Below are 57,671 nucleotides of genomic sequence, written 5' to 3' on the forward strand. Positions count from 1 at the left end.
AGTTAGCTGGTCATACAGCCAATATCATCGTCGATTTGTTGCAACAGGGTGAATTAGTAAAACAAATAGAAGATGAACAGCAAAAATGCAAACTGAAAGCCGGAGAATGTTGTGTTCTGGTGAAAGATCGAAATGAAGCCAATCTAGTTAAACAGGCATTGGCGATGCGGGGAGTCGATAGCGTATTTTTGGTTCGCCACAGCGTTTATGCTACTGAAATTGCCATGGATTTATACCGACTTCTAGATGCCTTAGTAAACCCGTCTGATGAGCGACGAATTAAAGCCGCGTTGACCAGTGAACTCATGTGTTTTAACAGTGATGAACTAGATCAGTTATTTACCGATGAATCAGCATGGCAGCAGATTGTGGAATCATTTGTTCATTGGCAACATAACTGGCAGCGTTTTGGCATTATGATGGCGCTAAACCAAGTTATGCAGCATTTCAATGTGTATACCCGCTTGATGACACATTGCAATGATGGCATGCGCCGTTTAACGGATCTCAGGCATTTAGTGGAAATGTTGCAGCAGCAAAGTGCTGTCACCCCAGGTGATAATCAACTGTTGTATTGGCTAGGGCAACAGATACAGCAGCCGGACCATAACAATGAATCCCATCAATTACGTTTGGAAACCGATGGTAATTTGGTACAGATCATTACTATTCATGCTTCCAAAGGGCTAGAATTTCCTTATGTCTTTGTACCTTTCGGGTGCTCTTTTAAGCTTGCAACTGAGGCACTATTCCATGATCAAAATTTAGATTTGACCATGGATTTTGAAAATACCCCTGAAAATCTGGAGAAAGCAGATTTTGAACGTTTGGCCGAAGATACTCGGCTGTTATATGTTGCGCTCACCCGTGCGGTTTATAATTGTTTTGTAGGCGTGTGGAATCCATCTATGGGGAAAAGTCAGTCTCGTTCTGGTTTATTTCATTCTGCACTAGGTAAATTACTGTGCTCGGCAAGCAGTGAGCCAAGCAACACTTATATCGGGCAACAAATTCGCAGTTTGCAGACTATTGGGGACATCGGTTACCAAGAAGTATCTGTTGGCGCGGAAGTATTGCAATATCGGGGAGAAAAGTCCCAAGATGAAGCCCACTTGGCAGTTAATCAACTAGACACTCCCATTGATGGCAATTGGCGAATTACCAGTTATTCGGCCATCGCGCGCAACCAATTTCACGTTGAACATGAGCAGCCTGGAACCGATGAAAGTGAAGGGGAGGATACTATTGATCCTAATCACGTTGCAGAACTTGGCAACAATCCTTTAACCGCTGAACAACCATGTCTAAATCGATTTGAGTTTACCCGCGGCGCACAAGCAGGTTCGTTTTTGCATGGTGTATTAGAAAATATTGATTTTCAGCAACCCAGTCAACTTTCGCAGATGATAGAGCAACAGGGGAGTTGGTTCGGTATTGATCCTCAGTGGAACGCTACTGTAGAAAGCTGGCTGACAGAGGTGTTAAACACCCGAATAGCCCTTCCTACTACACAAAATGCGAATCTTGAGTTTAGCCTGGCATCTTTGAGCAAAGCTCAGGTTTGTCCAGAAATGGAGTTTCATTTACCGCTTAAATCAGTTCAAGCAGAGCCTTTCAATCAATTGATCAACAAAGTATTTAAGACCAGCAAGCGGCAATATCAATTTTCTCAATTACATGGGATGTTAAAAGGTTTTATCGATTTAACCTTTTGTATTGATGGGTGTTTTTACGTTGCAGACTATAAATCTAATTATCTAGGGTCAGATTATGCTGACTACAGCGAAGAGAAAATGCAAAGAGCCATGGTCGAGCATGATTATCACTTGCAGTCTTTACTCTATGTTTTAGCTCTGCACCGTTTTCTGAAAAGTAAGTTAATCGATTACGATTACGACCGGCACGTTGGTGGAGCCTATTATTGGTTCTTGCGTGGAATGTCTGAGTATCATAAGGGCAGTGGAATTTATTTCTACAAACCAGAAAAAAGTATTATTGAATCCTTAGATAGGCTTTTCCAAGGAAATCCCGAAACGTCCATAACGTCCAAGCAAAGCAGTACTCAGGAGCAGATGGATTTATGGTAAATAGTCTATTGAATACGCATTTTTTTGATCGCTGTAAAGGTGAGATTAGCGCTCTTGGCCTGTCAGATTTAGACAGTGCGTTTGCACATTTTATCTATCAGCATGAAAAGCACTTAAATGACAAAATCGCGCTGTTGGCAGGTTTGGTGAGTCAACGTTTGAGTCAACAGCATAGCTGTTTAAACTTAAATGAACTCTCCTATAAGCAGCTTAAAGTGCTGGGTTTTTCGAATATTAACGAGCTAATTGATGCACTTAATGAGAGCTATTGCGTTTCGGCTTCTAGTAATGAAAATCCTCAAAAACCACTCATATTTGAGCAAAATGCGGTGTATTTACAGCGTTATCATCAATACGAACTAGGCTTAACCCATATTATTCAACAAAAATTAAGGGTAGAAACTAACGTATCTGTTGAAATTGTGAAACCGATTATTCATGAATTGTTTGCACAGCCTAATCAGAAAACATCCACAGAGCAGGTTGAGCATTCACTATCACAAGTACAAACAGAAATAGATTGGCAAAAAGTGGCCGTTGGCATAGCGGCAACACGCAATTTTAGCCTGATAACCGGCGGACCTGGTACCGGTAAAACCACCACAGTGGCAAAACTATTGGCTTTGTTATTTGCCTTACAAAGGTCTGATGGGAAAGAGCTAAAAGTACAATTAGTTGCGCCAACGGGGAAAGCGGCGGCCCGTTTAACCGAATCCATAGTCTCTGTTGGACAAAAACTACCGAAAGCCTACCAAGCAGGGCTAGATCTGCAAACAAGTACCATTCATCGGCTGTTAGGGACACAAACGGGCAAAATTGAGTTCAAACATAATGCCGAAAATTTATTGCATATGGATGCATTGATTGTGGATGAAGCTTCAATGGTCGATTTACCCTTAATGTACAAATTACTTAGTGCCGTTCCCAAGCAAACAAAAGTAATATTACTAGGTGATCATAACCAGCTTTCCTCCGTTGAGACTGGCAGTGTGTTGTCTGATATTTGTTATGCGGCCTTGCTAGGTAAAACAAACCCCGAATATTCAGTTCACACCGGACAACAAATTACGCAGATGTGCGAGCAACATATTCCTCAACCAACAGACGATAAGGTGAACAGCCCTATTGCCGATTGCTTAGTTAAGCTACAAAAAAGTCATCGATTTCCATCAGATAGTGGCATTGGTTTGTTGGCTGAGAAAACCATTGAGGGTGACGTAGATGGCGTGTTATCAGTGCTGTCGGATAGTAATCAGGAAACCTTAAGTTGGTATCAAGAGGGCAATATAAATATATTTGCCCGTCAGTATGCTAGTCAATTAAATGCTTATTTTTCGTCTGTGAAAAAAGCGGATTTAAAGCAAGGCTTTGTGCACCTATTAAATCAGCAAATCCTGTGTGCCCATAAATCCGGTGAGTGGGGAGTGGACAATATTAATTATCAGGTCACTTTGGAGTTAGACCGCCAAGGCTTTATTTCAAAGGATGAAAAAGATTATGTAGGCAGACCTATTATGCTAACACGCAACGACCATAACTTAGGGTTGTTTAATGGTGACGTCGGTATTGTGATGCCGGATCCTGAAAACCCAAAATTAATAAAAGCTTGGTTTAAAACCGCAGAAAGTGGTTTCAAGGGGGTGCTGCTGAGTCGATTACCGGAACATCAACCAGTTTATGCAATGACTATTCACAAAAGCCAGGGGTCAGAATTTAATCACGTGTACCTGTGTTTGCCTGATGTCAGATTAAACCCTGGGGCTAAAGGCTTAAGTCGTGAATTATTTTATACCGGACTCACGCGGGCCAGGGAAACCTTTGTCTTATATAGCCATCCACAAAGCCTGCAAACGTGTATCAATAATGTCTGTCTGCGTAGCAGCGGCTTAGCACAAAGGCTATCTGATTAGATGTCTTCGCCCATTGACGTCAAGGAAAGCGAGTTGTTAGGGTCTTGAATTTTGCCAGTAGGCACTATCCAAACAGGATTAGGGGATGCTAATTGGGCTTTAATTCGGCCTTGATATGTATCCCTCAAGGCTCCCATGGCATTTTGGGTGTCTTGGAATTCGGGATCACTTCTTACCTCATCAAAAATAGGATCAATAAAGGTCATAACATAGCCCAAAGATATCATTCGCTGAATCCATCTATAACTTTGTTGCTTGTTGCCGGTGAGCATTGCCAATAAGGTACGTTGTTTAATCTCATTGACGCTATCAACTTGCTCAGTGGGTTTATCCTGCAGGTAATCAGATAGCATGCTTAACAGCTGTTCGTTGTTTTCTCCTAACACTTTTCGGGTTTGTGCCAAAGCAATCATAAAGTCCGCGCTGGCTGCGCTTTCAATCGGTCTGTCGAGTAATTGGTAAGCTTCAATATACCCGTTGACAATTTGATTGGTCTTTTCATAGTCTCGCAAATAATATAAAAACCAGGCAATATCTGTCATGTCTTTCACCTTGCTTAGCTGCTTACTTGCTAAGCCTAGGTCGTCTGTGTAAATGCCATACCAAACCTGGCTTGTCGCGCTGTCGTTATACCAGAGGGCATGCTGATATAGCCCCACTAAATTGTACAATCTTGCTAAGTTTCTGTTGATGCTGGTACTTTGTTGATTCAAGGCATAAGCGCTTTGTAGCATGTTATGTGAGTTGGAATAGTCTCCATTTTTAAACGCCAGATCGGCTAAAACACTATAACCAAAGGGCTGATTAGGGTGCAGTCTAACTAAGTCGTCACCAATGATTTTGGCGTTAATTTTATCGTCAATGAATAAATAAATACGGCCCAGATTACTTAAAATATTACTCGACAACGGATCCAGCAATCTTGCTTTCTTGTACTGTTTTATTGCTGCCTGTAACTTACCTTGCTCCCACAAAATGCCGCCTAAAAGAAAATAAGCATTGGCATAATTATGATTGGCTTCAATGGCTAAGGTGGCATAGTGTTGCGCTTGTTTGATGGAAGCGGCTGTATTTTTATCTTTAGCTAAGTATGCTGCTCCAGAGAGTACCTCTGCAGAGTTAGGCGCTAACTCAAGTGCCCGGGTCACTAGCGGTGTCGCCTTTTGTTGGGATGCTTGTTTATCCATACCGGCGTAAGCTTCCATCAACAAATAGGTTTCAGATAAACCGGAGTAGGCTGGGGCGAAATTGGGATCTAAATCAATGACCTTGGTAAATTTCTGAGCGGCTAGGGCTAAACTTTCCGGTGAGCGTAACTTTTGACTTTCACGGGCTTGCAAATAAAGTTCATAGGCTTCTAAAGATAGAGTTTTATCGGAGTCTTTTAACGGCACTACCGTCAATTTACCTTTCAGTTGTTGAATTATTTTACTGGCTATTTCGTCTTGTACGGCAAATAAATTTTCTGCTGATAGGGGACGATCATATGTTTGTGACCAGATATGCTCATCAGTTTGCCCATTAATCAGTTGAGCCGTAATGCGGATAGTATTACCCGACTTTCGTATGCTTCCTTCTAAGATGTGTGCCACGTTAAGGGCTTTGGAGATTTCACTTACGGTTGAATCTTTGTCAATAAATGCAAAAGAAGAAGTGCGGGAAACAACTCTTAGTCCTTTGATGCGGCTTAATAAATTAAGCAACTCTTCAGAAATACCATGACCAAAATAGCGTTGGTCATTACTTGCAGAAAAATCGTCAAAGGGTAAAACGGCTATTGATTGGGTGGCAGAGCTGGAAACCGCATTGATTGGTGGCTTTGGACTAGGCTGCTGATTTTCTGTATTGGCATCGACCAAGGAGGTCTTTCCCAAATGCAGCCACATAAAGGTGATCAGCCCTGCGCTAATTATTCCCGTAAGCGTAAAAACAGTAATGGTATTTTTGGAATTGACCCCTTTACTTAATGCGGGGTTTTTGGGAGTGCGAACCAGTCCTTTGGCGGTAAACTGAAAAATCCAAGCGAGCAATACTGCAATAGGAAAGCCAAAAATAACTAAAATGGTCGCCACTGTGTCAAACCATACAGGTAAGTGCAATGCGCTTTCCAGTACAACGGCTAATTGCATAATTAACCATCCAACCACCGCATAACCTGCGATAACATTGAATACATTGCGTCTTCTCAACTCTGCAATAAAGACACTCATTAGGTTTCCTTTTGATGACAATGTCTTGTGGATGACGAAAAACTTTTGTTAAAAGTATAAACCAAGGTGGTTAAAAAATATGCAACTATTGAGTTTAAGTGTAAAGTAATGATGTTTATAGTGATTTTTTAAAGTAGTGCATAAAAATTTAACGCAATATTTGCGTTTTTTTAAAAGCAGGAACATAAGGAAAATAATCATGACACTCAATACGCTTCTTAACAATTTACACCCTATCATGCGTGAAAAAGTACAAGGATTGATTACCCATCTTGAACAAAAAAATAATCCTATACAGTTAATTGAAGGCTACCGTACGCCGGTGCAACAACAAGAACTTCACACCCAAGGAGCCGCTGAAAAACCTTGGTTGTCTGTATTTCAATATGGTCTGGCGTGTAAATTTGGGGTAGTGCTCCCACAGCAAGGAACACCATTAGAGAGTTCTGAATTAGATAATTATTGGGCACAATTTCACAAATTCGCCAAAGCTGCTGGTCTGGAAATTATGGATTCTGAACCTTCTCAATTGCAGTTTCCTGGAGTGAGTGCTGAGGCATTAATCAAAGGTCAGTATCCTGCTGGTGGGGATGAAAGTTGGCAAAGTAACTTAGAGTTGCATATTACCTATTGGAATGAATACCCTAAACCTCCCGTGCCAATGTTAGGTAATACGCCTATTTCTCATTTAAATGAGCGAGATGAAAAATCCACTCAATAAGCTGTTGCCCTCATTATCCCTAGTACCCTTATAGCCGTGCTTGGTTACCTTGTAGTGTGGTAACCATGGCGGTTAGCCCGGTAACTAGTGCTGTCACTTTTAAATTATTAGGGGGCAGTTCCACTTATGACGACCTCGGTGTTGAAACGTCATTCTCGCATTTGCCCGCGCAATAGGTTGGCACTGTTGGTGACACTGGCAATCGTGCCCAATACACCGGCCATTGACGCTGCAATGATATAGATTGACTCCCCAGAGGTTAGGGCAATACCGCCAATAATTAATATGATGATAACGCCGAGGGGAAGTCGATAATTTTTCCACAAACCTTCTTCGCCTTGTTTCACCAATTGGTTCAATGTTGCTTTTGTCTCTGCATGTAAAATGAAATGGGTAAAACTACGGTTTATGACTTCAATATTGCCTTTACGGACGGTAATTAACCCATTTAATGCTAAGTGTTCAATCATTTGGGTGTTGGCCGGATTGAGTTTCTGACGTTTAGCTAAATTCAGCAACGCCAGTTTCTCTGCACTTGAACATGATTCCCACTTAAATCGATAAAGGGCTTCTGCATTAAGCAAAATATAGTTGATAGTACTCCAGCGGCTTTCAATGTTTAGTTGTTCATCTCGCCTCCAAACATGGTTCCAGGAGTCTTGTTGTTCCCCTTGTTCAAATTCCTCTTGCAGGAATTGCAACTCTGGAAATCCATTGACTTCTTCTCTGACCATTTGCCAGTCAATACCTTGCTTAAAGCTATCGGGGATCACAACGATAAAGTCCATCAAACATTCTGCCCAGGATAGATATTCGGCGTGATCCAGCACGCTGCTCTGATCTAACATTAGTGGATCTTTCATTTTCACTCGTTGTAGACTGTGGAATCCCGTAAAAATGGTAAAACTATCCAGTTGTCCTGATAGGGTTAGGGATTTTATCTCCATGATTAATTCGAGTAATAATTGTCTAAATTTACTTTTTTCCAGACAGGTCTCTATATCCCAAATTTCAACGGCAATTTTGCCATTCTCTTTTTGCACAATATTCAGTTTTAAATTAGGCAAAAAGCTATTTTCCACACTGAAGTTTTGTAAACAGGGGCTCATTGAAAACAAGGTCTCAAACCCAGCTAGGAGATGGGTTACTGGGCGATCCTTATCAGTATTCGCTTCTTGTAAAGCAATACTTCGTAGTAGTAGAGATAATCCAATGCCATTTAATTTAATGGTGTCACATTCAATTTTTAAGTTGTGGTTGCGCTGCTCTAACTGCAATGTTTGGACTGAACGCGTCATTCTATTGATATGCTGTAAAAAGCGTTCTGGGCAATACAAGCGATTCCACAACAGTTGCGTATTAAACCGAAACCATGCCCAGATAATTACCGCGAAAAGCGCAATGTAAAATAAGATAGAACTGACTAAACCCTCAGGCTCAGTGTGCTCGAATGTTCGAAAATCAGAGTTTGGCTGATAATTAGCGGCAAGTTCCCGGTCTAGAATATAGATATTTATCCATTGCCATAAGTAAGTGGCGCTAAACACCGAACTTAAACTAGGATAATCGTCTGGGTGAATTTGGGTTGATAGATTCTGACAATCTCCGCCTTTAGAGGTTAAGTGCTGACGCCAATTCGAGTCAATTGGAAGTAAGTTAACCGGGGGGATGCGATTTGACGTAATTGAATTGGGATAGCGGCTCAAGCCGATAGAATTGATTTCTTGACGTTCATAATTAAGCCAGTTACAAGCAAGTTGTTGATAGTGAAAGTTGATGGATTTTTCTGGGGTATTCGCGGTTTTTTGTAGATACAAAAAGTGAATTGCTATGGCTATTAGCACGGCCACAATTAATTGTCTTGAACCGCGTTTTGCAGAGTGCAAGGTAGAAGTATCTAGTTGATTAAAAGGGAAACAAAAGTGATTGTAACAGCCTCGATAAACAAAGACCGTGGCAATTGATAACCCTATAATCGGCAACCAGAGTGACCAATTTATACCTTCAAAGTGGTTAAAAAGGGAGTCGATATTATGCCCGATGAAATACAAACAATAGCTTGCACTAAAAAGTACAGAGCTGACTAACATGACCAGTCGTACATTAAGTTTGGCTGGTAATCTGAGTTTTTCTTTAAGGGTACTGGTCCAAATAAAATGGCGAACGGCGTATATTCCCATGACCATCAAGGCAATAATCACCGCGAATGTAGTCATTACATAAAGAAATTGATTGGTCATAAAGGTTTGTAAGCTATCGTTGGGGTAGAAAACGACAATTGCCCACCTGTCGACGGCGGTGCTGGAAATGGCAAAGCGTCCACTTTGTCCATGGTATGTGCCTTGCAGAAGTTCTTTTCCTAATTCGGGATAATGATCTAAGCCTGCTTTAAGCCATTTACTGAGAGCTGAATGATTATCCCCGGTAAAATACAAATTTTCGACTAAGGAACGGCTTGAATCATTGTGAAATAACACGTTCCCAGTACTGCGATCAACCACCATGTAATTAAAGTCGTACGGCGGAGATTGACCTAAGGTCATTGAGGGCAATAGTACATCGGCAGCCAAAATATAATCATAGGTTTTGCTATTTTTTAGGGGGGAGATAGGCATTGAGATTGTTGTACCGCGAGTACCATTGGTTACATTTAATAAACGCTGAATAAAAACGTTTTTGAATAGGGTAGAAGAGGCACTTGTGGACTCAACACCTTGTTCGTCAATTTGTGGGGATGAATTATTCGCCTGAACGCTGGGTACGTGTCTTTCAATATCCCAGCCTTTTTGATCTCGCACTTTTTTATAATAGTTTCGATGTGACAAATTAAAGGTTGCCGGTAAGGCATTGCTCTCTTGAAAATTCAAAGACGGAAGCACCGAGTTGCCTTCTTTGTTGATGGCGAATGAGGATAATATGCTACGGGATTGATGTTGTAAAAATGGCGCTACAACTGAAGTGTTCAATGATTCTTCAGGAGTAAGTTCAAGCTTCTGATTATTGGAATAAAAATCTAAGGTGACATCGTCAGCTTTGTTTGAACGAAAGGCTTTCAACATCACATTTATCGCATGCTCATCGAATGCTAACTGCATAAATTGCGGATCATCTGGGGATAGTGAGCAATCGTAATTGATATCATAGGTTTTATTTGGGGTACTGGCACTACCCGGCAGCCAATAAGCAGGTTTGCCGTTAATACAATGTTCTGCATTGAGACTGAGAATCGCTTTTTTCATTGATTGGTTAAAGGTATTGAGGTCGTCACTTGTAAAGTCGGTATAAGCTTGCGAAAACGCTGAAAAAGTCCCTAAGGTTTGCAGAATCTCCGTATAAAAGGTTTTATATTGTTCTAATCGAGTGAAAACGTCATTGATATCTTTTCGTAGTTTTTGGTCTAAATAATGGGCGTATTCAGTCGCTTTTTGATCTTTTTCTAATTGCAATAATGACTTTTGCATGTAGCCCAATGCTAAGGCTATGATGACAACAAAAAAAGCGTAACTTGAAGCCACTGTCAATAACCGAAATGAGCGAGTAATAGATTGATTTTGTGGCAGTAAAAATAACTTTAATAAGCACCATATGAACAATAAACTCACTAGGGTGACAACCAACAAAGACAGGTTCCAATCGTTATTTTCCCTATTGCTGAGTTTGCTTTGTGGTAGTAACCCCACAAGATATAACTTGTCCAGTTCTACTATTTTCTTCTGATCACCGTCTTTTTCTACAGCAGAGGTTTTTTTCAAGGGTATTTCTAATGCAAATGGAAATACAAATACGCGAAATTCACCATAGGATATTTTCATGTCTACATGGTTGCTGTAACTGGGTAGGGGCGGAGTATCGGAGCTTTCACCTGCTTTCTCAGATTCACTGAAGTTAAACTGGAACTGCTTGTTCTTCCGTTGTATTTGTTGGTTAATACTGCGTAACTCAACGATGGAAATGGTATTTTCATCCCCCACAGTCGCAATCACTTTACCGTCTTTATCTGCGAATAAATACTGGCTGAATCCTCTCTTTGGATTGGGAAGAATATCTTCAAAAGATAATTCCGCTTGGAATGGTTCGTTCTCAGTCTCTAAATCAGCGCTAACCAGTAACGTTTGTCCCGCGATGGAGTATTGAAAACCATCAGCATGTAAAAGGTTTTGTTCCGAATCGGCTTTTCGGGTATAACTCGGAAGCAATGAGCGTATGGATGAAACACCCTCTTTGTAGCGGTGCATACTGTCTAATTTATTTAAATTTTCTTTAAATTCATTGGAAGCTTCATAAAGCACTCTATAATAGTCATGGTTAGCGGTGCGATCCTTTTGATTTAGAAGAGTGTAGTAACCTAATGCTGCAAAGATCAGCAGAATCAAAACGCCATATACCCAAGTTTTTCGATTGGGTGAGGCAAAAGACGATTTCACAGTTTCCAATGGCATAATAATTTTCCCTATTAGGATAATTAAGCTATCAAATTGTGTATTTTGCAAGCTAAATGATTAAATTTTGGTCTAATAAGTTGCAGTTAATGAAATTTGGCAATGTAAAAGGAAAATGTGATGCCAGAACCATCTACGGAAGAGTTTATTAATATCAGTAAATTACAACCTGAAGCACGCTTTGAATATGCGTTATCTAGAATCATTGAAAGCAAAGAGTTGTGGGGATTGTTTGGTGAAAATGGTTGGCTTTTACTTCAAGCAGAAGAAGACGCCTGTTTACCCATTTGGCCCAGTGAATCCTTTGCGAAAGCATGGGAGAAGAATGATTTTCCAGATTGTAAGCCTAAACAGATCACGCTGGATGATTGGTTACAACAATGGTTACCTGGAATGGAAAAAAATGGAACTTTGATATTGGTCTTTCCACTGAGTGAAGACGAAGAAGGCATTATGCTTGATGCTAAAGAGTTGACCGAGTGTTTTGAGGAGCAAATGGAATAGCTGTTTATGACACAGAAAATAGAATGAAACTATCTTCCTTATTCTTCTGTTTTCACCTTGTTTGTGAATATCACCCAGAAAAACGTTCTGGGTGATATTTAAACTGATTTTCACCCATATTAGTGCTAAATAATACCCCTATGAAAGATACTTCTCTACGTCATCTGTTTCCGTTTTTTCAACATGCAAATAATGCTGAACTAATCTATTTTGATAATGCTGCAACTACCCAGAAGCCGCAGAGTGTGTTGGCCAATATTCACGATTATTATGTATTTAAAAATGCCAATGTGCATCGTTCGTCATTTGCGTTAGCGAATCAGACAACGGCTGATTTTGAAGATGCTAGGGCCTATGTTCAGCAATTCATCGGGGCGCAACAAAAAGAGCAAATTGTATTTACCAAAGGTGCAACTGAAAGCATCAATTTGGTTGCTAAATCATTAGCTGAAATAGACTTTCCTGCAGGCGGCCGTATTTTACTATCTGCCACAGAACATCATGCCAATATTGTTCCTTGGCAAGTGCTTGCAGATAAAAAGAACTTACAAATCGATGTGATCCCCATTGATCAGTCTGGGGTTTGGGATCTAGAAAAAGGATTGGCTCTGTTAACGGAGAAAACCTGTATTGTTGCTCTAGCATTGGTGTCAAATGCCCTAGGCAGTATTCAACCAGTTGAACCATTTCTAGTTAAGGCCAAAGCCTTGAATGCGATTTCCTTAATTGATGCTGCACAAGCTGTTGCACACTTGTGCATAGATGTAACTAAGTTAGATTGTGACTTTTTGGTGTTTAGCGGTCATAAGGCATTTGCTCCAACCGGCACAGGCGTGCTCTATGGCAAACAAAAAGCACTTGAAAAGTTACCGGTGTTTCTCACCGGCGGTGAGATGGTCAAAACCGTTGACTTTCATTCAACCACTTATCAGCCTAGCCCTCTGAAGTTCGAAGCCGGGACCCCACATATCGAAGGCATTTTAGCCCTCAAAGAAGCGTTGGCGTTTATTGATAACCACCGAAGCCAAATTATTCAACATGAAACAGCATTAATCGATTATTTACTCACTCAGATTAAAATCATACCTGAGGTTAGTGTGTATGGCGATCTAGAGAATCGAATTGCGACCTTATCTTTTACCGTAACAGGCCAGGATAGTCAGGATATTGGTATTTTGCTTGCTGAAAAAGGAATAGGCCTAAGAGTAGGGCATCACTGTGCGATGCCGATGATGAAAGCACTGAACATTTTGGGCACCATTAGGGTGTCGTTAAGTTGTTACAATACCTTTGCTGAAATCGACTTTTTTATTGCTCAACTAAAAGCCGCCATTCATCAGTTACAGCAACCTGATGCTACCCATGTAAATCACCAAGATAATAGCAGTAAAACAAGCATAGCGTCAGAGAGTCGCCCTATTTTAAGTGATGCTAAGCAAGCAACTCCATTAACGGATTCCATCAAATCTGCTCGGGGATGGGATCAAGTTTTTCGGCAAATTATGTTGGCGGGAAAAACTCTGGCCCGTTTAGCTGAAACCAACAAAACGCCTGATTCAGAAGTATTTGGCTGCGAGTCTCAGGTATGGCTGGTTTGCCAAACCAGCCCTTCCAATCGTTTAATATTTGAAGTTGATGCAAGCAGTAAAATAGTCCGCGGGCTGTTAGCTATCATTTTAGAACCCATCCAAAACCAAACGGCAGAATTTGTTTTAGCATTTGATTACAAATTATATTTGTCTGAGATACAGTTAGACCGACACCTTAGTGAATCCCGTGGCAATGGTCTTGCCGCGGTAATTGAGAAAATCCAAGATTACGCCAAGAAACACGGCTAAGCCTTGGATTTAGTTGTGCTTAGCAATTCTAAAGCCTAATGATAGGAAATATATGTCTCAAGAAAATGAAGTCAAATTACTCGCTCGAAATCTAACCGAATCCGATTTTGACGTGCTCAAAATTATCATGAACAAGGTTTACCCCAATTTAGGAGGCTCAATTACCAAAAAACGTTACTTGGCGATGCTAAAAATCTTCAGGGATGGTCAAATCTGCATCGAGGATGACGGTAAAGTTGTGGCCGCGGCTTTTTCAGTTATTGTGGATTACGATAAATTTGGTGATGAACATACCTATGATGAAATTACCGGGAATTCGTATTTAACTACACACGATCCCAATGGTGATGTTCTTTACGGAATTGAGGTGTTTGTCGATCCAGAGTACCGAAATTTACGACTTGGCAGACGGCTTTACGAGGCGCGTAAAGAGTTGTGTCAAAGTTTAAATTTACGCGCCATTATTCTAGGTGGACGTATTCCCAACTATAAAAATCATAGCCATGAACTTTCGCCTCAAAAATATATAGAAGCGGTGAAACGCAGAGATTTATATGATCCCATTCTAACCTTTCAATTATCCAATGATTTTGAAGTAAAACGCGTTCTGCGTGGTTACATGCCTGAAGACAAAGAGTCTGAAGGGTATGCAACGTTGTTGGAATGGTTCAATATCTATTATGAACCTAAAGAACGTAAGCTCTTTGGTCATCAAAAAGATTCAGTGCGAATTGGTTGTGTGCAGTGGCAAATGCGTGAAATGGAAAGTGTGGAGGAGTTGCTGCAACAGTTCGAATATTTTGTCGATGCTTTGTCAGACTATCGTTGTGATGTGGCGCTTTTCCCTGAGTTTTTTAACGCACCGTTAATGGGGCTGGGTGATCAGAGCTCCTCAATTGAAGCCATTAAGCATTTATCAACCTATACCGAAGAAATACTCAATGCAGTTTCCCACATGGCGGTAAGCTACAACATCAATATTATTGCCGGTTCAATGCCCCTCATTGAAGAGGATTTATTGTATAACGTAGCCTACATTTGTAAACGCGATGGTACCATTGAGTCTCAATATAAACTCCATCCAACCCCGTCAGAGAAGAAAGATTGGGCCATGGAAGGGGGCGATAGACTGACATTATTCGATACTGACTTTGGTCGTATTGGCGTGCTGATTTGTTACGACGTGGAATTCCCTGAGCTTGCTCGTTTGCTTAGTGAAGAGGAAATGCAAATATTATTTGTGCCATTTTGGACAGATACAAAAAATGGGTATCTGCGGGTGAAACGTTGTGCTCAAGCCCGCGCCATTGAAAATGAATGTTACGTGGCAATTGCAGGCAGTATTGGCAACTTACCCAAGGTTGATAACGTTGATATTCAATACGGGCAAACCGCCGTATTTTCACCTTCTGACTTTGCCTTCCCCCATGATGCGGTAATGGCGGAAACCACACCCAATACTGAAATGACCTTAATTGTTGATGTTGATTTGAATAAGTTACAAATTTTACAAAACACCGGTTCTGTACGTAACTTTTTAGATAAACGGCGGGATCTCTACCGGATAGAATGGTTAGGCGAAAAAAGTATCGTTAAGCAAGTCAAATAAGCAAATGTGAGATAATCAATAGGTCACTTTGGATGGGCGTTTTTCGCTTCTATCCACTGTGACATATATTGGGTACTTTTGTGAAAGTGGTGTTGCAACATCATCCCGGTAAAATTATTTAATCTTCGCTGCGCTAAAGTTTCAATGCAATTTGCTACTTTTGCCAGGAGTTGCCCTTGAATGACGTCTGAGTCGAAACGCTCACTCAACACTTGATAGCCATATTCAGAGGCAAGTTGCCACTGTTCAGCATCTTGGTATAAACGCACAGCATGAGCTGCTATCTCTTGTGGATCATCAGCAATAGCTCCAGGCCATTTTGAACCATCATTCATTCCTTGACTACCAACACTTGTCGTCACTGACGGAGTGCCTGTCCACATCGCATCAGCTAATTTGCCTTTTAAGCCTGCGCCAAAACGCAAGGGCGCAATACAGACTTTGCTTTGTTGTAATACAGTGAATGCATCTTCAGCCCATCCATCTACATAAAAACCGGTCTTAGGACTGTGTAAATCGGTGGCTTTAGGTGGCGGATATGCACCATATATGTGTAATTCCGCTGCTGGAATTTGTTTGCGAATGAGCGGCCATATGCTTTGTTTTAAATATAACACTGCATCCCAATTTGGGGCATGGCGGAAGTTGCCGATACTGATAAAATGTTGGCGTTGGCTAAAGCTTATTGACGATGGTTGTAGTTGGCTAAGATTTAACATAAAAGGGCAATAATGCAGTAATTCTGCTGGCACCTTGAACTGTTCCTGCAACATCGCCATTTCATAATCTGAGATTATCAAGGTTAGGTCACAACGATAGATAGCGGCAATTTCGCGCATGGCCATATCACTTTTTAAGTCTAACTCGGTTACTTGTCGCGATTGTTTATGGGCTTTATGGCGAGCATCTCGCAAGAAATGCAGATCTTCGGTATCTAAAATTCGTAATGCATCAGGACAGTTTTTAGCCACGCGCCAAGAAAATTGTTCTTCCATCATAAAACGATCAAAAAGCACTACTTGGGGATTGAGTTGACGAATAAACTCATCGAAAGAGCTATGATTTAACGCAATACTTACTTCTTCGATTCCCAGTTTAGCTAGATCAATTTTGTGTTCGCCTTGGGCAGCTGGACTGGCAAAACAAATCTGATAACCCGCAGTTTTAAAGGTTTCCAACAAGCTTAGCATATGCTTTCCGGCAGCCGATGAATTTGGTTCAGGCCATACGTATCCTATGGCTAAAAGCTGTTTAGGTTTGCTGGTAACGGGTTGGCTCATGTAACTATCTAATCTTCGCTATTTAGTAGAGGTCGTGGATGATAACGTTATGTAGTAAAGTGGGAAAGACCTAAGATAGTCGAAAAGAGAAAACAACGGACAGGTTATGTCGAAACATTTAGTCTTTGGTGCAGGTTTAATAGGGTGTTATTTGGGGGGAAGTTTAGCCCACAAAAAGCAAAATGTGACTTTATTGGCCCGCCAACAGATCATGGATAAACTCGCTCAAGGAATAGTTTTAACCGATTACCTTCAGCACAAAGTGACAATTGAGAATTTAGCATTTTTGTTATCCCATGAGGCATCCGCTCAGGATTTTGATGTGATATGGCTAACGGTAAAATGTACGGGAGTAGCAGGCGCATTGGCGCAATTACAATCTGTGGTGCAGCCGCAAACCACTATTATTTGTTGTCAAAATGGTCTTGGATCAGAAAACATCATCAAACAGACGTTTCCTAATAATCGGGTATTACGCGCCATGGTGCCGTTTAACGTGGTTGTATTAGGCGATGCTCACTATCATCGCGGTTCCGAAGGTATGTTGACAATCGAGGACAGTAGCGATGATGAGCAATTCACTGAGCAGCTCGTCGCTTGTATTGATTCGCCAATTCTGCCCGTTACCCGTCGTAATCAAATGACTGAATTATTGTGGGCTAAGCTACAACTTAACCTTGGAAATAGCGTTAATGCATTGGCTGATATTCCAGTAAAGTCGATGCTCCAGCAACGAAAGTATAGGTTAGTGATTGCACAAATGATGCGTGAGCTACTGTTAGTCACTGATGCAAAAGGGATTGTGTTACCCAAAGTGACCTCTGTTGCAGCTAAATACTTGCCATTAGTATTGAGCTTACCTGATGGTATATTTAAAATCCTCGCCAATAAAATGTTGGCTATTGACGAAAACGTGAGAACCTCAATGTGGTGGGATATTGCCAATGGCAAGCAAACGGAAATTGATTACCTAAATGGTGTCATTGTGGAGCAAGGAGCAAGCTTAGGTATAGATACACCAGTAAATAAAAAAGTGATTGGATTAGTCAAGGGGCTAACCAACCATCAAGCAACTAATAGGAAGTCATTTTCTGCAGAAGACTTGTATAATTTAGTAGGAAAGCATGAATAATTACGATTTGGAGTATTTTTTACACCGAATGGATAATAAAAGTTCCCTCTTTAAGGTAAAATTTGTTAAATTAGCTACACTGAAATTGAAATGGTTGAACGGAGAGTAATTGATGCATGCATTGGACTATGCTTCTGAAGCGAAAGACATTTTCGTGTTGCCTGATTCAGTAATTAAGGTTAGAAAATTGATCGATGATGATTCTAGCTGCATGGATGACATTGCTAGTGTAATCAATTTCGATCCAGCTTTAACTGTTCAAATTTTAAAAATAGCCAACAGCGCGCTCTACAAATTCCCTAACAAAATAGAAACCGTTTCTAAAGCCATTCAGGTGATTGGCACCAATTCCGTATATGACTTAGTGGTGGCCTTTAGTATTTGCAAAACCTTTGCTGAACTAGATTCCAGCGTGATTGACTTAGAGCGCTATTGGGAGAATGCAGTTTGTTGCGCTTTATTGTGTAAATACTTTGCTGAGCGCAAAAAGCTTAGGGAGTCTGAGCGAATCTTTGTATCTGGTCTTCTGCATAATGTGGGAGAGCTGATTATGATCCGGTTTAACCCTGATATCGCCAAACAATGCGCTCAAATCAATGAAAACGAAACGCCATTGGAGCTGCAACTTAAATTATTGGGTGGAGCATCTTATGCGGATATTGGCTCTACCTTGGTTAAAATGTGGGGCATACCCGAAGCGATAATTGCCCCCATACGTAACCAACATTTTAGTCAACATGAAGCGACAGATGTCGAACAGCAAATAATGCAATTAAGTTATATATTGGCCTTAGATAATTGTAATCCAGAAATTTATTCTGGACACGCCAATTTAGAAGTCGAGTTGTACGAAAAATTAGGATTAGAAGACAGTGATTTAGATGCAGCTTTGAGTCATGTTGGCATGCAAAGCTTAAGCGTCCTTGCGATGTTTAACCCCGCTGCTGCGTCTGTAATGTAAACTACCACTAATGTGTTAGTCGAACACGCCCACTGTTTGGCGACTGATTGCAATGAGCTCTCCCTTTTGATCCCAAATATTCCCTTCTGTATGGGCATATCCATCCGCAGCTTGTCTGGTGATAATATTGACGGCAAACCAGTCTGAAGGAGATAAGTCTTGATGAGGATGAATAAACTCAATATTCCAACTCATTGTACTTGCGGGGGCCGGTAAACGTAACATTTGCAGTACCGCGGGAGGCCAGGCATCAATTAAGCTGATTAAGTGTGCATCGGACATTTCTTTAGGTGGATTTTTAAATCGCATCCAGCCATGTATTTTGCTCTTCTTACTGCCAGTGAAAGGCATTCGACCCTCCACAAGGGATAGATCATAGTAACGCAAAAACTTTGGGGTTAATTTTGGAATTTGCGGCAAAAACATCCCTTTGCGTGGCTTTTCCATGGTGTGAGTATCATTGTTCTTCACCACAACTTTTGATTTTCTCGCGACTCCAAAACAAACTTGGCAAGAAACACATGTTTTTCCATCTTGAATAATTCGTCCCAGCGCTTGAGTGGCATTTTTACCCTGACGCAAAATCTCTACAACTATCTCGAATTGGGTATCGACAAGTAACGGACCAACAAAATTACAATTAAACGAGCGCATCACTCTATCATCATCAACCTGTACCTGTATTGCCGCATATAAAATGGCTGCAGATAATCCGCCAAATACTGTCCTGCCTTGGCCCCATTCTTTTGGAATTGTCAAACTGGTTTGGTCTTCTGTATGAAGACTATGGGTTTTAGCCTGAGCGAGAAGTTCATCTATTGTCATATATTTTTTTCCTTAAAAGAGGTGCTTTTATAACGACAAACTGGTCGGATGTCCAGCTTGGTTTTAAAAATTTGCAACTCGCTAGATATGAGGAATAGAGAGTTCCAATCTCGCTGCTTTTGATACTGCGGATTAACTGAACTATCAATCTTTATGATGATAATTATTTTATTTACATATAGTTAACAAGTTTCCTTGTTATTTTTAACCTTAGGTCATTAGTATGAAGACAGTTTTGAATACTAAGTGGGAGTTTACATGTCGAACAACGGGATAAAGGATGCTAATGGCGAGGTTAAGCAAGGGGAAGTGAGCAGTAAATACCGAATGTATGTGTTAGTCATATTAACCTTAGTTTATGCATTTAACTTTATTGATAGACAAATTATCGGCATTTTATCGCCCATGATAAAAGCGGATCTTGGGTTAGATGATGCTCAACTAGGCTGGTTGAAAGGTATCTACTTTGCTTTGCTATATACCTTTGTTGGTATTCCAATTGCCTGGTTGGCTGATAAATATAGCCGGGTCAACATCGTTGCCATTTCTCTCACTCTTTGGAGCGGTTTTACAGCGCTGTCTGGACTCGCTACTAGTTATTTTCAACTTGCCATAGCGCGAATTGGTGTTGGCATTGGTGAAGCTGGCGGCAGTCCACCTTCTCATTCCATGATTTCTGATCTGTTTCCAAAAGACAAACGAGCAGGTGCGTTAGCCTTCTATTCATTAGGTATTCCATTTGGGGTTATGTTAGCGTTTTTTGCCACCGCATTTCTTATCAAAGGGGGTAGTGCAGATTGGCGCTTGGTTATGATTAGCGTTGGCCTACCGGGGGTTGTATTAGCCTTGCTGTTAAAGTTTACAGTAAAAGAGCCTGTGCGCGGTGGAGACAACAAAAATGCAGATATGCAGGCGGTACCTTTCAAGCAAGCAATTAAAACCTTACTCACTATTCCGTCGTGGTGGGGAATGTGTATAGGTATCTCGTTTGGCTCTTTCGGCAACTACGCCATTTCTACCTGGGTAATTGATTTCTTTGTTCGTGCTCACCCTGATTTTAGCTTTTTCAATCTACTTATTTTTATGGGGATCAGTAATGGAACGGCATACGCCGCTGGTGTTTGGATTGGTGGAGCTTTAGTTGATAAGTTAGGGAAGAAAAATAAAAAAGCCTATGGTTTAGTACCTGCAGGTATGTTGATGGTAGGCACCCCTGCGCTGTATATTGCCTTACAAGTTGGTAGTCCTATTGTGGCGTTAGTGTTATTAACCATACTGCTGTTTACCAGTGGAGCATATTTAGGCCCGTCATTTGCGTTGGCTCAAACCCTTGCACCGGTTCGTGTTCGCGCGATGTCTACGGCGTTATTTTTCTTCGTGTTAAATATCATTGCCTTAGGTGGTGGACCTACTTTTATTGGCATTCTTAGCAATATGTTAAGTGAACGCTATGGTGAGGTAGAATCTTTACGATTGGCACTGAGTTGGTTAATCGTGCCTTATATTTTGTCTATTCTCGCGTTCTATTGGACGTCAAGACGGGTCGATAGAGATTGGGAGTTAGCCGAGCAAAGAAACGGATAAAAAAATGCCGCTCCGGGGAGGAGCGGCGATTTCCATCAAGGGATGGGAAAGTACCACTAAGTATCAAAGGAAATGGTTAGGTTCTAAATTGGATTATCCAATTCGTTTAATCGGCTGAACTTACAAGTTGCTCGTCGTTTGATTTTTTCGACGAAATACCTGTATTTTCTAATTTTGTACTTAATAACAACTGCTTTCCGTTACAAGACGTCACAGCAAAGTGTTGTGACATTAATGTTGAGGAGTTAACTGTTTCCTCAGATAACTTTCTTTCGGTCTTGAGCGTAGAAGCATGTGCGTTATGACAAACCATTTCCATAGAGGTATTAATTGATGCATTTGCAAAGGTAGAAACACCTAAAGTTGCGATGCTGGCTGTTATAAGAAGCTTAATCTGCGCTTTCATATTGACCTCAATTGAATGGTTTGTTGTTTAACTTGAGTTGATTTTGGTACAACGGCGTGGATAAATAAAGCTAGCAAGTGATACTTAGGTATTCGTATTTATACCTAAAAAAGTAAACAAAAAATCCTTACAGAACCCTTATTTAGTCGTTAGATTATGTTGCTAGTCGTTAGATTGTACTGATAGTAGATAGATTTTACTGTCACCTAAATAATAAAGAGAAAGCTTAAATAAAAATGACCACTCGAACTAAAATTCACTTTGCCCATGCTAATGGGTTTCCAGCGGGAAGTTACCGTCTTCTATTAAATTCTATGAGGAGCCATTTTGATGTGATCGCCATAGAAAAGTTGGCCCATAATCCAAATTTTCCGGTTAATATAGGGTGGCAAAATCAAGTCTCCGAAATCGTCCATTTTTTACATGAAAATCAGGCGGAACCTTGCTACTTGGTGGGCCACTCCTTTGGCGCTGTGGTGTCATATTTAACCGCTTGTCTGCATCCGCATATGGTGAAAGGATTGGTGCTCCTCGATCCGCCATTAATTACTGGCTTAACCAGTTTATTATTTGGAAGTGCTCGAAAGTTGGGATTTGCCGATAGATTATCGCCGTCCAAACAAGCGATGAACAGATGCACATCTTGGCCTAAAGAGACAAATGTCGAAAATTATTTTAAAGGTAAGGCCTTATTTAGAGATATGCATCCTGAGTGTATTGCCGACTATGTTGGTAGTGCAGTCAAAGAAATGCCTGATGAGTTAAAACTAGACTTTGACCATCATATTGAAGCCACTATTTTTCGTACGATCCCGTTAAATTTGCGCCGCTATAAATTGCCCCATCATATACCTGGGTTAATTATTACAGGAGAGAAAACCAAAGTCTGTAAGAGCTCATCTATTGCGCCCTTTGTCAAAAAGAATAATCTTGAACATCAAGTGGTGAAAGGTGGGGGGCATATGTTTCCCTTAGAACAGCCCATGTTGGTTGCATCAATGCTTAACGATAAAATCGCCCAATGGGAGTCCCAAGACTAAAGGTGAAAAGTAGTTTGAGATTTGAACATTACTATGTCGAACTCAAACTACTTTATCTGTCAAAATTTAATATCCTACCGGTAATCCTAGCATTTCTCTGGTAACCAAAGTGACGCCTTTCTCTGTTACCCGGAAGCCTCTCGCTTCATCATCTTGGCGACTATGGCCTATAACGGTTCCTTCAGGAATAATGCAACCACGGTCAATGATTGCACGGCGTATTCTACAATGACGTTTGATTTCCACATCAGGTAAAATAACCGACTCATCCACTACGGTATAAGAGTGCACTCGTACATTTGAGAAACACACACTCTTTCGAACTGTAGCACCGGAGATTATACATCCCCCTGACACCACCGAATTAATTGCCGCGCCACGTCTATTATCTTCTTCCCATACAAACTTAGCAGGAGGAAGTTGCTCTTGATAGGTCCATATTGGCCAACGTTTATCATACAAGTTTAGCGCGGGAACAGGCTGAACCAATTCCATATTTGCGGTCCAAAACGAGTCTAATGTACCCACATCGCGCCAGTAGACTTCACGCTGATCAACTTCATCAAAAGCATAAGCGTAAACGAGTTGATCCTTAATAATATCAGGGATGATATCTTTTCCGAAATCCCGATCTGAATTCGACTTCTCGGAATCTCGTTTGAGTTGTTCGAATAAAAATTCGGTATCAAATACATAGTTCCCCATAGAGGCTAAACACATATCTGGCTTACCGGGGAGAGGGGATGGATGTTCAGGCTTTTCTTCAAAACCGTTAATTCGCATTGACTCATCCACTGACATTACGCCAAATTGACCGGCGGCTTCTTCAATCGGCACAGGCATACAACAGACTGTCATTTTTGCGCCTGATTCAGCATGACGCGCGAGTAAAGTTCCGTAATCCATACGATAAATATGATCACCAGACAACACCATTACATACTTGGGTAATTCATTGCGAATGATATCAATATTTTGAAACACTGCGTCTGCCGTTCCTTGATACCAATTATCAGAAGAACGTTGAGAAGCAGGTAGAATTTCCACAGATTCGCCTAATTCTTTTTTGAAGTGCCCCCAACCTCTGACCAGGTGACGAATTAAAGAGTGAGATTTATATTGTGTAACTACACCAACTCGACGAATACCTGAGTTAATACAATTAGAAAGTGGGAAATCGATTATTCGAAATTTACCACCAAAGTATAAAGCGGGTTTTGCTCGCCAAGTGGTTAATTCATGCAACCTAGAACCACGGCCGCCAGCTAAAATTAGTGCATATGTATCACGAGTCAAATTACTGATATAACGGGGGTTCTGTCCTTCCATATAATGACTTCCTCAAACAATGAATAAGAATGTTGGCTCAAAGTGATTGTAACTAAAGTTTTTTCTTTGATGTAATGAGTTTGGCACGTACTTTAGTCAAAAACAATTTGAAATGTTAAAAAATTATTAAATATACTTCCCCTAACTCTTGGATACACTGGCAAATTAATTATTATTCGCTAATATTAGGCCAGTTTTTATCGTTGCAGTATCGAAAAGGAATCGAAAATGCACCATATGGCCATTTTAGTGACGGATAATTTCCCAGTTTTTGAGCTAGGGTGTGCATTGGAAGTATTTCACTTGCCAAGACAGGAGGTATCTCCGTGGTATAAGTGCGATGTTATAAGTTTTGATGGCAAATTGTTAGCGTCTTCTAGCGGATTATTGATGCAGGTCAATGAGGTAACTGAATTACTTCACTACGATATTTTATTGATCCCCGGGTGGGACACCCATTCCCGTAAAATAAAATTATCCCTGGCGGAACAAATTGTTGCTTTCCATAGTTTAAATAAACGTATTATTACCTTTTGTTCAGGGGCTTTTTTACCAGCACAATTAGGCCTATTGAATCATTGTAAAGCTACTACTCACTGGCGATATGCAGAATTATTTAAACAGCGATTTCCTTTAGTCGAGTATATAGACAATGTGCTTTATACTCAGCAAGATAATATATATTGTGCGGCGGGCAGTGCTTCTGGTCTCGATTTATCGTTAGAGGTGGTGCGCCAAGACTTCGGGCATGAGATCGCAAACTTAGTTGCCAGACGATTAGTTATTTCTCCCCATAGAGCGGGTGGGCAGGCGCAATTTGTAGAAACGCCCTTGCCGCAAAAACACCACAAGTTTGCGAGAACCTTGCAATGGGCAATTAAAAAGCTAAATAAGATTTCTAAAGTGGACGATTTGGCTGACCACGCAAATATGTCCAGACGCAGTTTTGATCGCCACTTCAAAGCTTCAGTAGGCATGCCGCCAAAAGAATGGTTAAATCAACAACGAATTCGATTGGCCAAAGAAATATTAGAGCACCATCATATATCGATGGACGAACTTGCATCTCGTGTCGGCTTTGATAACACCGTCACCTTAAGATTTAACTTCCATAAATTTGTGGGTATCTCTCCAACAGAGTATCAACAACAGTTTTACCAAGGTTAGTAAGAGAAATTAATGACATTACAAAATCAACAAAATTCGACCACAGAAAAACAAAAAGTTATTTTCGATCATGATGGGGGAGTAGATGATTTACTATCCCTAATGTTGTTGTTAACAATGGATCATATCGACTTGTTAGCCGTTACTATTACGCCAGCAGATTGTTACCTATCAGATGCGACTATATCTACGTTAAAAATATTGTCTATGTTCAAACGCACCGATATACCTGTAGGCAAAGGGAATCTTCATGGTGAAAATGCCTTTCCAGCAGACTGGCGGGCACAACCTAAAATATGCAATGTGCTGCCGGATATGTTGGCGCAAAGCTACAACGAAAAACAAATTTCAGATTTATCCGCGGAAGAGTTGATTAACGCCTGTTTAACTCATGCCGACAACGTCAGTGTTTTGATGACAGGCCCATGCACAAACTTGGTAGCCGCCTTTGAAAAACAGCCAGAATTAAAGCAGAAAATTAAAAACGTTATCTGGATGGGGGGCGCAGTGGATGTGCCTGGCAATGTGGCCATGTACAACCATGATAAAAGCGCAGAATGGAATGCCTATTGGGATCCGATAGCCAGTCAAAAGCTTTTCGCTTCCGGCGTAGTGGTAAAATTAATTGGTTTAGATGCCACTAATTGTTTGCCTGTAAACATTGACTTTTTGAGTCAATTGGCCGCCCAAAAAGAGTATCCTATTTCAAGTTTGGCTTGTCAGTTTTGGGCAACCACAATTAATACTATTCCTAGCTATGAATTTACTTATTTTATGTGGGACGTACTCGCGACTTGCGTGTTAGCCCTACAAGGAGATGAGATAACCTTTGAACCTGTTAAGTTAAATGTGGCGACTGAAGAACCGAATGCAGGTCAAACATACCGAGATCCAGACCACGGTTTTGATATTGATGTTGCGTTTAAAGTGGATAAGGATGCCGTTCTAAACTACATATTAAAACAATTTACCTGCTGAACGAGGAGTATTGACCATGGCAATTCTTAAAAAGGTTATATTTTCACTTCTAATACTATTGACGGTATTTATTGTCGTTGGTTACTTTTTGCCATCTGAATACCGTGTGCAACGGAGTATTTCAATCAATGGAGCGGCAGATAAAATATACCCGCAAGTGGCGGATCTTAGAAACTGGCGAGATTGGGGCGTTTGGTATCAACGGGATCCCAATATGCAGGTTGAATATTCAGGAGATAGCATCGGGATAGGCATGAAATCTTCTTGGAAGAGTGCTACTGAAGGCGATGGTTCAATGACGATCATCGCATTAGCGCCCAATCAAAGTGTGACCTATGAACTCTATTTCTCTGGGTTTGATATGACATCTCAAGGTCAGTTAACATTTCAACAAAGCGATGGCCAAACGTTAGTGACTTGGACTGGAACCGGTGACGTCGGTTTTAATGCTATCAATCGGTATTTTGCGTTAGCTATGGACTCGTTAATTGGCCCCGATCTGCAACAGAGCTTAGATAACTTAAAAGCGGTTATGGAAGATTAGACGTTAGCTAATCCGGCTTTTCGTCGCTTTTGCCACAAAATACTTCCAATCCAGTTGGCTTTCGATAGCGGCCTTGGTGCGAGCCCCCGTGGCAATTGAAACCTAACAATCTTGCCTAAATCTTTTTAAGCTTATATATATATTCCTCAAATTCGTTTGTTTTTTACTCAGTTTGCCTTTTGGATTAAAAATAGAAAGTCATCGCCAGGTGTTTTGGGGATAAGTGATGAGGCCACGACTATAATGCGCAGCACTTATATCTCGCTGATCTTCACAATAAGCCACTTCGTTAAATTCTTTGTGGGTATCTAATCCTAAAAAAATTATGCTATGTTTGTTCATGCCAGCCTCCAAATTGATTTAGTCTTGAACAAACCAATTCTAGTTCCGGCCAGCACTCCGGTGGTTTTTTGAGCTAACCCACGAAAATGTGGAGGCTAACATTTCTTAGGGACTTATTGTGTCTATGCGTCAAAATAGAGAGCAACTATGAACAAAGGAGAATTGACCTTTTTCTGTGGAAAGATGGGGGCAGGAAAATCTACCAAAGCTAGGGAGATCGCACAGAAAAGCAATGTAGTATTGCTTTCAGAAGATGAATGGCTTGCGTCACTTTACCCAAATAAGATTTCATCACTAAATGACTATATCGAATATTCAAATCTACTTAAGCCACAGATTAAAAAGCTTGTTCAATCCATGTTGTCTGCAGGAACAAATGTAGTCATGGATTTCCCCGCAAATACTCTGTCACAAAGAGATTGGTTTCGGAGTATTTTCTCCGAGATTGAAGCTCCACATAATTTGGTATACATAGACTTGTCAAATGAGATCTGTTTAAAACAGATTGAAAAACGGCGCAAAGAACAGCCTGAAAGAATGGCAACTGATACACCAGAAATGTTTGAGCAGGTTACAAAATATTTCAAGGCTCCCACGGCGGAGGAAGGTTTCAATACAACCAAAGTGGCGCGAAATGCATAACAATGCGCTGCTACGGAAAATTTACTCGCTATCGATCCAACATTTCCGTAAAGCGCGGCGTTAAATTGCATAAGCCTTTCAGGTTATCGTCTAACGCCAAGGCGGATATCTTCCGTATTTCTCCGAGTTAACGACTGCTTTTTCCACAATTTCCCCGTGGTTTATTCAATTCAATATACTTCCTTCTCAAATCGTTTTTATACAAACCTGTTCACAGTAATGTTTATCAATAGTTGCAGTTTTCTGGCAGTTTGGTTTAGTCTAGGGTAATAATTTTAAACATGTTGTTGTGTAAGTTGCTTGTGGCGGCAAAGCTACGATAGTGAAGTGGTTGGCGCAATAACAAGCGTATTTTTCTGATGCAAACTCAATGGCTGTGGCTCATTCTCTAAGTGTAGTTGGCTAACAAGATTGTGTCGTAAATACAGGACGCTAAATTACCTAATGAGAATGGAGTCTTTAGACGATATGAAAGGAACAATAAGTCAATGGAAAGATGATAAGGGTTTTGGTTTTATAACGTCAGATGACAATCAAAAGGTCTTTTTTCATATTTCTAGTCTTACTACTAAAAGCAGAAGACCGGAGATCGGTGATATTGTTGTATTTACTGAAAAAATGGATAATCAGAATAGATTAAAGGCAACGAGTGTTGCAATTGAAGGTTTGTCTAAAACAAACCATTATAAGAGCAATACCGATGTTGAACCTAAGACCAAAAACTTTTTTGATTACCTCCTAATTCTTGTTCTGGTAAGTTCTATAGTATTCACTGCATATATATATTTTAAATCAAACAATATAGAAGGCTCGATAATATTTGTTATTCCTGCGGTGATTGCGTTAATTTTATTAAATCGTCAAAAGAAGCCAAAAAGTAGTTCATTTCGTTGTACTCGATGTAAAAAAATTGAATTATATGATTCTAGAACTATTAGTGCCTGGAACAGAGGTTTCACTCGTTTATATTGCAACTCTTGTCACTTGCAATGGTTAAGAAGTAGGCCCAGGCATGAGCAAGAAAAAGTGTACTCTTCAAATAAAAGTGGAGGCTGCTTAGGTACATTTACTCTAATTTTAACAACTTCCTTTTTGGGGGGGTATTCAGTGGTGCATTGGCTAGTGCAAACTGTAATTTAAACAGAACAAATAGCGGTGGGTTACGTTTGCTTCGCTATACATTTTAACCCACTATTTCTGTCCGCTTAATCACCTACATCCCTAAAAATCAAACTATGCCTGTTTAACCTATTTAGCCACCCTTGGTACATGGGTGACTTAAGAGACAAATGTCATATCATTTGATGAGAAAGCCTGCTCGGAACTGTCATTTATTTTATTGGCTGACTGGCTTTCAAACTTTTTCCAAACACGCTCGTGAAAATAGAATACCACTGTATTAACTGCGGGCTCTACAAGGGCGACTGCGCCACCGATTACTGCACTGCCAGTTAATAAATAAGCGACTGTGAAGGCAACGGTAAAGTGTAAACATGCAAAGGTAATTGTCTTTTTCATAATGTTGTACTCAATAATAGTTTAGATTTGATAATGAGAATTATTATCAATAAGTAGCAAAAAAGATAATTGATTTTTACGAACAACATCATCGAATAATTTAATCAATGAAATTTGGATATCATTCCAAGACAATTAAGGAAATAGAATCGAATAAGCATATGAAGTTTGACGGCGGGAATTTTAGCGCCTCTGAAAATTCAACTATTTAACCTTGCTTGAAACCTTATTACAAAAAACGCCAGTCGTTTTCCGTCTAAGTATTGCAGGGGTTATTTACCAGATATAAATACACCCTGGGTTTTTCCATGTCCAGTTTCTAGGTCATATTGCTTATTCTGTTGTTGATAATATTTTACTAGATCTGAGACTTGCTTGGTCGCTTGGGATTTTAATTGGCTGCATTGAAAATGGGGAGGCATGCTTTTTAGTTTGCGTTCAATGGTTTCACCGGCCTCAATCCAAATAGCCTGATGGCCTTTTTCATGATCCAATAAAGCTGCGTAATAATTATCAAATGAATGCATTAAACTTTGTGATGCGGTTTTTCGGTTGGTCATTTCAGGCATAGTGTAAATCCCTTCTAGATATATCTTTATTCCCACTATTCGACAAAGATTACCCGTGGATTGCAGGCCAAAAACAGGGGTCAGTTGCCATTGGGTGCGGCCATGAAATAATTGGTTTTCTTTAACAATGGGTGAGTTTAAACGCAATTCACTTTTTATTTCTTGAAGGTTCGTTGGAGCAATTGAATAGTGCTCAAACTTTTCCGTCAGCACTACCTCGGAAGAGGCATTGAAGCTTGTAACTAACAATAGGCCGCAGAACGCGAGCTTTACGCCATCAAAAAGCATGAATATTTCACCGTGATATTGTAATCATCCAAACCCTAAATTAAGGCCTAATGGTATAGATTAAAAGGGGTTTCACCCATCTTTTCCAATCTGTTTGCATAAATACCTGCCATAATTGCCATTAAGATAGCAGTCAACCTGACAAATGCCCATTAATTGTATAAGGTTTAAACAGGTTGATTGTCATCTACTTTGCTGGAAAGGTTAAAACTTTGGAAACAACTCGCACGAAATATAACCCTATGATTATGGTTAGTTTGATTGGCGCTCTGTTGCTTTTGATCGCGGCCATTGTGTATTTGAGTACACAACCTAGTTCGGGGCCTAAGGTTATTCATTTATCTTCTGGGGAATGGGCTCCGTACTCGGGGGAAACGTTACCGCAAAAAGGTATTGCAAGTGTAGTTGTTAAAACCGTTTTTGAACAGATGGGGTACAGTGTCGACTTACAATTTATGCCGTGGGAGTTGGCGTATTCTAAAGCGCAATTAGCCCAGCAAAATAGTCAAATTAGGGGAACCTATCCCTACATTAAAACGCCTGAAAGGGAAAACCAATTCTATTTCAGTGATCCTATTATTGATGTTCCCAATGGGATTTTCTTTCATTTGCAACATAATCCTTCTGCCGCAACCATCAGCCATCCATCTGATCTTCAAAAGTATGCAGTCATCACCTTGGCGGGATATGAATATACGCCAAGATTACGTCAATATATGCCCAAAAATACCTGTCAATTAAAAGATACTCAGCAGGGGTTTGAGATGCTAGATGGCAATCAACAATGGTTATTGCTAAGTGCTAAAAAGATCACCCAAGGGCAATGGAATGAGGTTGCAAAAAGCCCAGAGGCAATCAGGTTAAAACTATCCCAAAGACTATTGCAAATTGCCCCTAAGGCTCCGTTAACTTATCGCCATTTAGAGGATCAGACTTTTTATGTGTATCAATTCGGTGATTCTCCTATAGACAACGTTAATGAGTTAATACAAAACAGTAACCTGATCGTGACCTCTGATAATGTGTTAAATACGCAAATCAAGTCAGCTGGCTCCTCAGCGTGTAAACTATCTATTTCTGAGGCGTTAGTGTGGTTAGCTTATTCCTCTAAACCGAAGGTTTTAATTGAATCTCAGACAGTCGGGGAGTCGGTATTAACCCAGTCTATGCCTACATTATCCGCTAAAATAGGATTTGCTGACTATATTGATTATGTGCCTCACAGCGTATTGTTTACGAAAAACAACCCGAATAACCTTGCCCTAAAAAATCAGTTTAATGACGTTCTCAATAATTTAAAAAGCAACCCTCAAGCCTTTACTAGTTTATTGACCCAAGTGACCAATGAAATCGATATGGCCGATTCAGTTAGACTCGTTGCAACGGGCAGCAAACAACTCGTGCTGGGGCAACGTTATGATCGACAATTAGTTCGATGTTTGCCTAACGAGGTTTATACCTTTCCCAAGGGAACCAAAGCGCTAGTCAGGCAATGGCCCGAATTATTCTTAAATAATGTTCAAATTTTTGCTCAGCAAAAAGTGATTGCCAATGTATTGAATGGTCCATTGGCGTCAAAAACCAACTTGTATTGTTTCGAGCCAACCGCGGTGCAATTGCAATAATGTATCTAATGGAGAACGTATGAAACCTAAAAAAAACAGTAGTTTCCTATCAAAGTCCGCTCCTTATTTACTCATTATTTATTGTTTAGCGGTACTGTTGTTCTTTCTCGCGGAGTTAAAACTGTTTGGACTGGATGAATATTTAAGGGCCACCAATCAGGTGTTGATCCTATTTGCACTGTTAATCATGCCGTTTGTCATTATCAACATGCCGAGTTTTATTCAGTCTTTAACTTTAAAGGTGTCTGATAAAGAATTTCATGTTCAACTTAATGAATTAGAATCTAATTTCAGTCAAACTATCGGAAGAGTGCAACAACAAGTCAGTACTTCTGAGCAATCATTTTGGCCAATACTCGCCGGAGAAGACATATTGGCGCCTAACAGATTAGAAGGGCCAAATCCTAAAATTATCATAGGTGCAAAAAACGATCTCTCACAAATGTTTTTTACCGAACTCTTAGCCTTAGCGATAACCCATGAAAATCCACATATTAAGTGTGAAATCCGTTTTCCCAACGGTGACAGCATGCATAACTTTGCGGAGCTAAAATATAGATGGCTGGATATTTACATGGACTATACCGGTACGTGTGTACAGTATTTTAATATTCATCATAAAACTGAAAACAATGAGATCAAATCACCCCAGAAATTAACAGAAGAATTGAATCATTATGGTCAAGGCTTAGGCATTAAGTGGCTGCCTAATCTTGGCTGTAGCGAAGATTATTGTTTGGTGATGACACCAGAATTAGCAGAATCTGAGGAAATTACCACTATCAATGATTTAAAAACCAAAGGCGCTAAGTTGACGTTTAGCGCAGATCCAGAATTTATGAACAGAAAAGATTGCTTATTGGGATTGTTAGATTACGGTGTTAAATTTAAATCGGTATTGCCGTGCAGCGTGACTGATCGCTATTCTGCAAAGGAAAGCGGTGAAGCTGAAGTATTCGTAGGATACGAGTCCGATCCTCAAGTAACCAGTGGGGAAGTGATTATTTTAAAAGATACTGAGCAGTTTTTTCCTCGCTATTTAGCCCAACCTTTAATTTCAGCAGCCGTTTTGAAAAAATTCCCGGATATTGAACATCGCCTGAAAATATTGCACGACTGCATGAGTACTGAGGATTTAAACAACATCGTTGCCAGAATTGGCAAATCTAACAACGATCCTGTGAGAGCAAAAGAAGAGGCGAAAAAAGTGTTTAAACACGCACTGGAGAAGCAACATTAACGATGGAACCTCTGTTACCCATTATGCATCCCTATGGGCTCATGTTTTTAAGATAACAATGCGTTGGCGACCTTTGACGTTGATTGTCGACCTAGTGCTGCCATGATATTGCTGCCTGCTTGCACTAGTTTATGCAGATCAATGCCGGTTGCTATCCCCATACCGTTCAACATAAATACCACATCTTCTGTGGCAACATTACCTGAAGCACCTTTGGCATAAGGGCAGCCGCCTAAACCTGCTACTGCGCTGTCAATGGTGCTTACGCCTAACTGTAACGCAACTAATATATTGGCTAATGCTTGTCCGTAGGTATCATGGAAATGCACGGCAATTTTGTCTTGGGGAAGGACTTGTTGTACTACCTCTAACATGTTTTTGGTTTTAACCGGCGTTCCCACACCGATAGTGTCGCCAAGTGACACTTCGTAACATCCCATGTCCAGCAATCTTTGACTCACCTCAGCCACACTTTGCGGCGAAATATCGCCTTCATAGGGGCAACCTAAAACACAAGAAACATACCCTCGAACGGGTATGTTATCTTTTTTGGCTTGTTCTACAACGGGCAAAAAGCGATCTAAACTTTCAGCAATTGAACAATTGATATTCTTTTGCGAAAAGGTTTCAGATGCCGCGCCAAATATGGCCACCTCATCAACCTTAACTTCTTTGGCACTGTTATAACCCTGTAGGTTAGGGGTTAAGGCCGAATAGGTAACACCGGGTTGACGATCTAACTCGTCAAATAACGCACCGCTGTCGGCCATCTGTGGTACCCATTTAGGTGAAACGAAGCTCCCAGCTTCGATAAATTTCAATCCAGCTAACGCCAATTCATCGATCAACTGTAATTTATTCGCCAATTTGATCAGTTGCTTTTCATTTTGCAAACCATCTCTTGGGCCAACTTCAACAATTTTTACCTGTGTAGGATAATGGCTGGTCATTGGTATTACTCCTTGGCTTCAAAGTCAAGCAAGATTGCGCCGCCATCAACAAGGTCTCCGGCAACGAAATGGAACTTTTTGACCACCCCAGCTTTGGGGGCTTTGATGGCATGTTCCATTTTCATTGCTTCCATTACGATTAACGTTTGTCCTTTTTCTACTTCGCTATTCTCTTCTACAACTTGACTGACGATGGTGCCATTCATGGGCGCTTCAAAACCACCATGGTGATCATCTGCATCATGTAATCCTAAGTCAGGTTCATTGAGTTTGCACTGAATCGCGTATTCTTGGGTAAAGAGGCTAGTGTACCCTTGATGGACTTGCAGGGTTGCTTCTACCTGTTGTTTATCTATTGTGGCGCTAAAATGATCACCTTTGAGTTCACCAACGCACTCAAAACATCCTTCGGGTGTGGTCACTTTGAAGGCTTGCTGGTGTGTTTGCGAACACAAAAAATACTCAACCTGAACGGCTATGTTTTGTTGTTGAATATACACATTTAACTCTTCTGAATATTGTTCATTCATGCGCCAGTGATTGTGCTTTATCCAAGGTGATTGTATGGCGGATGTTTGCTTCTGTGATGCTAAGGTCAATGCCTGACGTTGCAATAGTAAGTAGGTTACGGCCAGCGGAGTTAATAATGCTCGCTGAAGCGCATCACTCACAAATAACTCAGTTTCATGCTCGTCAATAAAATGCGTGCTCAACTGAGCTTCCTTGAAAGCGGGATGAGTGGCCAAGTTATAGAGGAAATCAATGTTTGTAGTCACGCCATCCACTTGATAATGACTTAAGGCGTCAGCAAGTTTAGCAAGGGCTTTGTCACGATCATGATCCCAGACAATTAATTTGGCTATCATAGGGTCGTAAAATGGCGAAACATCATCTCCTTCTAACACACCAGTATCAACTCGGACTTCATCGCCTTCGACGGGCGGTATTAAACGAGTTAACGTACCTGTAGAAGGCAAAAACTGATTGTTTGGATCTTCAGCATAAATTCTTGCTTCAAAGGCATGCCCATTTATTTGTAGCTGCCCTTGTTGCATTGGCAGCGTTTCGCCTTTGGCCACATGGAGTTGCCATTCTACCAAATCTTGACCTGTGATCATTTCCGTTACAGGGTGTTCTACCTGCAATCGTGTATTCATTTCCATGAAGAAAAACTGATTGTTACTATCCAACAAAAACTCGACAGTACCAGCACCAATGTAGCCTATCGCTTGGGCAGCTGTTAACGCCGCTTGTCCCATTTGTTGACGTAGCTCTTCTGTCATTCCTGGCGCTGGGGCTTCTTCTATCACTTTTTGATGGCGTCGCTGCACAGAACAATCACGCTCAAACAGATACACGCCATTTTCATGACTGTCACAGAACACCTGGATTTCTACGTGACGAGGTTGAATGAGGTACTTTTCAACCAACATAATATCGTCACCAAAGCCCGACATAGCTTCACGTTTTGCTGCATCTAGAGCATCAAAGAACTCTTTACTATCAGAGACTTGTCGCATCCCTTTGCCGCCGCCGCCAGCTGCTGCTTTCAACAGTACAGGGTAACCCATGTTATCGGCATGTTTTTTTAACAGCTGTGGTGATTGATCATCGCCGTGATATCCCGGCACTAAAGGAACACCTGCTTGCTCCATAATGTGTTTAGCCGCTGATTTAGAGCCCATGGCTTCTATTGCGCCAATGGGTGGGCCCACAAAAATAATATTATGTTGTTCACATAAACGACAAAATTGTGAATTTTCCGACAAAAACCCATAGCCAGGGTGGATCGCGTCTACATTGAGTTTTATCGCCGCAGCTATAATTAATTCACCTTTTAAATAGCTTTCTCGAGAGGGAGCCGGGCCGAGTCTTACTGCTTCATCGGCCATTTTCACATGCAGTGCGTTGGCATCTGCATCGGAATAGACGGCGACGGTTTTAATGCCTAATTTTTTGGCTGTTTTAATGATGCGACAAGCAATTTCACCGCGATTAGCAATCAGTAGTTTGTCTATTTTTTTTAGCCCACTCATAATTTTTCCCGCCATGCTGGTTGTCTTTTTTCCAAAAATGCAGTTAAACCTTCTTGCCCTTCTTCCGAAACTCGTATTGTGGCAATACGTAAACTGGTTTTTTCGATAAGCTCCTCGTCCAGTGGCTCATCTTTAATATCAAACACGAGCTGCTTGGCCGCTGCCACTGCAATTGGCCCGTTATTGATGATCTGGGTGACCAACAAACTAACCGTTGAGTCTAACTCTTCTTCGGTAACAGCTTCGCTGACTAAGCCCAAGCGACGAGCTCTGCGGGCAGAAAAGACTTCGGCGCTCATAAAGTAGCGGCGCGCGACTCTATCGCCAATGGCATCAATGACATAAGGGCTAATTGTGGCCGGTATCAAGCCTAATTTAACTTCACTGAGACAGAATTTGCTTAACCGACTGGCAATGGCGATATCACAGCAAGAGACTAAGCCCACCGCGCCGCCAAACGCTGCACCTTGAACTTTAGCGATGGTAGGTTTAGGAAGGGTATACAGTGTATGCAACATCTTGGCTAATGCATTGGCGTCTTCAACATTCTCATCATAACTATAGCTTGCCATGCGCTTCATCCAATTTAGATCGGCACCGGCACAGAAACTTTTGCCATTGGATTGCAAGACCAGTACGCGGGCATTGTCGTCCCTTGCCACCTGATTAAAATAATGGGTAAGCAATGCAATGGTGGTGTCGTCAAATGCATTGTGTACCTCAGGTCGGTTTAAGGTGACCGTTGCCACACCTCTCGAGTCTAGTGTGTATAGTACATCTTCTGAATGTTCTTTTAAGGAATTAGGAATATCATGCATAACGAGAATAGCCTTACATTCTAAACACGCCAAAGCGCGTTTCTTCGATGGGTTTATTAAGTGCCGCAGAAATTGACAGGGCAAGCACAAAACGTGTATCTGCTGGGTCGATTACGCCGTCATCCCAAAGTCGCGCAGATGCATAATAGGGATGACCTTGTTGCTCATAAGTATCAATAATAGGTTGTTTAAACGCCTTTTCTTGTTCAGCACTCCAATTTTCATCGTTGCGCTGTTTTTGATCTCGTTTAACTTGGGCTAACACGCCAGCAGCTTGCTCGCCACCCATCACTGAGATCCGGGCATTGGGCCACATAAACATAAACCTTGGATCATAGGCTCTGCCGCACATACCGTAGTTTCCAGCTCCAAAACTGCCACCAATTAAAACCGTGAATTTCGGTACTTTGGCACAGGCTACAGCAGTTACCATTTTCGCCCCGTGTTTGGCTATTCCTCCCGCTTCATATTGTTTTCCCACCATGAAACCGGTGATATTTTGTAAAAACACCAAAGGAATTTTTCGCTGGGAACATAACTCAATAAAGTGTGCACCTTTTTGAGCAGACTCGGAAAATAAAATGCCATTGTTTGCGACTATCCCCACGGGATATCCAAAAATTCGTGCAAAACCGCACACCAAGGTAGTGCCAAATAGGGCCTTAAACTCATCGAATTCTGAACCGTCCACGATTCTGGCAATGATTTCTCGAACATCAAATGGCTGCTTACTGTCTTTAGGGATAACACCGTATATATCCGTTGTTGGATAAGCAGGATCTTGGGGTTCGGCGAGGTCTAGATAATTGGGTTTAGTTCGATTTAAACGGGCAATTGCGTTTCTGGCCAGTTGCAATGCATGATGATCATTATTCGCAAGGTGATCGACCACACCTGATGTACGACAATGAACATCGCCTCCACCTAACTCCTCAGCACTTACTACTTCTCCCGTCGCGGCTTGCACAAGAGGGGGGCCTCCTAAGAAAATCGTACCTTGGTTTTTGACTATAATCGATTCATCAGCCATGGCCGGAACATATGCACCACCTGCGGTACAAGAGCCCATTACAACCGCTATTTGTGGAATGTTTTGAGCGGATAAATTCGCCTGATTATAAAAAATACGACCAAAATGTTCCCGATCTGGGAATACCTCGTCTTGCCTTGGCAGATTCGCGCCACCAGAGTCCACTAAGTAAATACAGGGTAAGTTATTTTGTTCTGCGATAGTTTGCGCACGCAAATGCTTTTTAACCGTAAGAGGGTAGTAGGTTCCCCCTTTTACCGTCGCATCGTTTGCCACTATCATGCATTCTACGCCGGACACCCGACCAATACCTGCTATGACGCCTGCGGCAGGTACATAATCTTCGTAAACGTTCCAAGCGGCTAGTTGTGACAATTCCAGAAATGGCGAGCCGCTGTCTAACAATGCATTGACTCTGTCTCTGGGCAATAATTTGCCTCTAGCAGTATGCCGATCATTGGCTTTGTCACCGCCACCTTGTTTTACTTTAGCGATAACTTCTTTTAAATCGTTAACTTGCTGAGCCATGTTGGCTGCGTTATCGATAAATTCCTGACTTTTAACATTTAACTTGCTGACGATAGGGGGCATGCAATCGCTCCTAATCCATTTAATAAAATTTAACCTCACTGTGATGACACCTAGATGTCAAAAGCCGGAGATTTAGTTTGTTTCGTTAAATAATTCGCGGCCTATCAACATGCGACGAATTTCCGAAGTACCTGCACCAATTTCATAGAGTTTCGCATCTCGTAACAAACGGCCAGCTGGGAATTCATTGATATAACCATTTCCACCTAACAATTGAATGGCATCTAAGGACATTTTAGTTGCCAATTCTGCAGAATACAGAATCGCTCCAGCGGCATCTTTGCGGGTAGTTTCACCGCGATCACAGGAACGCGCTACCGCATAAACATAGGCTCTGGCAGCATTCATTTGGGTATACATGTCGGCAACTTTGCCTTGTACCAATTGGAACTCACCTATGGATTGACCAAATTGTTTTCTGTCATGAATGTAGGGAACGACTAAATCCATACAGGCCTGCATGATCCCAAGAGGTCCACCGGAGAGCACCAGTCGTTCATAATCCAGGCCACTCATTAATACACGAACACCGCCACCTTCTTCGCCAAGAATGTTTTCTGCAGGTACTTCACAATCTTGGAATACCAATTCACAGGTATTTGAGGAGCGCATGCCTAATTTGTCGAGTTTTTGTGCTTGGCTAAAGCCTGCAAAGGATTTTTCGACCAAAAATGCAGTAATGCCTTTAGAGCCTGCTTTGCTATCGGTTTTTGCATAAATAACAAACGTATCGGCATCCGGACCATTGGTTATCCACATTTTGTTGCCATTGAGAATGTATCTATCACCTTTTTTATCAGCTCTTAGCTTCATGCTAACGACGTCTGATCCGGCATTGGGTTCACTCATTGCCAGAGCACCAATATGTTCTCCGGATACGAGTTTGGGGAGGTACTTTTGTTTTTGTGCCTCAGTGCCGTTTTTGTGGATTTGATTAACACACAGGTTAGAATGGGCGCCGTAACTTAATCCTATTCCCGCAGAGGCTCGGCTCACTTCTTCCATCGCGATGGTATGCGCAAGATAGCCCATATCAGAACCACCATATTGTTCGGCTACGGTTACTCCTAACAAGCCCATATCGCCTAATTTAGACCACAAATGATTAGGGAAGGCATTATCTTCATCAGCTTTTTCTGCCAAGGGGGCAATTTCAGTTTGGGCAAAGTTGTAGACGTGATCGCGAAGCATATCGATATCTTCGCCTAATCCAAAATTGAGAGTAGGGTAGGAAGTATTCATGCTATTTATCCTTTATTTATTTATTTGTTCAAGTTCATCTTGGCAGCGTGACTCAACCTCATCCAACTCAATCATCAATACATTGATGTCTTCGAGTTGCTGAATCAACAAGGCTCGTTTTTCTTTGGTCATTTCCAACATTGCTTGAAGTTGGACTTTTGAATTCTGATGGCTGTCATAAAGGTTAAAAAGGGTGCGGGTTTCAGCCAAAGAAAACCCTAAACGCTTTCCTCGCAATATCAGTTTTAGTCTGACTTTATCTTTATTTGTATATATTCGTGTTTGTCCTGAGCGCGCTGGAGACAAAAGGCCCTGCTCTTCGTAAAAACGTATAGATCTAGGGGTGATATCGAATACTTTGGATAACTCGCCGATACTGTAAGTTTTATCGTGTCTGGAAGTGGGGTACTTATCTGTTTGTTTTACAACATTCATTTTTATATCCTAACCTGGTTTATGTTTAATCTGTGTGTATCACTAGGGTGTACCACTAACTTTGCAACGAATTGCCAAACGCAATATTTACTTTTTGCTCTTTACCTTTACCTTTACGTTCACGTAAAGCTAGAAATGAAGTTAACATAGTGTTAACGGAAGGTCAAATGTTGAAAAGGAATCTCTAATTAAAATATTGATGAAATGATTAAACGCCATGTATATCATAGCTCCCAAAGCAATTTTGCTAGCGAAAATAACGTATCACCTTTATGCTGAGATCCCTTTGGCCATAACGAAAAAGTGAATATGAGTATTTTGAAATTCCTTGTTGTCCTGATTGTTTTGTTCTGTTCCCATCTTAGGTGCACAGAATCCTTCGCCAATACATTACAAAATATTCAATACACTCAAGTGCTCGGTGCAGAGTATAATGAAGCCGATAAAACCTTAAGCTACGGACCCGAAAAATTACAATTCGGTAAACTCTGGTTGGCGAACAATAGCCTAGAAAATGAGTCCAAACCGCTGGTTATATTTATCCACGGAGGGTGTTGGTTAAATGCCTATTCAATTGAACATAGTTTTGCATTAACCAGTGCCCTTGCTGACAACGGTTTTATGGTGTGGAGCTTAGAATATCGACGTGTTGGGGACGAGGGGGGCGGATGGCCAGGAACCTTTGAAGATATTCAACGTGGTATTCAATTTATTTTATCCCAACACAAGCACCTCAACTTCGATCCGAAACGTATATACCTACTCGGACATTCTGCTGGTGGTCATCTAGCTTTGTTAGCAAATGACAAGGTTATTGCCGCAGATGTACATAAAAATTATAAAATTAAGGTTATTGGGCTGGCTGCCATTACTGACATTATTCAATATTCTAATGGGGCAAATAGTTGTCAAACCGCCGTGAGCCAATTTATGGGAGGGCAATATGAAGACACGGACACGGGCAAAAATAAGGGCATTGTCATGGACTATAAACATGCCACCCCAAGAAACGTTGCTAAAGTGACTTTGTTCCATGGTGAGCAAGATCAGATCGTTCCGCTGTCACAAAGCACTGATTTTAGCTCTGAGGTTGTGCGTATTCCCGGGGCCGGGCATTTCGATTTTTTACACCCAAAAACGAAAGCTTTTGAATTATTGCTGGAACACATTCAGCAATCTGGCAAAACACACTAATTCCAAACTTAAATTACGTACTTTTACAGAGTAACTAAATGACTAATCAAATTTCTGCTTTCACTTCATTAGAGGAATTAAAAACTGCTGCTGCAAGGTTAGATTCTGAAGATAAACTTGAGTCTTATGGGGCGTTATTTGACTTGCCTGATGATTGTATTTATTTAGACGGCAATTCTTTAGGTGTATTACCCGTTAGTGCTAAAAAACGCGCCAAGGAAGTGGTTGAGCAACAATGGGGCAGAGATTTAATAAGCAGTTGGAACACCCATAATTGGATTGATTTACCCATCATTGTCGGCGAGAAAATTGCAAAAATAGTTGGAGCAGCTCCTTCGCAAACCCTGTGTTGTGATTCTATTTCCGTTAATTTATTTAAGTTGCTGTGTGGCGCGTTGAACATGCGTCCAAATCGAAAAGTCGTGCTGTCACAACAAGACAATTTTCCAACAGACCTTTACATGGTGCAGGGGGTTGAATCACTTTTAAGCAGTCAGCGCTGTATGTTAAGAACAGTAGATTCAAATAACCTCGAAGCGTCACTGAATGAAGAGGTGGCGGTGTTGTTATTAACTCAAGTGAATTATAAAACCGGTTACATTCACAATATGGCAAAGTTAACGAAATTAGCCCATGAAAAAGGAATTTTAGTTATCTGGGATCTTGCCCATAGTGCCGGTGTGTTAGATCTCAAACTAGATGCATGGGAAGTGGATTTTGCCGTGGGTTGTACTTATAAGTATTTAAATGGTGGGCCAGGAGCACCAGGTTTTGTGTATGTTGCACAACGTCATTTAGCCCAATTTAAACAACCCCTAAGTGGATGGATGGGTCACAGTAATCCATTTCAATTTTCCCCCAACTACCAGAGCAATAAGAATATTTCTCAGTGCTTAACGGGTACCCCAGCCATTATTTCAATGAGTATATTAGACGCCGCATTAGACGTATTTAATAACCTAAGTATGTTGCAGGTAGTGGAAAAGTCTCAAGCACTTACTGAATTTTTTATCGCAGGTTTAACTGCATTAGAATTAGACACAGATTTAATTTGTATATCACCTCTAGAGCCAGAGCTTAGAGGCAGTCAAGTGGCTGTCACTCATCCTAATGCTTTCGCTATTTGTCAGGCGCTTATTAAGCGCAATGTTGTCGCCGACTTTCGCGCCCCTAACGTGCTTCGCTTCGGCTTTGCACCTTTGTATATTGGCTTTTCAGATGTTGTTAGGGCTTTAGAAAGTCTAAAACAAATTATCGCTAATAAGGTGTATCTCAACCCGGAGTTCGAAGTGAAAAGTAAGGTAACTTGAGGTGAGGTAAAGGGAGGCTTTGAGCCTTTGTTGTTACTGTGTTTGAGTTAGTTATGTATTTGTAGAGAGGTTATTCTGGCTTTTCGTTGATAATGAATTGTTCTTTATCTGCACTAATTCTGCCACCAATTTCATTTAAACGTTTGCGATTACTGATACTTAATTCGCGACTATCTAATTCGTTAAACAACTTGATGGTTTTTGCTTTTTTGTATTCTGCCAAGTTCGACTCCAATAGCCCTTGTAACAGGTTTAAACCAAATGCCGCTTCTTTGGGAAACAGTAAGTAAGCTTGGTAAAAATAGTCTACAGATTCTAGGTAACGCTGTTGATTGTGCAGATGCAACCCTTGTTTATTAAACTTAAGGGCTCTGGGTCGTCTTTCCCCTAATTCTTCCTCTTGCTGAGCTATAACCATTGAAGAGATGGTTTGATCTGTGAGGTCTTCGGTGTCTAACATTTTTTCCTCACAATCAAACAAGATTTGAGCTGCACGCATCTCATCACCCACCCCCAGCCACCCCTTGATGGCGTCAGTCATAGTAGGAACATCTGCTGCTTTAAAGTCTTTTTGATCGGCTTCTGTTAAAAGCGCTAAAGCTTTGTCTTGATCATTTTCTAGTATTGCCACAAGAATGTTCATGTAATCACGTTTAATCGCGAGATTCTCTTCTAAATAATTGCGTCCAGCATTACCGATTAAAAATCGCGCCACTTGTAAAGCATTGGCTCTTTCATGGCTTTTTTTCGACTCCGCTATCGTGAGGTAACAGCGAGCCAATTCCAATGATAGTTCTGCATATTTCTCTCGAATATCCTTTGCATTTAGACGTTTCCGCTCTAACAAATCAATGGCTTTATCCATTTTGTTTTGTAATTGGTAAACGTAAGACTTTAATTTAGCTGCAGGCATTGAAAGCGCGCTTTCTTTGATTAAATCAATATATTCCTCAGCTACCTCATATTCTTTTCGACCAATGCAAATCCGGGCTAGCCATTCGCAGGCTTTGTCATTGGTTAAATGGGCACCTAACATGTCTTTTAGCAATTCTTCGCTAATTTCTATTTTGCCGGCTAAATACTGGGCATGTATTAGTCCCCATTTGGCCCAAATTACATTTTCGGCACTTTTTAAGACGCCACTGTACAGTGCAGCCGCTTCATCATACCTGGCAAGTTTCAATAATAATCTTGCACGTATTTTTAATAGGTTAGTGCGTGATTTTGGTAAGGCATTATTTTTCGCTATTTCTTCGAGTTTGAGCAGAGCGAGATCCCACTGTTTTTCATCCATCAAAGCTAAAACAGGCATCAATTGTCTGCGTACTTTCAAGGTGTTAGCGATGGTTTTTTCGAGGATGCGAATGGTATAGGGTTTGATGACTAGATCGTCGGGATGAATGTCAACAATTTGTCCAATTATCAGGGGTAGTCTGTCAGACGTGACAAAAATCAAACCTGTAGTATGTTTTAATAGTTTTTCACGGCTTAATTCTTGAATGACTTCCACACCATTTTTGTGATTACCAAGGTGGAAGTCCATTAAAATTAGATCAAATGGACGGACTTTCAAGGCTTTCTTGAGTTCTCTACCATGAATAAAACAAGAGACATTAGAGTAACCCATTTCTAGTAAATGGTTCCGTAAAAGAATTCGGGCCATGCCATTATCTTCAACTACAGCGATGTTGATTTTGGGTACAACCACAATAATTTCTTCTTTCTGATCAATTTATTACGACAATATAACAAGCATAGTATCAAAATAACAATGTACATTGCTATGGATAGTTATTTCACCACAAATTAATTATGCAAGTATCAAAATATGCTGCTCGAGATATTTCGATTGAATAGGCTAACCCGAGAATCGAGGCTAAAATAAGACAATAAAACCTCTGACATACAAAAACTGTATACAGATGTTGGCAGTTTTTGGTGATATTATTTTTTCTTACGTTAACGTTAAGGTAATTAGTTTGGTATTCTATTTACAATACTTTAACATGAACGTTTTTATAGGTGTCTAGCATATGAATTTTGATTTAACCGAAGATCAAATCGCTTTCGTTGATACAGCAAAACAATTTGCTGAACAGGAACTTGCGCCCCATGCAGCCCGTTGGGATAAAGAGCATATATTTCCTAAATCAGTCATTCAAAAAGCAGGAGAGTTAGGCTTCTGCTCACTTTACACACCAGAAGATGCGGGAGGGTTACAGCTTAGTCGCTTAGATTCCGCCCTAATTTTTGAACAATTGGCCAGTGGATGCACTGCGACTACGGCAATGATGACTATTCATAATATGGCGACTTGGATGATTGCAAGCTGGGGAACAGAGTCGGTCAAATCGGCTTGGTGCCCAACCTTAGTCACTGGCGAACACCTTGCCTCTTATTGCTTAACTGAACCCGGATCGGGATCTGATGCCGCGTCTTTACGGACGTCAGCGGTAAAAGAAGGAAACAACTATCGCATTAACGGCGCTAAGATGTTTATCTCAGGGGCAGGTGAAACGGATGTGTTAGTCGTTATGGTGAGAACCGGTGATAATGGGCCCGCTGGTATCTCTGCGGTCGTGATCCCTGCAGATGCTGAAGGTGTTATTTATGGTAAGGCCGAAGAAAAAATGGGTTGGAACGCCCAGCCCACTCGATTAATTACCTTTGAAGATGTGTTAATACCCATCGACAATTTACTGGGCAAAGAAGGTGAAGGATTTAAATTTGCTATGATGGGGCTTGATGGGGGCAGGGTAAATATTGCCACTTGTTCCATTGGAACTGCCCAGCGAGCGTTGGAAACCGCCACTGAATATATGCAAACACGTACCCAATTTGGTAAACCATTAGCCGCCTTTCAAGCACTTCAATTCAAACTCGCAGATATGGCGACAGAACTCGTTGCTGCTCGTCAAATGGTGCGACTCGCAGCCTATAAAATAGATAGTCAGAGCCCAGATAAAACCACTTACTGTGCTATGGCTAAACGATTTGCCACTGATGTTGGTTTTCAAGTTTGTAATGAAGCGCTGCAAATCCATGGTGGCTACGGTTATATTCAAGAATATCCTTTGGAACGTCATGTTAGGGATGTACGTGTACACCAAATTTTAGAAGGCACTAATGAAATTATGCGAATGATAATTGGAAGACGATTATTAGCAGATAGTGATAATCAAATTCTCTAAAGGCGTAGGATAAAATGAGAATTTTCAAGGTTGAAGGCAAGGGATCTTTATCCTTTAATACGTTTTACAGTCGTAAATAGTAGTAACCCTATAGTTAAAAAGGTGAGTTATGGAACTTAAGAATAAAGTAATTGCGATTACCGGAGCGGCGCAAGGACTTGGTTTGGCAATGGCTAAAACCTTTGCTGATGCTGGTGCTCACGTGGCCATGCTGGACGTTCAAGATATTGTGGTGAAAGGTGCAGCGGAACAAATTTCCGAGTTAGGCGTAACCGCTAGAGGCTATGCGGTTAATGTGACTGATGAGTCGGATGTGGAATACGTCTTTTCTCAAATTAAGCATGATTTTGGTCAGTTGAACGGCTTAATTAACAGTGCTGGCATCATGCGTGATGGCATGTTACTTAAAATAAAAGACGGCAAAGTCGTTGATAAAATGTCAAAACAACAGTTTCAATCTGTTATTGACGTGAATGTCACCGGAACGTTTTTGTGTGCTCGAGAAGCCGCCACAACCATGATAGAAACCAATAGTTCTGGCGTCATTATCAATCTATCTTCTGTGTCCCGAGGTGGCAACATGGGGCAAACTAATTATTCTGCTTCAAAGTCAGCTGTGGCAACCATGGCGGTAACATGGGCTAAAGAACTAGCTCGATATAATATTCGTACAGGTTGTATCGCTCCTGGCCTGGTAAACACTGCCATGGCAGCGCAAATGCGCCCTGAAATGATAGAACGATTTCTGTCTACCGTACCTGTAGGTCGACTGGCGGAAGCTGAAGAATTAGGCCACGCGGCAAAATTTATATTCGAGAATGATTATTTTACGGGACGGACACTTGAATTGGATGGTGGAACAAGGGTCTAATAGCCTACTTTCTATTATCGCCGGGCTGTTACTGAGTTTGGCATCAAATTTAAGGTAGTCTTAATTACATGTGGATTTGTCCAGCTTGTCGTCTTCCATTGTCATTGGATGCGGGTACGTGGCGTTGTGCCGCAAATCATTGTTATGATCGCGCTAAAGAGGGGTATGTCAACTTACAACTGGCACAAGAGCGCAATAGCAAAGCCCCAGGCGACAATAAAGAGATGATATTGGCCCGCCGTGAATTCTTGCAACACGGCTTTTACGACCCTCTAATAGAGCGTATTGCTGAGTTAATTCAATTGCATGGTCAACACCCTGATTTGGCCTTGTTCGACGCTGGTTGTGGCGAAGGGTATTACTTAGCGCAGCTTTGCAGGCAATTAAAAAACGCCGGTTATCAGTGTTCTGCATCAGGCTGTGACATATCAAAAGTGGCTGTTCAGCGTGCGGCTAAGACACATAATGATTGTCAATTCGCGGTTGCCAGTACGTTTAAAATTCCTGTTGAGGATCATACTATCGATGTGGTTGTGCAAGTTTTCGCGCCTTCTAGTGAGGATGAAGTGGCACGGATCTTAAAACCCAATGGCTTATGGATTTTAGTCAATCCCGGACCAATGCACCTGCAGCAACTTAAAGAATCCATCTATGCAGAATCGAAACCCCATACGCTGAGCCAAGTAGATAGCCAAAATTTCTCGTTACACTGCAGAGAATCATTGGCATTTGATTTGAACTTTCAGACACCGGAGCAACGACTTGCATTGTTAAAAATGACACCTTACTACTGGCATACTAGTGAACAGAATAAACAACAATTTTTGCAAGCTGAAAATAATTGTCAGACGGAATTTGATATCCAAGTATTGAGAAAGATGTAATGACACCTAAAGCGTTATTCTTAGACCGAGATGGTGTGATTAATGTTGATCATGGTTATGCATCTCGTCCCGAACAAATCGACTTTATTAGCGATATTTTTCCACTTTGTAAGTGGTTTCAACAACAAGGTTACATCATCATTGTGATAACCAATCAGTCGGGGATTGGTCGTGGTTATTACACAGAAGATGATTTTCATCAGTTGTCAAAATGGATGCAGTCAGAGTTTGAAAAGCGAGGCATTAAGGTTACGGAATTTTTTTATTGTCCCCATCATCCCACAAAAGCCAAAGGTAAATACCTGCAATCATGCGCTTGTCGAAAGCCAAACCCCGGCATGCTCGAACAAGCGCAAAAAAAATTCGATATTGATATGTCACACTCGGTGATGATTGGAGATAATAAAACCGACATGTTGGCCGCGTCTCGAGCAGGGGTGGCCCATCGTTACCTCTACTCAAGCACCCCCATGGCCGATGACACTAACATTGGGTTTAAATGGGTTGATAGTTTAAATCGTATATACCCTATTTAGCCTAATAAAAATGCATTAAGTGTTTAATCGCCTGACTTAACAACCCTGTATTGAGGCTATCAATACTTTCTTCGCCAGTCTGTCGGTCATAAATTTTGTAGCTGCCATTGGCCAATACTTCAATGCGATTATCATTTTGCATGACAATGACCTTACTACCTTTGGTTCCAACCAACCAATTGCGACGAGGGCTCTGCATTGGCTGACCTACGGCGTAATCATCGGAAAGAGCTTGGCAGCCTAGATTTTCTAACACTGTGGCTGTAAAGTCTAAGTGACTCGATAAGGTTTTGTTGAGTTTAAAGTTCGCATACAAGGGCACTTGTTGAATATCATCACGGTTAGCAGCAAGTTTAGAGATAATCACTTGATTGTTATCTAAGACACCTGAAGCTATTAATTGTTTAATGTTTGCACTCGATACAAATCCAACAGCTAGTTTAGGTTGATCAGAAACACTTGCTTTAGCAAAGGTCTCAAAATCCGTGTTTAATTTTGCTAATTTCGCATTTTCTAGAGGTAAATCAGAATACAAAAATACGGGTAACCCGAGTTTTTGCGGCAGCTCTAACATCAATGGAGTTTTGTTCTCAAGCTCAGAAGTATAAATCTCTGGCAGCCCAAATAAGCTCGAAAATTGAGATGAGTGATGGTTGGAGCTCAAATCATAATGATTGTCATAGGCGATGAGCGTGGGGCTCTGTAACGTTAACTCTGGCTCATCGGTTTGAATGAGCAACACAAAACGTTTGCTAATATTAATACTGCAATACACAGGTTTAGCCGGGTAGTTAATACCGTGAACGCTGCGATCAAATTGCAATGCTTTACGCTGTTTATAATTTTCTATGTCCAACAAGCCGTATTTGGACATGAGTGCTTTAGCCGTGGCTGGATATGACAACGGGAATAAATTATCTTGTTTGACTATGGGCTGATATAAGTTTGCGTCAGCCCAAATATGCAAAGCATGACTACATACAAAACAAGCAACAAATAAACTGCTAATAGGCACACCCAGGCGAAACTTTTGAAGTCGTTCAATTCGTTTCCAAAGGGCATTTGCCAGTATAAGTTGGAACGAAAGCCAGACGACAAATAATAACAGCAAAAAGCCCCATTGCTGCCAGCCAAATGCATTGATTACCGGCTGAGTTTCACTTTTGATTAAGTCAGCAGAGCCAAAGTTGAGATGTAAACCATATTTAGTATATAGCAGTGCATCAAATGCCAATAACGCTAAGCCCAACGCGGCTATAGTTGACGCAGCTCCACGTATAAAACGTGACTTTGGGAATCCATAAATCAGCGGTAACACTAAAATGACAAACGCAAAAAAGGTTAAAAAGCCAATATGACTTACCCAGTTTACTAACAGGAAAGTAATCCCCAGTAAGGATTCAGGTAAAGGAGATGCAAAAACGTAAATTCCTGCGATCACTAAAGCAATGACAATATTGGAAAGCGTAAACCAGTGACCCCAAGTGACTAACTTGGTTAACATAATACGACGGGGTGTTTCTGAGAGTATCATTTATTTTTGTTTTCCATTGATACTTTTCATCAAGATTTGTGTAAACTGAGCGGCCATTTTTTCGCGCTGGTTATCGTTTACTTGATGCAAAAAGATGTTGGTGATGACATTTCCTAACGCCATTAAAGATAAATCTCTATTTGCTTCATTTTTTTCCAGAGCAAATACGATGTCATTCATTAGCGCTTCAAATTGAGCGTCTGAATATTTGGATTGTTGCGGCATGTTTGAACCTTTAAACCGATTTAGGTAAATAGTAACAAGTATTCGAACAGATAGTAACTAGGTGCTGTTTATTCAATGGTCGGTTTTTTTATTTTTTGTCACTTTATAAGGTTAGATTTTCATGAGCGCTGTTATTCAACACTTTGTGGTACATCAATTAGGGATTAATGAACAACAAGAGTTAACGGTTGTTCCTAAAAGTACTTGTTTTGACGTCACGCCTGATATTGAAACACTGGCACAGCAAATTAATCAAGTGTTCAACCAAAAGCCAGGTAAAGGGGTGGGGAGTTTTATTGATTCGAGTTCACCTTCTGATGAGTCATCTGATGAAAATGCGATTGAGGCGAATGATCAGTTTCGTTCTGAATTATTAGCGATGATAGCGGACCCCGATACCTTTATTGATTTTAGTGTTGCCAGTTGCGAAAAGCTTAAGAAAAGCATGGTCGAAATGGCCACGGTAGAAACGGGTTTTGTGATCTTTAGTCATTATGAATTTTTAGCCACTGAATATTTAATGATTGCGCTGTTAAACACAAAACAGCACGTAGAAATTACCGAGGGTTTAGAATTGACTTACAGCGATCATCTAGACTTAGCAAAGATGCAATTAGCCGTCAGAATAGATTTAACCCAATTAAAGACGCAACCGGAACAAAACCGTTATATCAGTTTCATCAAAGGACGCATGGGCAGAAAGGTCTCAGATTTTTTCATGCATTTTATTGGTTGTGAAGAGCTGGTCGATATTAAGCAGCAAAATAAACAACTGTTGAAAACCGTAGATGAGTTTATTGCTTCTGAGCAGTTAGACAAAGAAGAGCAGCAGCAAACTCGACAAATTGTGTCTGATTATTATAAGGCTAAGTTAGAACAAGGGGATGATATTCAGATTGAAGAGTTGTCGCAAAGCCTGCCTCAAGAAGAAGGACGTAACTTTGTAGACTTTAACCAACAGGCTGAAACCCCCTTGGAATCATCGTTTCAAGCAGATCGTAGTGCGTTAAAAACCTTAGCCAAATTCAGTGGTCAAGGCGGTGGTATTAGTTTGAGTTTTGACAGAGTGTTATACGGTGATAGAGTGCAATACGACCCAAATTCCGATACGTTATTGATTAAGGGTATTCCACCTAATTTAAAAGATCAGCTCACTCGGAATAACAACTAGTTTTAACCAATACAAACATGCCGTCGTAATCTGAATACGATATACTTGAGCAACCTAAAAAGTTTATTAACTACATTAAAATTACAGGACTACTTTACACTATGCAGCTTTTTGTCAACGACTTAACCGTAATGGATTTTTCCTATCTTTGTGCACAAAGAGGAATGGTTGGTGAAAGTTGGATTGTGGATGTGATTTTAGATGGTGAACTTAATGAAGAAAGCATGGTGCTTGACTTCGGAAAAGTTAAAAAAGAACTAAAGTTTCTTATTGATGAATATGTTGATCACAAGTTACTTGTACCCGCAGAACATGCTTTTAGTATAATTGAGCGCGATGCCAATAGCGGCGAAGTGAAAGTGGACTTTTTGAGGCCGAATGGGAAGTCAATTCATCTCTTATGTCCTGCTGAAGCATATGCTTTCGTCTACGCAAAAGAAGTGGATATCGCGTCTGTCGGTCAATATCTAAAAGACGTTATTGCGACACACCTTCCGAGTAACGTTGATGGTATCGAATTAATATTACGTCCAGAAGTTATCAATACGCCCTACTATCATTACACCCACGGTCTCAAAAAACACGATGGTAACTGTCAGCGCATTGCTCACGGTCACCGGTCGAAGGTAGTGGTGTATGAAAATGATAAGTTGAATGTAGATTGGCAGGAATATTGGGCCAAACGTTGGCAAGATATCTACGTCGGTAGTCAAGAAGACATTATTGAGGGTCAACAAAGTGCTTTATCGGAAAAAATTGAAGACCTTTCAACTCACTTCTTTTTTAACTATGAGTCATCTCAAGGTGAATTTTCACTGGCTATTCCAAAATCTGAGTGTGACATAGTTGATACCGACTCCACGGTGGAATGTTTAGCGCAGTTTATGGCGATGGAATTGAAACAGCAAAGGTCACAGAGTCGCTTTAAAGTGCTCGCATTTGAAGGGGTAGGAAAAGGAGCTATTGCTTATGCTTAAAGTCGTAATTACAACCTTATTCAGTTTGCTGATCAGTGTTAACGTCATCGCCATTGAACTTGAAGGGGAGCTATCTCAGGGCGCACTCATACGTGGCAAGGCACCAAGTGGCAGTCAAGTATGGTTAGATGGCAAAGCATTAACGGTATCTGAGCAAGGCTATTTCGTTTTTGGTTTTGGCCGGGATGCAGAGCTAAAGCACGAACTGAGCTGGCAGGCACCAAAGCAACCTAAACAACAACAAGATGTGATTTTAAAAAAGCGTGAATATGATGTTCAGCGGATTGAAGGGTTACCCCCTAAAATGGTCACGCCTCCCGAAGATGTGTTGGCTAGAATTCGTTTAGATAACCAACAAGTGGCTAAGGCGCGATCGCGCCGTGATCCGCGCGTTGACTTCATGCAGACCTTTATCTGGCCAGCTGAAGGGCCGATTAGTGGTGTGTATGGTAGTCAGCGTGTGTTAAATGGCCAACCCAAAAGACCCCATTTCGGCGTTGATGTGGCTGCGCCTACAGGTACTTCTGTTTATGCTCCAGCTGATGGGATAGTGACCCTTTGGGTGCCAGATATGTATTATTCTGGTGGCACCATGATTATTGATCACGGCCACGGGGTTTCTTCTACATTTTTACATCTACATGCCGGTCATGTAAAAGTGGGCGATATTGTTCAGCAAGGTCAATTGGTTGCAGAAATTGGTGCCACTGGTCGGGTGACAGGTGCGCACTTGGATTGGCGAATGAATTGGCAAAATCAACGAGTGGACCCCGCTTTACTTGTTCCTCAAAGGCCTTCTAATTAATCAAAAATCTTTGCTAAAAACTGTACCATGGGTAGCTTGTTTTGATGATATATTTTGTATGGAGTCAAAAATAAAGGTTGCTGCAATGAAATACGACATGGCCATGAGCACGATTATTGGTATCAAACCCATGAAAGCATCTGAAGTGGTGAAAATACATCGAGTACTCGATGGTTTTGAACCCAATGGTGTCGCTTTCGAAGATGTCTTAAAACAAACTAAGATGGATCCCGTTCGCTTAAGAGATTTGTTAGACAAATACCATTTTTATTTTACTGAAGTGGGGGATTCGTCCCGTTATATTGTTAACAGATATCATTACGATGAAGCTGATTTAGATGAAGTCATTGATAGTATTGAAAGGCGAAATGTGCGCTTTGCCATTGCTAAATTTACACCATTTTTTGTCATTGGCTTGATTTTATGTAGTGCGACCATCGGTTTTATGCTTTCAGCAATAGTGAATAAAAATGGCGGTTATTGGTAGCTAACATCTTGCCGGTTAACAACCATAACCCGCTTGCTAGCATTGAACTTGTGTGAACCGTTTTTATGGGATGGTGTCTGCACTGGGTAAACACAAAAGTAAAATAACCGAGGTGTTTATTTTACCTTTGTGTGTTGTCCCTAGGGCGTTTCGGGTTTATAGCCTGCCGTTACTAGCTGTTTAACCATAGAGCCTGCTTCTGCTCATTTGACGTCGTTAAATAGAGGGTGTCTTTCACTGCACTTCGTATTGGCATCGTGAAGGTTTTCAGTTTACCGTCACGGAATACGTGCAATCTGACCTGAGATTGATCTTGATAATTCTCCAGAACATTGAAAAACGAATCTTTACTCACTTGCCATTCTTCTATTGCTACTAGGTTATCTTTAACTTGTAATCCTGCTTCATAGGCTGCTGAGTCTTCTAAAACCTGCATGATAGAAATGCCTGTTGCGGTGGCCTCAAAAGTCGCACCGAAATCAACTGACAGAGTCTCTTGTGCGGGCATTCCGCCTTTATCAGCAACATCTTTTCTTGCTCTGCAATGCAAAGTAACACCGAACTCTGCCAGCAATTGCTCTGTGGGGATAGGGGATGTTGAATACAAAGCCCGCTCTAAAAAGTTATCTAGGTCGACATGTAAATCGTTTTTCAAAATTTTATGAATGGAATCATTCTGAGTCCCAATATTGACACTGCCAAATCGTTGCCACAGTATTTTTAATAAATCGAAAATACTGTAGTTGTTGTTGGATTCTTTGCGGATTAATAAATCTAAACACAACGCGATTTCAGCTCCTTTGGCATAGTAGCTGACAATATTATTTGCTGCACTCGCATCCTGTTGATAAAAGCGTGTCCAGGCGTCATAACTAGATTCAGTCACGGTTTGTTTTAAATTACCAGGGTTGCGTTTTAGTCGGGTTAATGTTTGGCCTAATACTTCAAAGTAACTAGTGACGTCGATTAAACCGCAACGCAATAAGCTTAAGTCATCTATATAACTGGTGAAGCCTTCGTAAATCCACAGCTGCTCAGAATAGGTTTCTCGACTTAAGTCTAAATTGATAAACTCCGCGGGTTTAGTGCGTTTAACGTGCCAAGTATGGAATAACTCATGGCTGCACAAACTTAAGAAGGTACGATAACCGTCTGGCATTTTATGTTGTTGTGCTTTGCTTGGAAGCTGATTGCGCGGGAATTGCAATACTGTTGAGTGGCTATGCTCTAATCCACCAAATCCTGCTGCACATAGCAAGGTAATAAACAGATAACGCTCCACTGGAGTATTTTCATCAAATAGGGATAGATGGTGGTCACATATTTTCGGTAAATCTCTACAGATCCTGTCCATATCAGTTTGATGAGAACCGGTTAAAATAAATTCAAATTTAACGTCTTTTACTGAAAAATAAACAATATCAAGTTCACCTAGTATAAGCGGATGGTCAATAAGACTTTGGTAGTTGTCCGCTTTGAAAGATTGAGTTGATTTGTGAGTATGGGTTTGTAACATTGCCGTTGCAATAGACCAGCTATCTAGTTTCGCGTCTGGAATGCTAACGTCGACGCTGCAAGGACCAGAATAACCCTCGACTTCAAAGAATACACTAGTCCCATTAAAAAATGCATATTCATCGCATATGTAAGCACTTCTCACTGACAAATCAAATGCATAGACAATGCTTTCAATATGAACCTTGCCTTTGCCTGGGGTGACTTGCCAGCTTTGTTTATCTAATTTTTCGATTTTCAAGCTTTGTAGATCATCGTCATAGGCTTTGAGGGACACAACATTCTTGGCAAAGTCTCGGATCATGTAACTTCCGGGGATCCAAGCGGGGAGTTTGAACTTAATATTACCTTGATCAGTGATATTAATTGTTTGCACGATTTTAAAAGTGTGACCGGCAATTGAGTCAACAGTAACGGAATAATGAACTTGTTCAGATGTTTGCAAAGTTGTGCTCTATTTATGGTTTTACATTGTTAAGAACCACCAGTTTGGTATACGCAACTGGTGAAAAGACTGTCGTTAAGGATAACCGATAGCCTCTGTTGAGTTAAGTATTAAACAGCTAAGACATTGATATTATTCTCTGTTACAGCAGTTAAAAGTTGTAGAGTCGAAGTTTAAATGATAAAAAATATACAATTCATAAGGATTTATGGCTTCAGAGACAGGCAACTGCTAACTTATAGGAGATTTCCAACCAGTGGCAATAACGCAAGACAAAGCAGGCTTAACTCGGCAGGATTTACGTAAATTACGTGCAATGCGCCCTGGATTAGCTCTAGATCTGCAAATTATGGCTGCATCGGGGGTCACCAGAATTAAGACTGAATTTGTTGGGATGGATAGTAATCGCTTTTTAATAATTAAGTATCCTGATGAAACTCGTTGGGGGAATTTACGCGACGTGATATACCCTGATGCGGTTTTAGTCGTACGTTATATTCATGAAGACGACGCGGGTGAAGTGGTTGCATTTAAAGTTAAGATTAGTGTCATAGTTAATAATCCAGCGAGTTATATATTTACGACTTTTCCACAATCGCTTCAATGTCATGCCCTCAGAAGTGAACAGCGAGCACAGGCCCACGTAAATGTGACCGTAGTGGAAAAGGAAACGGATTTACTGTTATTTGATGGTCTCATTGTCGATCTGTCTTCCAGCGGTTGTCGTGTATCGGTTGATCGTCAATTGGTTAAGCAGAAACTAGCGATTAAAACTCTAATTACGTTAGCGATTAAAAATCCAGACGGAAAAATATCCGAATTAACTGGTATAGTCATGAATCAGAAAGTGGATGAGATTCGGTTTTACTTAGGTGTAAAATTTGAAGCATCTGAGAAAGTTGTGGAAGGATTGCTGCATCAATTGATGATAGCGTGATTTTCTACTGGGTGACATTATAGGCGTTGTCGTGGGGATAACTCCTAATTAGGTGGCATCACAATTAATAATAAAAAAAATTTACATTGTGCAGAGCTAAAGCTCCAATTAAGAGGTATTTATGCGAAGAGTCGAAATGTTATTAAACGAGTATGGTGAAAGTCATACAAACAAAACCAATATTCTCATTCACGGGATAGCCGTACCGGCTATTTACTTTGTGACTTTTGCACTGATTTGGTCTATTCCAACCCCTGAGTTTTTGAATCATTTCGACATTACTTGGGCCCATGTGATTTCTATTCCTGTACTTTGGTATTATTTTAAGTTGTCAGGTCCTATTGGCGCAGCAATGACATTATTGACTATTTTGTGCTTTGGCGGCGTTCGCTTGTTGTCCTATCTAGGTATTTCGGTTTGGCAATTCAGTTTAGCGTTGTTTGTGGTCATGTGGATCTTACAATTTGTTGGCCATAAGATCGAAGGAAAGAAACCTTCATTTTTTAAAGATTTACAGTTTTTACTAGTGGGGCCTGCGTGGTGGTGGGTGCATTGGCTAAAGCGCTTTAACATTCAATATTAAAGGCTGTGTAGCTGTTTTAGATTAGGTTTTCTTGTCATCTAATAACGTGAGCCAGGCAGGTAGAATATGGCTTTGTCAAACAGACAAAAGCTAATAGTCCCCTTTGGTTACCCTCCTGCCTTTGCGACAAACCTAACTAAGGTTGGGATTAATAACGAGTTTTTTAATTTAAGCAGGCGTATACTCACTGCTTAATATGTTCACCTGAGATCTACTATTGTTCAATTGGCAAAAGCTATACGAAAATCGTGAAAGACTATTTTGGACCCTGCATACAGGAGGGTGGTTTGGATTCGCGATTGTTTATTATATCGGCTCATTCTTACACGACGTTCGCGGCATTTGGATATTTGTTATTGCACTTAATGCTATGGCAGGTTGGCTGTTAACTATCCCCTTGCGATACATCTATCGTTGGGCTCATCAGCAAAGCGCGTGGAAAATGCTACTTACGGTAGCGAGCAGTGCGTATTGCATCGCTTTATTCTGGGCGGTTTTAAAAAACATTAACTTTTGGGAAATATATAAACATGGCTATCGACCAGAAGCTTGGTTTATGTATTTTACCAATACCATCAATTCACTGATTATGGTGGTATGTTGGAGTGGTCTGTATTTTGGAATTAAAAATTTCCAAATGCTGCAGAAAGAAAAGCAAAATGCCCTTAAGGCATCGACAATGGCCCATCAAGCCCATTTGAAAATGCTTAGGTACCAACTTAATCCCCATTTCCTGTTTAACACATTGAACGCCATCAGCACGCTTATCTTGGTGAAAGATAATAAGAGAGCAGAGGCTATGGTTAGTCGGTTAAGCGATTTTTTACGCTATTCCCTAGACAAAGATCCCATTAAAAAAATCTCTCTTAAGCACGAGATACAAGCGTTAGAGTTGTATTTAGAGATAGAAAAAGTACGCTTTGATGAGCGTTTAGATGTTGAATGGGATATTGAAGATGATTGCAATGATGCCTTAGTTCCAAGTCTTATTTTACAACCCATAATTGAAAACGCGATTAAGTACGCTATTTCCAAAATGGAGAAAGGCGGTAAAATAAAAGTGGTTGCCAAATCCTTTGGGCGAGACTTAATGCTAGAGGTAAGTGACAATGGCCC

49 protein-coding genes (2 of these 49 only partly in view) are annotated in these 57,671 nt (G+C 40.9%); 30 read left to right on the plus strand and 19 right to left on the minus strand.

All coding sequences use genetic code 11. The annotated features are described in order from the left end of the window. Both recB and recD read left to right on the plus strand, forming a co-directional pair. On the plus strand, positions 1–2,087 hold the 3' portion of the coding sequence (gene recB, locus Q4574_RS08755) for an exodeoxyribonuclease V subunit beta (RefSeq protein WP_303473655.1). Its footprint begins 1,570 nt before the window's first position; only the last 2,087 of its 3,657 coding nucleotides appear in the window; its start codon lies off the left edge, out of view; its stop codon occupies positions 2,085–2,087. After that, on the plus strand, positions 2,081–3,997 hold the full coding sequence (gene recD / locus Q4574_RS08760) for an exodeoxyribonuclease V subunit alpha (protein WP_303473657.1): 1,917 nt from the start codon (positions 2,081–2,083) through the stop codon (positions 3,995–3,997). Before recB ends, recD begins: the two co-directional genes overlap by 7 nt. Here recD and Q4574_RS08765 read toward each other — a convergent pair. Beyond that, the gene (locus Q4574_RS08765) at positions 3,994–6,207 is read right to left on the minus strand and encodes a hypothetical protein (protein ID WP_303473659.1); all 2,214 of its coding nucleotides are present in this window, start codon (positions 6,205–6,207) and stop codon (positions 3,994–3,996) included. The genes recD and Q4574_RS08765 overlap by 4 nt on opposite strands. Positions 6,208–6,406: 199 nt before the next feature. Between Q4574_RS08765 and Q4574_RS08770 the strand changes: the two genes are divergently transcribed. After that, positions 6,407–6,928, plus strand: coding sequence for a hypothetical protein (locus tag Q4574_RS08770; protein WP_303473660.1), 522 nt, complete (start codon positions 6,407–6,409; stop codon positions 6,926–6,928). Between the two features lie 149 nt (positions 6,929–7,077). On the opposite strand, the gene Q4574_RS08775 is transcribed toward Q4574_RS08770, so the two are convergent. Continuing rightward, on the minus strand, positions 7,078–11,367 hold the full coding sequence (locus tag Q4574_RS08775; RefSeq protein WP_303473663.1) for a hypothetical protein: 4,290 nt from the start codon (positions 11,365–11,367) through the stop codon (positions 7,078–7,080). 120 nt (positions 11,368–11,487) lie between these two features. Between Q4574_RS08775 and Q4574_RS08780 the strand changes: the two genes are divergently transcribed. The 3 genes from Q4574_RS08780 (at position 11,488) to Q4574_RS08790 (ending at position 15,318) form a co-directional block, all read left to right on the plus strand. After that, entirely contained in the window at positions 11,488–11,871 is a 384-nt protein-coding gene (locus Q4574_RS08780) for a DUF2750 domain-containing protein (protein ID WP_303473665.1), read from the plus strand. A 140-nt stretch (positions 11,872–12,011) separates the two neighbouring features. Beyond that, complete coding sequence (locus tag Q4574_RS08785) at positions 12,012–13,709, plus strand: aminotransferase class V-fold PLP-dependent enzyme (protein WP_303473667.1); 1,698 nt, start codon at positions 12,012–12,014, stop codon at positions 13,707–13,709. Between the two features lie 52 nt (positions 13,710–13,761). Beyond that, positions 13,762–15,318, plus strand: a complete 1,557-nt coding sequence (locus Q4574_RS08790; protein ID WP_303473669.1) for a bifunctional GNAT family N-acetyltransferase/carbon-nitrogen hydrolase family protein — start codon at positions 13,762–13,764, stop codon at positions 15,316–15,318. 23 nt (positions 15,319–15,341) lie between these two features. Here Q4574_RS08790 and Q4574_RS08795 read toward each other — a convergent pair whose 3' ends face one another. Next, positions 15,342–16,598 (minus strand): glycosyltransferase, encoded by a 1,257-nt coding sequence (locus Q4574_RS08795; protein ID WP_303473671.1) that lies wholly within the window; start codon positions 16,596–16,598, stop codon positions 15,342–15,344. Between the two features lie 106 nt (positions 16,599–16,704). Here Q4574_RS08795 and Q4574_RS08800 point away from each other — a divergent pair, with 106 nt between their 5' ends. Continuing rightward, a complete protein-coding gene (locus tag Q4574_RS08800; RefSeq protein WP_303473673.1) occupies positions 16,705–17,730 on the plus strand; it encodes a 2-dehydropantoate 2-reductase in 1,026 nt (341 codons plus the stop codon). 112 nt (positions 17,731–17,842) lie between these two features. Further along, entirely contained in the window at positions 17,843–18,691 is an 849-nt protein-coding gene (locus tag Q4574_RS08805; RefSeq protein WP_303473795.1) for an HDOD domain-containing protein, read from the plus strand. Between the two features lie 15 nt (positions 18,692–18,706). Here Q4574_RS08805 and Q4574_RS08810 read toward each other — a convergent pair whose 3' ends face one another. Beyond that, complete coding sequence (locus Q4574_RS08810) at positions 18,707–19,516, minus strand: acyl-CoA thioesterase II (RefSeq protein WP_303473675.1); 810 nt, start codon at positions 19,514–19,516, stop codon at positions 18,707–18,709. A 258-nt stretch (positions 19,517–19,774) separates the two neighbouring features. Here Q4574_RS08810 and Q4574_RS08815 point away from each other — a divergent pair, with 258 nt between their 5' ends. Further along, on the plus strand, positions 19,775–21,100 hold the full coding sequence (locus Q4574_RS08815; protein WP_303473677.1) for an MFS transporter: 1,326 nt from the start codon (positions 19,775–19,777) through the stop codon (positions 21,098–21,100). Positions 21,101–21,206: 106 nt separating this feature from the next. Here Q4574_RS08815 and Q4574_RS08820 read toward each other — a convergent pair whose 3' ends face one another. Further along, a complete protein-coding gene (locus Q4574_RS08820) occupies positions 21,207–21,506 on the minus strand; it encodes a hypothetical protein (protein ID WP_303473679.1) in 300 nt (99 codons plus the stop codon). Positions 21,507–21,742: 236 nt separating this feature from the next. Here Q4574_RS08820 and Q4574_RS08825 point away from each other — a divergent pair, with 236 nt between their 5' ends. After that, entirely contained in the window at positions 21,743–22,546 is an 804-nt protein-coding gene (locus Q4574_RS08825) for an alpha/beta fold hydrolase (protein WP_303473682.1), read from the plus strand. Between the two features lie 66 nt (positions 22,547–22,612). Here the strand turns inward: Q4574_RS08825 and glgC are convergent, their stop codons facing one another. After that, complete coding sequence (gene glgC, locus Q4574_RS08830) at positions 22,613–23,875, minus strand: glucose-1-phosphate adenylyltransferase (protein ID WP_303473684.1); 1,263 nt, start codon at positions 23,873–23,875, stop codon at positions 22,613–22,615. Positions 23,876–24,103: 228 nt separating this feature from the next. Between glgC and Q4574_RS08835 the strand changes: the two genes are divergently transcribed. Genes Q4574_RS08835 through Q4574_RS08845 form a run of 3 tightly spaced genes read left to right on the plus strand, consistent with a single transcriptional unit; the run spans position 24,104 to position 26,564 of the window. Continuing rightward, on the plus strand, positions 24,104–25,042 hold the full coding sequence (locus Q4574_RS08835) for a GlxA family transcriptional regulator (RefSeq protein ID WP_303473686.1): 939 nt from the start codon (positions 24,104–24,106) through the stop codon (positions 25,040–25,042). A gap of 12 nt (positions 25,043–25,054) precedes the next feature. After that, positions 25,055–26,020, plus strand: a complete 966-nt coding sequence (locus Q4574_RS08840; RefSeq protein ID WP_303473687.1) for a nucleoside hydrolase — start codon at positions 25,055–25,057, stop codon at positions 26,018–26,020. Between the two features lie 16 nt (positions 26,021–26,036). Next, positions 26,037–26,564, plus strand: a complete 528-nt coding sequence (locus Q4574_RS08845) for an SRPBCC family protein (protein ID WP_303473688.1) — start codon at positions 26,037–26,039, stop codon at positions 26,562–26,564. Positions 26,565–26,762: 198 nt separating this feature from the next. Here Q4574_RS08845 and Q4574_RS08850 read toward each other — a convergent pair whose 3' ends face one another. Continuing rightward, positions 26,763–26,906 carry a hypothetical protein gene (locus Q4574_RS08850; RefSeq protein WP_303473798.1) on the minus strand — a complete coding sequence of 48 codons (144 nt, stop codon included), beginning with the start codon at positions 26,904–26,906 and terminating at the stop codon, positions 26,763–26,765. A gap of 147 nt (positions 26,907–27,053) precedes the next feature. On the opposite strand from Q4574_RS08850, the gene Q4574_RS08855 reads away from it, so the two are divergent. Both Q4574_RS08855 and Q4574_RS08860 read left to right on the plus strand, forming a co-directional pair. Beyond that, positions 27,054–27,548 (plus strand): ATP-binding protein, encoded by a 495-nt coding sequence (locus Q4574_RS08855; RefSeq protein ID WP_303473689.1) that lies wholly within the window; start codon positions 27,054–27,056, stop codon positions 27,546–27,548. A gap of 468 nt (positions 27,549–28,016) precedes the next feature. Next, positions 28,017–28,688 (plus strand): cold shock domain-containing protein, encoded by a 672-nt coding sequence (locus Q4574_RS08860; RefSeq protein ID WP_303473690.1) that lies wholly within the window; start codon positions 28,017–28,019, stop codon positions 28,686–28,688. Between the two features lie 138 nt (positions 28,689–28,826). Here Q4574_RS08860 and Q4574_RS08865 read toward each other — a convergent pair whose 3' ends face one another. Beyond that, complete coding sequence (locus tag Q4574_RS08865) at positions 28,827–29,066, minus strand: DUF2061 domain-containing protein (RefSeq protein WP_303473691.1); 240 nt, start codon at positions 29,064–29,066, stop codon at positions 28,827–28,829. Positions 29,067–29,338: 272 nt separating this feature from the next. Next, positions 29,339–29,923 carry a DUF922 domain-containing Zn-dependent protease gene (locus tag Q4574_RS08870; RefSeq protein ID WP_303473692.1) on the minus strand — a complete coding sequence of 195 codons (585 nt, stop codon included), beginning with the start codon at positions 29,921–29,923 and terminating at the stop codon, positions 29,339–29,341. A gap of 212 nt (positions 29,924–30,135) precedes the next feature. On the opposite strand from Q4574_RS08870, the gene Q4574_RS08875 reads away from it, so the two are divergent. Together Q4574_RS08875 and Q4574_RS08880 are read left to right on the plus strand one after the other, a co-directional pair. Beyond that, positions 30,136–31,548 carry an ABC transporter substrate-binding protein gene (locus tag Q4574_RS08875; protein WP_303473694.1) on the plus strand — a complete coding sequence of 471 codons (1,413 nt, stop codon included), beginning with the start codon at positions 30,136–30,138 and terminating at the stop codon, positions 31,546–31,548. A 19-nt stretch (positions 31,549–31,567) separates the two neighbouring features. Beyond that, entirely contained in the window at positions 31,568–32,788 is a 1,221-nt protein-coding gene (locus tag Q4574_RS08880) for a glycine betaine ABC transporter substrate-binding protein (RefSeq protein WP_303473695.1), read from the plus strand. Positions 32,789–32,835: 47 nt separating this feature from the next. Here the strand turns inward: Q4574_RS08880 and Q4574_RS08885 are convergent, their stop codons facing one another. From Q4574_RS08885 to Q4574_RS08910, 6 genes are all read right to left on the minus strand, one after another. Continuing rightward, on the minus strand, positions 32,836–33,738 hold the full coding sequence (locus tag Q4574_RS08885) for a hydroxymethylglutaryl-CoA lyase (protein ID WP_303473697.1): 903 nt from the start codon (positions 33,736–33,738) through the stop codon (positions 32,836–32,838). Positions 33,739–33,743: 5 nt separating this feature from the next. Next, complete coding sequence (locus Q4574_RS08890) at positions 33,744–35,774, minus strand: acetyl/propionyl/methylcrotonyl-CoA carboxylase subunit alpha (protein ID WP_303473698.1); 2,031 nt, start codon at positions 35,772–35,774, stop codon at positions 33,744–33,746. Further along, complete coding sequence (locus tag Q4574_RS08895) at positions 35,771–36,592, minus strand: enoyl-CoA hydratase/isomerase family protein (protein ID WP_303473699.1); 822 nt, start codon at positions 36,590–36,592, stop codon at positions 35,771–35,773. Before Q4574_RS08895 ends, Q4574_RS08890 begins: the two co-directional genes overlap by 4 nt. A gap of 13 nt (positions 36,593–36,605) precedes the next feature. After that, positions 36,606–38,213 (minus strand): carboxyl transferase domain-containing protein, encoded by a 1,608-nt coding sequence (locus Q4574_RS08900; RefSeq protein WP_303473700.1) that lies wholly within the window; start codon positions 38,211–38,213, stop codon positions 36,606–36,608. 72 nt (positions 38,214–38,285) lie between these two features. Beyond that, entirely contained in the window at positions 38,286–39,455 is a 1,170-nt protein-coding gene (locus tag Q4574_RS08905) for an isovaleryl-CoA dehydrogenase (protein WP_303473701.1), read from the minus strand. A gap of 12 nt (positions 39,456–39,467) precedes the next feature. Then, a complete protein-coding gene (locus Q4574_RS08910; RefSeq protein ID WP_303473702.1) occupies positions 39,468–39,890 on the minus strand; it encodes a MerR family DNA-binding transcriptional regulator in 423 nt (140 codons plus the stop codon). A gap of 309 nt (positions 39,891–40,199) precedes the next feature. On the opposite strand from Q4574_RS08910, the gene Q4574_RS08915 reads away from it, so the two are divergent. Both Q4574_RS08915 and kynU read left to right on the plus strand, forming a co-directional pair. Beyond that, complete coding sequence (locus Q4574_RS08915; protein WP_303473703.1) at positions 40,200–41,084, plus strand: alpha/beta hydrolase; 885 nt, start codon at positions 40,200–40,202, stop codon at positions 41,082–41,084. Between the two features lie 38 nt (positions 41,085–41,122). Next, entirely contained in the window at positions 41,123–42,394 is a 1,272-nt protein-coding gene (gene kynU, locus Q4574_RS08920) for a kynureninase (protein WP_303473704.1), read from the plus strand. Positions 42,395–42,464: 70 nt separating this feature from the next. Here kynU and Q4574_RS08925 read toward each other — a convergent pair whose 3' ends face one another. Beyond that, the gene (locus tag Q4574_RS08925) at positions 42,465–44,102 is read right to left on the minus strand and encodes a response regulator (protein WP_303473705.1); all 1,638 of its coding nucleotides are present in this window, start codon (positions 44,100–44,102) and stop codon (positions 42,465–42,467) included. 325 nt (positions 44,103–44,427) lie between these two features. Here Q4574_RS08925 and Q4574_RS08930 point away from each other — a divergent pair, with 325 nt between their 5' ends. The 4 genes from Q4574_RS08930 to gmhB all read left to right on the plus strand — a co-directional run bounded on the left by Q4574_RS08930 (position 44,428) and on the right by gmhB (position 47,876). Next, a complete protein-coding gene (locus Q4574_RS08930) occupies positions 44,428–45,585 on the plus strand; it encodes an acyl-CoA dehydrogenase family protein (RefSeq protein WP_303473706.1) in 1,158 nt (385 codons plus the stop codon). Positions 45,586–45,694: 109 nt separating this feature from the next. Beyond that, positions 45,695–46,456, plus strand: a complete 762-nt coding sequence (locus Q4574_RS08935) for an SDR family oxidoreductase (RefSeq protein WP_303473707.1) — start codon at positions 45,695–45,697, stop codon at positions 46,454–46,456. Between the two features lie 68 nt (positions 46,457–46,524). Then, positions 46,525–47,340 carry a putative RNA methyltransferase gene (locus Q4574_RS08940; protein WP_303473708.1) on the plus strand — a complete coding sequence of 272 codons (816 nt, stop codon included), beginning with the start codon at positions 46,525–46,527 and terminating at the stop codon, positions 47,338–47,340. Next, on the plus strand, positions 47,340–47,876 hold the full coding sequence (gene gmhB, locus Q4574_RS08945) for a D-glycero-beta-D-manno-heptose 1,7-bisphosphate 7-phosphatase (protein WP_303473710.1): 537 nt from the start codon (positions 47,340–47,342) through the stop codon (positions 47,874–47,876). The genes Q4574_RS08940 and gmhB overlap by 1 nt, the downstream gene beginning before the upstream one ends. A gap of 1 nt (position 47,877) precedes the next feature. Here gmhB and Q4574_RS08950 read toward each other — a convergent pair whose 3' ends face one another. Together Q4574_RS08950 and Q4574_RS08955 are read right to left on the minus strand one after the other, a co-directional pair. After that, positions 47,878–49,410: a DUF3413 domain-containing protein gene (locus Q4574_RS08950; RefSeq protein WP_303473711.1), complete on the minus strand. Its 1,533-nt coding sequence runs from the start codon at positions 49,408–49,410 to the stop codon at positions 47,878–47,880. Further along, complete coding sequence (locus tag Q4574_RS08955; RefSeq protein ID WP_303473712.1) at positions 49,411–49,635, minus strand: DUF1414 domain-containing protein; 225 nt, start codon at positions 49,633–49,635, stop codon at positions 49,411–49,413. A gap of 121 nt (positions 49,636–49,756) precedes the next feature. Between Q4574_RS08955 and yejK the strand changes: the two genes are divergently transcribed. From yejK to Q4574_RS08975, 4 genes are all read left to right on the plus strand, one after another. Then, positions 49,757–50,806 (plus strand): nucleoid-associated protein YejK, encoded by a 1,050-nt coding sequence (gene yejK / locus Q4574_RS08960; RefSeq protein ID WP_303473713.1) that lies wholly within the window; start codon positions 49,757–49,759, stop codon positions 50,804–50,806. Positions 50,807–50,907: 101 nt separating this feature from the next. After that, positions 50,908–51,783, plus strand: coding sequence for a 6-carboxytetrahydropterin synthase (locus Q4574_RS08965; protein WP_303473714.1), 876 nt, complete (start codon positions 50,908–50,910; stop codon positions 51,781–51,783). Continuing rightward, positions 51,776–52,588 carry a M23 family metallopeptidase gene (locus tag Q4574_RS08970; RefSeq protein WP_303473715.1) on the plus strand — a complete coding sequence of 271 codons (813 nt, stop codon included), beginning with the start codon at positions 51,776–51,778 and terminating at the stop codon, positions 52,586–52,588. Before Q4574_RS08965 ends, Q4574_RS08970 begins: the two co-directional genes overlap by 8 nt. Before the next feature lie 85 nt (positions 52,589–52,673). Continuing rightward, the gene (locus Q4574_RS08975) at positions 52,674–53,075 is read left to right on the plus strand and encodes a hypothetical protein (protein ID WP_303473716.1); all 402 of its coding nucleotides are present in this window, start codon (positions 52,674–52,676) and stop codon (positions 53,073–53,075) included. Between the two features lie 172 nt (positions 53,076–53,247). On the opposite strand, the gene Q4574_RS08980 is transcribed toward Q4574_RS08975, so the two are convergent. Beyond that, positions 53,248–55,035 (minus strand): M61 family metallopeptidase, encoded by a 1,788-nt coding sequence (locus Q4574_RS08980; RefSeq protein WP_303473717.1) that lies wholly within the window; start codon positions 55,033–55,035, stop codon positions 53,248–53,250. A 256-nt stretch (positions 55,036–55,291) separates the two neighbouring features. Between Q4574_RS08980 and Q4574_RS08985 the strand changes: the two genes are divergently transcribed. The 3 genes from Q4574_RS08985 to Q4574_RS08995 form a co-directional block, all read left to right on the plus strand. Further along, positions 55,292–55,972 carry a flagellar brake protein gene (locus tag Q4574_RS08985; RefSeq protein ID WP_303473718.1) on the plus strand — a complete coding sequence of 227 codons (681 nt, stop codon included), beginning with the start codon at positions 55,292–55,294 and terminating at the stop codon, positions 55,970–55,972. 121 nt (positions 55,973–56,093) lie between these two features. Next, a complete protein-coding gene (locus tag Q4574_RS08990; RefSeq protein ID WP_303473719.1) occupies positions 56,094–56,555 on the plus strand; it encodes a DUF962 domain-containing protein in 462 nt (153 codons plus the stop codon). A gap of 217 nt (positions 56,556–56,772) precedes the next feature. Beyond that, positions 56,773–57,671 carry the 5' portion of a sensor histidine kinase gene (locus Q4574_RS08995; protein WP_303473720.1) on the plus strand. 181 nt of this gene lie beyond the right edge of the window, so only the first 899 of its 1,080 coding nucleotides appear in the window; the start codon lies at positions 56,773–56,775; its stop codon lies off the right edge, out of view.

This window comes from Aliiglaciecola sp. 3_MG-2023 (assembly GCF_030548205.1).
Lineage (GTDB): Bacteria > Pseudomonadota > Gammaproteobacteria > Enterobacterales > Alteromonadaceae > Aliiglaciecola.

Bases quoted from the DNA above. Each gene is read 5' to 3' on its own strand.
- Q4574_RS08825 (WP_303473682.1), top strand. From the start codon at position 21,743: ATGACCACTCGAACTAAAATTCACTTTGCCCATGCTAATGGGTTTCCA.
- Q4574_RS08865 (WP_303473691.1), bottom strand. From the start codon at position 29,066: ATGAAAAAGACAATTACCTTTGCATGTTTACACTTTACCGTTGCCTTC.
- gmhB (WP_303473710.1), top strand. From the start codon at position 47,340: ATGACACCTAAAGCGTTATTCTTAGACCGAGATGGTGTGATTAATGTT.
- recD (WP_303473657.1), top strand. From the start codon at position 2,081: ATGGTAAATAGTCTATTGAATACGCATTTTTTTGATCGCTGTAAAGGT.
- kynU (WP_303473704.1), top strand. From the start codon at position 41,123: ATGACTAATCAAATTTCTGCTTTCACTTCATTAGAGGAATTAAAAACT.
- Q4574_RS08800 (WP_303473673.1), top strand. From the start codon at position 16,705: ATGTCGAAACATTTAGTCTTTGGTGCAGGTTTAATAGGGTGTTATTTG.
- Q4574_RS08880 (WP_303473695.1), top strand. From the start codon at position 31,568: ATGAAACCTAAAAAAAACAGTAGTTTCCTATCAAAGTCCGCTCCTTAT.
- Q4574_RS08905 (WP_303473701.1), bottom strand. From the start codon at position 39,455: ATGAATACTTCCTACCCTACTCTCAATTTTGGATTAGGCGAAGATATC.
- Q4574_RS08805 (WP_303473795.1), top strand. From the start codon at position 17,843: ATGCATGCATTGGACTATGCTTCTGAAGCGAAAGACATTTTCGTGTTG.
- Q4574_RS08785 (WP_303473667.1), top strand. From the start codon at position 12,012: ATGAAAGATACTTCTCTACGTCATCTGTTTCCGTTTTTTCAACATGCA.
- Q4574_RS08765 (WP_303473659.1), bottom strand. From the start codon at position 6,207: ATGAGTGTCTTTATTGCAGAGTTGAGAAGACGCAATGTATTCAATGTT.
- Q4574_RS08950 (WP_303473711.1), bottom strand. From the start codon at position 49,410: ATGATACTCTCAGAAACACCCCGTCGTATTATGTTAACCAAGTTAGTC.
- Q4574_RS08820 (WP_303473679.1), bottom strand. From the start codon at position 21,506: ATGAAAGCGCAGATTAAGCTTCTTATAACAGCCAGCATCGCAACTTTA.
- glgC (WP_303473684.1), bottom strand. From the start codon at position 23,875: ATGGAAGGACAGAACCCCCGTTATATCAGTAATTTGACTCGTGATACA.
- Q4574_RS08770 (WP_303473660.1), top strand. From the start codon at position 6,407: ATGACACTCAATACGCTTCTTAACAATTTACACCCTATCATGCGTGAA.
- Q4574_RS08795 (WP_303473671.1), bottom strand. From the start codon at position 16,598: ATGAGCCAACCCGTTACCAGCAAACCTAAACAGCTTTTAGCCATAGGA.
- Q4574_RS08775 (WP_303473663.1), bottom strand. From the start codon at position 11,367: ATGCCATTGGAAACTGTGAAATCGTCTTTTGCCTCACCCAATCGAAAA.
- Q4574_RS08835 (WP_303473686.1), top strand. From the start codon at position 24,104: ATGCACCATATGGCCATTTTAGTGACGGATAATTTCCCAGTTTTTGAG.
- Q4574_RS08850 (WP_303473798.1), bottom strand. From the start codon at position 26,906: ATGAACAAACATAGCATAATTTTTTTAGGATTAGATACCCACAAAGAA.
- Q4574_RS08975 (WP_303473716.1), top strand. From the start codon at position 52,674: ATGAAATACGACATGGCCATGAGCACGATTATTGGTATCAAACCCATG.
- Q4574_RS08810 (WP_303473675.1), bottom strand. From the start codon at position 19,516: ATGACAATAGATGAACTTCTCGCTCAGGCTAAAACCCATAGTCTTCAT.
- Q4574_RS08790 (WP_303473669.1), top strand. From the start codon at position 13,762: ATGTCTCAAGAAAATGAAGTCAAATTACTCGCTCGAAATCTAACCGAA.
- Q4574_RS08845 (WP_303473688.1), top strand. From the start codon at position 26,037: ATGGCAATTCTTAAAAAGGTTATATTTTCACTTCTAATACTATTGACG.
- Q4574_RS08840 (WP_303473687.1), top strand. From the start codon at position 25,055: ATGACATTACAAAATCAACAAAATTCGACCACAGAAAAACAAAAAGTT.
- Q4574_RS08870 (WP_303473692.1), bottom strand. From the start codon at position 29,923: ATGCTTTTTGATGGCGTAAAGCTCGCGTTCTGCGGCCTATTGTTAGTT.
- Q4574_RS08900 (WP_303473700.1), bottom strand. From the start codon at position 38,213: ATGCCCCCTATCGTCAGCAAGTTAAATGTTAAAAGTCAGGAATTTATC.
- Q4574_RS08895 (WP_303473699.1), bottom strand. From the start codon at position 36,592: ATGCATGATATTCCTAATTCCTTAAAAGAACATTCAGAAGATGTACTA.
- Q4574_RS08815 (WP_303473677.1), top strand. From the start codon at position 19,775: ATGTCGAACAACGGGATAAAGGATGCTAATGGCGAGGTTAAGCAAGGG.
- Q4574_RS08860 (WP_303473690.1), top strand. From the start codon at position 28,017: ATGAAAGGAACAATAAGTCAATGGAAAGATGATAAGGGTTTTGGTTTT.
- Q4574_RS08970 (WP_303473715.1), top strand. From the start codon at position 51,776: ATGCTTAAAGTCGTAATTACAACCTTATTCAGTTTGCTGATCAGTGTT.
- Q4574_RS08990 (WP_303473719.1), top strand. From the start codon at position 56,094: ATGCGAAGAGTCGAAATGTTATTAAACGAGTATGGTGAAAGTCATACA.
- Q4574_RS08915 (WP_303473703.1), top strand. From the start codon at position 40,200: ATGAGTATTTTGAAATTCCTTGTTGTCCTGATTGTTTTGTTCTGTTCC.
- Q4574_RS08935 (WP_303473707.1), top strand. From the start codon at position 45,695: ATGGAACTTAAGAATAAAGTAATTGCGATTACCGGAGCGGCGCAAGGA.
- Q4574_RS08780 (WP_303473665.1), top strand. From the start codon at position 11,488: ATGCCAGAACCATCTACGGAAGAGTTTATTAATATCAGTAAATTACAA.
- Q4574_RS08910 (WP_303473702.1), bottom strand. From the start codon at position 39,890: ATGAATGTTGTAAAACAAACAGATAAGTACCCCACTTCCAGACACGAT.
- Q4574_RS08885 (WP_303473697.1), bottom strand. From the start codon at position 33,738: ATGACCAGCCATTATCCTACACAGGTAAAAATTGTTGAAGTTGGCCCA.
- Q4574_RS08955 (WP_303473712.1), bottom strand. From the start codon at position 49,635: ATGCCGCAACAATCCAAATATTCAGACGCTCAATTTGAAGCGCTAATG.
- yejK (WP_303473713.1), top strand. From the start codon at position 49,757: ATGAGCGCTGTTATTCAACACTTTGTGGTACATCAATTAGGGATTAAT.
- Q4574_RS08965 (WP_303473714.1), top strand. From the start codon at position 50,908: ATGCAGCTTTTTGTCAACGACTTAACCGTAATGGATTTTTCCTATCTT.
- Q4574_RS08890 (WP_303473698.1), bottom strand. From the start codon at position 35,774: ATGAGTGGGCTAAAAAAAATAGACAAACTACTGATTGCTAATCGCGGT.
- Q4574_RS08940 (WP_303473708.1), top strand. From the start codon at position 46,525: ATGTGGATTTGTCCAGCTTGTCGTCTTCCATTGTCATTGGATGCGGGT.
- Q4574_RS08930 (WP_303473706.1), top strand. From the start codon at position 44,428: ATGAATTTTGATTTAACCGAAGATCAAATCGCTTTCGTTGATACAGCA.
- Q4574_RS08855 (WP_303473689.1), top strand. From the start codon at position 27,054: ATGAACAAAGGAGAATTGACCTTTTTCTGTGGAAAGATGGGGGCAGGA.